The organism is Catenulispora pinisilvae, assembly GCF_015356865.1.
Lineage (GTDB): Bacteria > Actinomycetota > Actinomycetes > Streptomycetales > Catenulisporaceae > Catenulispora > Catenulispora pinisilvae.
Map to the genome: position 1 here is coordinate 1 of NZ_JAAFZA010000064.1, position 46,644 is coordinate 46,644.

The window sequence follows — 46,644 nt, forward strand, 5'->3', positions numbered from 1 at the left end:
GTGCTGGGGGTGATGGAGGTTTTGGGGGTCGGGCTTCGGCATTCGCATGCTGATCACGATCACGATCACGATCACGATCACGAACGCGGGCCTGCCTGCGATCGCGCTGAGCCGACCGCGGCTGCGAAGACACATCTGCCCGCGCAAGCTGCCCGCCGCTCGGGTGGCAGCATCGTGGTTCTGGAACGCCGAACCGCGTCGGCCGAATCCGAATCGCTGGCCCTGCCCGGCGCGGCGGGTGATTGTGTGCCCGCGCCGCAGCGCCATCGCATCCGGCTGATGCTGCCTAGGACAGCTGCTAGACGCGCGCCCGGGCCTCAGCGCCGCCGAGCCTGGCCGATGGTGCCTGGCGCAGCTGCCAGGTCTCAGCCCGAGGTGCATCGCCGCCGCAACCTGCTGACCGCACTGGCCCCCTTCGGCGCCGCGGCCAGCCCCGACCTGACCATCCTCCCGCTCTTCCTCGCCGCGGGCGCCGTCGGCGTGGGTCCGGCGCTCGGCGTCCTGATCGCCTTCGCCCTGGCCACCGTCGCCGTCATGGTCGGCCTGACCCTGGCCGCCGCCAAGGGCGCCAGTCTCCTGACCGCGCCGTGGATCGAGCGCCGTGCCAGCGCCCTGACCGCCGTCACCCTCCTGGTCATCGGTGTGCTGGTGGTGACCGGCGTCCTCTAGCGTTACCTGCGCATGAGCGGCGTGGGGGCGGCCGGTTCCGTCTGGACCAGGCATCCGCAGTCCGGATGCGGCGGACGCTCGTAGCGGGTCTGCGTGCCGAACGGCGGGACCACTTCCAGCGTGCCGTTCACGGTCGGCGGCGGGTCGCCCTCCACCCAGGCCAGGATGTGCAGCACCGCCAGCGTCGCGAGGTGGGTGGCCAGCCCGATGTCGCAGGGACGGTCCTCGGCGGCCGGTACCGCGTCCACGCCGCCGAACGGGACCATCGCACGCGGCCAGCCCGGGTCGCGTTCGGTGCGGTACAGGTCGCGGCAGCGCAGGCAGGAGGTGCGGCCCGGTTGTACGAACGGGCCGAGCACGCCGGTGGTCTCGTGTACCTCGACCGACAGATGCGGCACGCCCGTGCCCTGCATGGTGGCGGCCAGCGCCGGGTAGCCGTCGGCGATCGGGGCCAGGACCGCGAGGTCGGGGTGCTGGCGATTGGCCGGGAGCGAGGTGCGGGTCGACGGGGCCGAGGAGCGGATCAGGGCTCGGACCAGGTCCTGTCGGCGTGGTGGGGGAGCCGCGAGGTCGGTTTCGATGCCGGTGGCCGCCGGCTGATCGGCGTCTTGTTGATCGCTGTCCAGTCGATCGTCGGCTCTTGCCGCGCCACTCGCGCTCGCCTTGCTCGCCGCCCGAGCCCCACGCCCCCGCCGCGGTCCCGGTACCTCCCGCTCATCCCGGTGACTCAGTCCCCGGGGATTCCGGAACCCGGCCGGTGCCGCGTCCGCGGGCCGAGCGCGTCCGGCGTCGATCGGCACCACGCATCCGACTCCCGCCGCGGCCAGCATGTGCGCCACCGACGCCCCGACCCGCCCGCACCCGTACACCGCGACCACCGCCATCCGGCGGCGGGTCATCGCCCGCATCGCGCCGCCGGGCACCAGGTATCCCAGTGCCAGCGCGGACAGGTCCGGAGCCAGCCGGTCGATCTCGGAGATGTCCAGGGCGCGCAGTATCGGGCCGGGGTCGTAGCCGGCGTCGTCGAGGAATCCGGCCCGGGCCAGCACGTCGAGCAGCGTCGTGGCCTGCGCGCCGGATAGTCCCAACCCCTCGGCGTGGGCCAACAGCCCGTTGATGTCCCGGTGGCCGTCCAGGGCCGCCACGAACGCGGTCGCGGCCGGGCTCAGTCCGTTCAGCAGCAGCGAGCGTCCCGGAGTCACCCCCACTTGTAACGCGCCGCCGGGCCGCCACAGCCCCGTCTTCAGCACCGGACGCACGCCCTGACCTCCCGCCGTGTCAGCCCCCGCATTCCGCCGCGCTTGCCCGCGTATTCCCACCCTGCGCCACCCGCGCGGTCTGGCGCAGCTGGCAGCGTCCTAATTCACCCATACGGCGGCCGGAGGACCGGCCGCCGTAGCGAACCGTCGAACCTCAGGCCTTGCCCAGGATCCGGTTGAGCTTGGTCCCGCAGGTCGGGCAGATGCCCTGCGCCATCCGCCGGCCCGAGTCGCTGACCTTCACCTGACCGGTGAAGTTCTTCTTCTCCTTGCACTTCACGCAGTAGGCGTCCCCGGTGTACGACGACTCCGCCATGATTTGTCGCTCCGTTCCATATCTGAGAGCAGATGTACCTTTCACCCCGAACGCGGAACACCATACGGCAGCGCGGAGCCCAAACCGCACCGCTACGCTGACGCCATGCCTGAGTCGCGCGAATATCCCCTCCTCGCCGTTAACCGCACGTCGGATGGTGTGTTGACCGTCAGGTTGGACGACCCGGACCGGCGCAACGCGATGACCGCGCCGATGACCGAGTCGTGGGAGCGGCTTATGCGGGAAATCGCGCGAGACGAGAAAGTGCGCTGTGTGGTGGTGACCGGAGCCGGCTCCGCCTTCTGCGCCGGCGGCGATCTCGGCTGGATCGGTGCCGAGCCCGGCGCGCCTGTGGAAAAACTCCGCGACAAAATGCTGCCGTTCTACCGGATCTGGCTGAGCCTGCGGGATCTGCCGGTCCCGACCATCGCGGCGGTCAACGGTCCGGCGGTCGGCGCCGGCGCCTGCCTGGCCCTGGCCTGCGACCTGCGCTACGCGGTGGACACCGCGAAGTTCGCCGTGCCGTTCACCAAGCTCGGCATGCACCCCGGGATGGCCGCGACCTGGCTCTTGCCCGAGGTGGTCGGGATGGCCAACGCCCGCGAACTCCTCTACACCAGCCGCGCGGTGAGTGGTGCCGAGGCGGTCGCCCTCGGCGTCTTCAACAGGGTGTTCCCCGCCGGGGACTTCCCTGGGGAGATCGAGCGGATCGCCTCCGAGGTGGCCGCCGGCGCGCCGATCGCGGTGAAGCTCACCAAGCAGGCGCTGGTCGGCGCGGGCCACGAGTCGTTCGAGGCGGCGCTGCGCTGGGAGGCGCTGGCACAGCCGATCACGATGGCCACCGAGGACCTTCAGGAGGGTCTGGCGGCCCAGCGGGAGCGGCGCACACCCCGCTTCACCGGCCGCTGATCACTCTTTGTGTTACGTAACCCACAGGATCGGCCTGCCTGTGGATAACTCTGTGGAAAACCTGTGTACGGCGTGTGGACAATCCGATTTCCGCCGTTCCCGACGCCCCGGCGTGTCATTTCGGTAACGCCATCAGGGGGTGCCACACGCTAGGGTCCCATGCCGTGGGACTCGACGAAGCCCCCCACCAGGGCGGTCAGATCGAGGTGCGACGCAGCAACCGGCGGCGGCGCACCGTCTCGGCGTACCGGGACGGCGACAAGACCGTCGTCCTGATCCCCGCGCAGATGACACGCGCGGAAGAGAAGCAGTGGGTCGACAAGATGCTGGCCCGCCTGGCCGGCCAGGAGAAGAAACGAAGGCCGGACGACGGCGAGCTCTCCCGCCGCGCCCGCGACCTGTCGGCCCGCTACTTCGACAGCCGGGCCCAACCCTCAAGCGTCCGCTGGGTCACGAACCAGCAGGCGCGCTGGGGATCCTGCACCCCTGTGGACGGCACCATCCGCATCTCCGACCGGGTCCGTGGCATGCCGGAGTACGTGCTGGACTACGTCCTGCTGCACGAACTCGCGCACCTGCTGGTCCCCAGCCACGGCCCGCGGTTCTGGGAGCTGATGAGCGTGTACCCGAAGACTGAGCGGGCCCGCGGGTTCCTGGAGGGCTTCGCCTCCGCCGGGGGCGGCGAGGCCGGGGACGACGCGGACTGAAAACGAGCGAGGGCGGGCGACGACGCGCCCACCCTCGATGCCGCTGTTACTTCTTCGGCTGGTCCTCGCCGCCTTCGTCCGGGCCTTCGGTCTTGTCGCCGGTCTCGCCGCTTTCGCTGCTCTTGCCGGTCTCGCCACTCTTGCCCTCGGCAGGCTTGTCCTCGCCGCCCTTGTCCTCGGACTTATCCACAGCCCCGCCGCCCAACAACTCGTCCAGCCCCGAGAAGTCGAACTCCAGCCCGTCCTCGGAATCCGAGGCCCGCCCGTGCACGAACCCGTCCGGGTCGTCCAGGTCTGCCGACGTCGGCAGCAGGTCCGGATGCGACCACACCGCGTCGCGGCCCTCCAGCCCGCGGGCGTCGGCCAGGGAGGCCCACAGCCGGGACGCGTCGCGCAGCCGGCGCGGCCGCAGCTCCAGGCCGACCAGCGCGGAGAAGGTCTGCTCGGCCGGGCCGCCGGCCGCACGGCGGCGGCGCAGCGTCTCGCGCAGCGCGTCCGCGGCCGACATCTGCGGGGCCGCGGCGGCGTGGACCACCGCGTCCACCCAGCCTTCGGCCAGCGCCAGCAGGGTCTCCAGGCGGGCCAGGGCCGTCTTCTGGGCCGGGGTGTCCACCGGGGCGAACAGGCCGCCGCCGCCCAGCATGTTCTCCAGCTGGGAGGGGTCCAGGTTGCTCAGGTCCATCTGCTCGGCCTGCTGGGCCAGCTCGCTGAACTTGGAGGCGTCGACCGTGATGCCGCGCGCGTACTCCTCGACCGCGCCGAGCAGGCGCGGCTTGAGCCACGGCACGTGCGAGAACAGCCGCTGGTAGGCCGCCTCGCGCAGCGCCAGGTACAGCCGGATCTGCTCGATGTCGATCTCCAGGCCCTCGGCGAACGCGTCCACGTTCGCCGGCAGCAGCACCGCCTTGCCCTCCGGGCCCAGCGGCAGCCCGATGTCGCTGCCGGACACCACCTCGCCGGCCAGCGAGGCCAGGGCCTGGCCGACCTGGGAGCCGAACATCGCGGTGCCCATCTGCTTGAGCATGCCGCCCAGCGGGTTCCCGCCGCCGGCGGCGCCGGCGCCGCCGCCGCCGAACAGGTTGCCCAGCATGTCGCCCATGCCCGGCGGCAGGCCCGCGGCCTCCGGGCTCTCCGGCATGTTCAGCTCGCCGACCGCGCCGCCGACCGCCTCGCCCATCGCCGAGGTGATCCGGTCGGCGACCGGCTCGACCAGCTGTTTCCAGACCGGCAGGGTTTCCTCGATCCACTGCGCGCGCGACCACACACGGGTGCCCGCGGTGCCGGCCGGCAGCGAGGTGACCTGGTCCAGCCAGTGCTCGGCCAGCTGCACGGCGCCGTCGTAGGTGCGCTGCTCGCCGTCGGTGGGCGAGGGGTCCGGGCCGGCGGCGGCCACGGTGTTGCGCGCCATGGTCTTGGCCAGGTCCCAGTTCACGGCGCCGTCTCCGCCGCCGCTCATCAGGGCCTGGATCTGGCTGAACACCATCTGCAGCATCTGCGGGTCCGGCATGCCCGGGATGTTCGACCCCGGGGACTGCGCCCCGGTTCCGCCGAACATCTGCTGGAACATGGCCCCCAACGGATCAACGGGGCCGTCCGGGCGCTTACCCTGGTTCTGCGACTCGTCGCCGTCCGACGGGTTGTGGTCTTCGGGGTTCTTGTTCACGGCGGGTGACCTCACGGACGACGGGGGAGAAGGATCGGTTGACAGCGCGGAGCCTGACTTCCTCTATACATCTAACGTAACCACAGGAGAGCCTCAGTGAGTTCCTCGCCGGACCGCAAGCGCACCGGCCGCACCAGCAAGCCCACTGTCGCCGTCACCGGTGCGGCCGCCAGACTGGGCGAGGCGCTGACCGGCAAGCTGGCCTTCGGCGGCGAGGTGCGCCGGGTGGTGGGGCTGGACGCTGAGCGCGGAGCGGCCCCGGCGACTTGGCGATTGGGCGACGTCACCGACCCCCACCTGGCCGAACGGCTCTCCGGGGTGGACACGCTGGTGCACCTGGCGCTGGACTCCGACCTGAACTCCGAGCCCCGGGAACGCACCGCGCGCAACGTCCGGGCGGCCCAGACCGCCCTCACCGCCGCGGCCGCCGCCGGCGTCCACCATGTGGTCCTGTTGTCCACCGCGATGGTCTACGGCGCCCTCCCGGACAACGCCCTCCCGCTGGAGGACGACGCCCCGCTGCGCGCGACCCCGGACGGCACCCTGGTCGGCGACCTGCTGGAGATCGAGCGGCTGGCGGCGATCGCCCCCCGCGCGCACCCCGGCCTGACCGTCACCGTCCTGCGCCCGGCGGCCATAGTCGGTCCGGGCGTGGACACCTATCTGACCCGGCACTTCGAGGCGCCGCGCCTGCTGGTGGTGCGCGGGTCGAAGCCGGTCTGGCAGTTCTGCCACATCGACGACCTGCTGTCGGCCCTGGAGTACGCGGCCCTGGGGAAGGTGAACGGGGTCGTGCCCGTTGCTTCTGATGGATGGCTCACTCAGGAGGAGGTGGAGGAGATCTCCGGGATGCGCAGGATGGAGCTCCCCGAAGGCCTCGCCGTCGGCGCCGCGGAGCGACTGCACAGGCTGCACCTGACCCCGGCTCCCGCGAGCGACCTCCAGTACGTGATGCATCCGTGGGCAGTCTCCAACAAGAAGCTCCGGGAAGCCGGGTGGGAACCCGCTTTCACGAACGAGGAAGCGTTCGCCCAGCTCCTGGAGGACATCGACGGCCACCACGCGGCGCTGGCCCGGCGCCTGGGTAAGAAGGACGCCGCGGCCGGTCTCGGCGCGGCCGGCGCCACGGTCGCGCTGGTCGGCACCGCGGCCCTGGTGCGACGCGCACGGCGGAAGCGCCGTGGGGGAGGATCGGTAACGTGATCGAGGAGAAGGAACTCACTGCGGGCGTTGAGGTGAAGGAGCCCGCCGCGGACGACCGTGCGGTCATCCGTCCCGTCATCCATACGGACGTGCGCGAGGAACCACTTTCCGTCGACGAGGTCGTCGCCGCCGTCTCGCACCGGACCGCGGGCGGCATCGCCCTGTTCCTCGGGGTCGTCCGCGACCACGATCACGGCCGGTCCGTCACCGCTTTGGACTACAGCGCGCACCCTTCCGCCGCCGAACTTCTGGCGAAAGTCGCGGAGGCCGTGGCCGCCGAGCACCCGGCCGTGGTCGCGCTCTCGGCGATCCACCGCGTCGGCGCACTGGCCGTCGGCGACCTCGCGGTCGTGGTCGGGGCGGCAGCGCCGCACCGGGCCGAGGCGTTCGCGGCCTGTCGCGCCTTCATCGACACGCTCAAGGAGCAGGTGCCGATTTGGAAGCGCGAGGAGTTCGCGGACGGCGACCACGAGTGGGTCGGCTGCTAGATCCGACACGAGTGACCCTCCGGTGCGTTACAGTCACCGTGTGCTGTCGATCCTGGCTTGGTGGGCGATCCCGGTCGGCGCCGTGGTCCTGGCGGCGGCCGTGTCCGCCCTTGCCCGGCACGTGCGGCGGCCCAGTGACGACGACACGATCCACGCCTACCGCCGCTTCCGCGAAGCCATCTCCAACGAGGACCCGATCGGGCCCGAGGCCGCGCCGCCGGTGTAGGGAGGAAGCAGTGGATCTTCCCGGGCGGTCCCGCGTCCCGATTGGTGACCCCGGTCTCAGCGCCGCTTCAGACTGCAACAGATAGCATCTGTGGAATGCAGCGCCGAGCCCTCACCTTGACCTTGTCCGGAACGACGGTCGCCCTGCTCACGGCTTCGGCGTTCCTGATCCCGACGCCGTACGCGGAGATGTCGCCGGGCCCGACATACGACACCCTGGGCAGCTACTCCACGGATTCCGGGCAGCCGGCCAAGCCGGTCATCGCGATCAGCGGCACCCAGACCTACCCGCACACCGGCGGCGGGCAGCTGCGCATGGTCACCGTCGAGGTCTCCCGCGCGGACTACAAGCCGAACAGCGTCGAAGTGCTCTCCGGCTGGCTGTCCAGCGACAAGATCGTGGTCCCGCGCACGGTCATCTACCCCGAGGGGCAGACCGCGCAGGAGGCGACGCAGCAGAACACCGCGATGTTCGACGATTCCGAGGACCAGGCGATCACCGCCGCGCTGGCCGCGAAGAACATCAAGCCGCTGCGCACCGAGGTGATCGTGGACTCGGTGACCCCCGGCAGCCCGGCCGACGGCAAGTTGCAGCCGCAGGACGTCATCGACGCGGTGGACGGCACCCAGCTGGCCAACCCCAACGACGTCCACACCCTGATCCAGAAGCACAAGCCGGGCGACACGGTGGTGTTCACCGTGACCCGCGACGGCAAGCAGCAGCAGGTCTCGGTGGTGACGACGCAGTCCAACGACGGCGGCCCGTCCCGGGCTCTGGTCGGCTTCCTGCCGGGCACCCAGAACGTCTTCCCGTTCGACGTGAAGATCCAGCTCGACAACGTCGGCGGACCCAGCGCCGGGATGATGTTCGCCCTCGGCATCATCGACGAGCTGTCCCAGCAGGACCTCACCGGCGGCCTGAAGATCGCCGGCACCGGCACCATCGACTCCACCGGAGCGGTCGGCCCGATCGGCGGCATCCAGATGAAGACCCTGGCCGCCAAGCGTGACGGCGCCACCGTCTTCCTCACCCCGGCCGCCAACTGCGCCGACGCGGCCAAGAACGTCCCGAGCGGCCTGCGCCTGGTGAAGGTGAACACGCTGCAGGACGCGCTCACCGCGCTGAACACGCTGCGGGCCGGGGGGACACCTCAGGGATGCAGCTGAGCTGAGCCCGCCGCGTAGCCGGCGGCCGCTACGGCGGTTCGACAAACCGGGCGGCGGGCCGATTCGGCTCGCCGCCTTCGCTCATTCCTCAAAAGTCCCCAACAGCGCCGCCGCCAGGTTCGGCACCAGGTCCGGCCCGGACAGCACTTCCATGTCCGAGTCCTTCGACCGCAGCCGGATCGCCGCCTGCCGGGTGCCGTCCCGCAGCACGGCGACCGCCATCCGCACATCCTGGCGCTCCGGGTGCTTGCCCACCCAGCGCTCGAGTTCGGCGCCCTTCAGGTCCTGCGGGATCTGCTCCTCGGCGCTCGGGGGGAGCATCTGCGACTCGATCACCAGCGCGCAACCCTCGACGGCGGCCGGCCAGACCATCTTGGCCAGCATCTCGTCCAGCGGCTGGTCCAGGGCCAGGCCGTCCTGCTCGATCGAGGTGAGGCTCGGGATGCCGCCGGACTCCGCCGACTCGTCGGTCAGGCCCAGGGCGGCGGCCATGCTGGGCTGGGTGACCAGCAGGTCGGCGGTGGGGACCAGGGCGAACATGCGGGGACGCTGGTTCCAGCCGTCGGCGGCGACGTGCTGCTCGATCTCGACGACGGACTGCATCAGGGCGACGCTGGCGACAGAGCTCATGCCGATATTCTCCCCCGCGATCGGGGAGCCGCCGACCGGGTGCCGCCGGCGCCGGGGTGGCTGCCGCCACCCGCTCCAGCCGTTTCATATGACGAACGCGCCGCGGGGCGGGCGCGGTCTGCCCGCGCCCCCGCGTACGCTGAGCCCGTGGCGTTCGAGATGCCGAACTTCGGTGGTGAAGACAGCGACGCCGGGGGCGACAAGAGCGGCCACCCGGCGGGCTCGTCCGGCGGATTCGGCGCCCGGGGCGGGCAGCGGGTCGCGTTCGGGGTCCCGCCGCGGCGCACCAAGGTCCTGGCGATCACCCTGATGATCATGCTGGTGCTGGTCGTCGCCTTCCTGCTCTTCGACGGCGTCTACACCTCCTACCTGTGGTACCACTCCATCGGCGGCGGGCCGGTCTACCGGACTCGGACGATCACCCAGGCCGTGCTGTTCCTCGTCTTCGGCGCCCTGATGGCGGTCCTGGTGGGCACCAACATCTGGCTCGCCTACCGCTTCCGCCCGCCGCTGACCGGCGTCTCCCTGGAGCAACAGGCGCTGGACCGCTATCGCATGGGCCTGGCGCCGTTCCTGGCCTGGATCCTGACCGGGGCCTCGGTCCTGTTCGGCATCGCTGCCGGCGCCTCCTCCGCGGGCTCCTGGCGCACCTACCTGATGTGGGCCAACTCGGTCCCGTTCGGTACCGAGGACGCCGAGTTCCACAAGGACATCGGCTTCTATGTCTTCACCTTGCCCTGGCTGCGCCACATCCAGGGCTTCCTGGTCGCCGCGGTGCTGCTCTGCCTGCTCGCCGCGCTGCTCACGCACTACCTCTACGCCGGCGTCGCCCTGACCCCGCCCGCGGGCAGCCGCACGGCCGGCTCCAGGTCGTTGATGGGACACAGCCTCGGCTCCCGCGCGACCCGCGCCGCGCAGGTCCACATCTCGATCCTGCTCGGCTGTCTGGTCCTGGTGAAGGCCTACGCCTACTGGCTCGACCGGTACTCGCTCAGCGTCGACTCCTCCAAGATCACCAGCGGCTGGGCCGGCCCGACCTACAAGGACGTGCACGCGGTCCTGCCGGCCAAGACGATCCTGCTGGTGATCGCGGTGCTGTGCGCGCTGCTGTTCTTCGGCAACGCGGTCCGGCTGATCGTCCGCGGCGCCGTCCCGGTCATCGACCGCGGCGGCCACGCCTGGGCCCTGCCGGCGCTCGGCGTCTCGCTGATGGTGCTGGCCTCGGTGGTGATAGGCGGGGTCTATCCGCTGGCGGTGCAGCGGTTCCAGGTGAACCCGAACCAGGGGGCGAAGGAGGCGCCGTACATCCAGCGGAACATCGACGCCACGCGGGCCGCCTATGGGCTCAGCGACATCGAGGTGGACTCCTACGCGGCCAAGACCGGCACCACGCAGAACCAGCTGACCCCCGATGCCCAGGCCGTCGCCCAGATCCGCGTCGCGGACCCCGCGCTGCTCTCGGCGGCCTTCAATCAGCAGCAGCAGGACCCGGCCCGCGCGTCGTACGAATTCCCCGACACCCTGGCCGTGGACCGCTACCCGGTGAACGGCAAGGTCCAGGACGCGATCGTCGGGGTCACCGGCGTCAACCTCGCCGGGCTGCCCGCCGCCCAGCGCGGCTGGTACGACGAGCACCTACAGCACACCCACGGCTATGGCTTCGCGGCCGCCAAGGGCGCCGCCGTGCAGGCCGATGGTTCGCCGGACTACATCGAGCAGAACCTTCCGCCCAGCGGCAGCCTCGGTGGCTACGAGCCGCGCGTCTACTTCGGCTCCGGCCTGCCGGACTACTCGATCGTCAGCGGTCCCGCGGCCTCGACCCCGGGGGTGTCGGTCGGCTCGTTCCTGAACAAGCTGATGTACGCGGCGAAGTTCCACCAACCGAAGATCCTGTTGTCCGACAGTGTGAGCAAGGATTCGCGGATCGTGTACGACCGCGACCCCCTGCGACTCGTGCAGGCGGTCGCGCCGTGGCTGACCCTGGACGGCACCGCGTACCCGGCGGTGGTGGACGGCCGCATCCTGTGGGTGGCCGACGGCTACACGACTACCTCGGCGTATCCGTACTCGACCACGACGCACCTGTCGGACGGCACCAGCAAGGTCAACTACGTCCGCGACTCGGTGAAGGCCACGGTCGACGCCGACACCGGCGCTGTGACGCTCTACGCCTGGGACGCCGGCGACCCGATTCTGAAGACCTGGATGAAGGCCTTCCCCGGGACGGTGAAGCCGCGCGCGGCGATCAGCCCCGACCTGCTGGCCCATCTGCGCTATCCGCAGGACCTGTTCACCGCGCAGCGCGATCTCTTCGGTCGCTACCACGTGACCTCGGCCTCGGAGTTCTTCAGCGGCGCCTCGGCCTGGAACGCCCCGGCGGACCCGACGAAGACGTCCGCGCAGCCGCAGGCCCCGAACTACCTGACGCTCCAGATGCCCGGCCAGTCTGCGCCGTCCTTCTCCCTGGCGTCGACGCTGACCCCGGTGAACCGCGGCGATGTGGCCGCGTACATGGCCGTGGACTGCGATCCCGGGCCCGGCTACGGCAAGATCAGGGTCCTGGAGATCCCATCCGGCATCAGCGTGCCGGGCCTGGGCCAGATCCAGAGCACTTTCCAGAGCGCCTTCGCCGACCAGCTGAACGCCCTCGGCGCCGACAACGCCAGGGTGGTCGAAGGCAACCTGCTGACCCTGCCGCTCGGCGGCGGCCTGCTGTCGGTCGAGCCGGTGTACGCGCAGCCGGCCACCGGACCGGCCACGTACCCGCTGCTGAAGGGCGTCATGGTGGCCTTCGGCACCGACACGGCCTTCGCCCCGACCCTGCAACAGGGCCTCGACGAGATCTTCTCCGGCACCTCCGGCGCGACCACCGGCGAGAACCCGGTGACCGTGGACGACCAGCTGAAACAGGCCCTCGCCGACGCCGTCGCCGCCCAGAACACCGCCCGCGCGGCCCTGTCGAAGACCCCGCCGGACTGGCAGGCCTTCGGCACCGCCGAGCAGGCCGTCCAGCAGGCCCTGGCCCGCGCCCAGGCCCTCGAGAACGCCCGCCAGCCGGCCAAGTAGCACTCATGTGACCTACGGGGCCGCTGGGACGTGGTTATTCGATTTGCTCTTGCGACCCTCCGCGGGTTACCTTTAGTTCACCGACGCGGGGTGGAGCAGCTCGGTAGCTCGCTGGGCTCATAACCCAGAGGTCGCAGGTTCAAATCCTGTCCCCGCTACAAGAGAAGGGCCCGGTTCTTCGGAACCGGGCCCTTTGGCGTATCCGGAGTTTTCATCGCGGGCGGGGAAAGATGGACGTCGCGGCATTCGGGTCGTCGAGGGTGCCGACCTTTGACGAGATGGCGGAGATCGGGAAGTCCCTATCTTCGGGTCCGGCCGCAGGATCGGGCCGCATCCCGGAACCAGCTTCCTGAACATCCGCCACGACGTCGCGAGCGGCAGCTGGCAGCAGCCGACCTGGGTGCCGGACGCGCCCGAGGACTGGGAGCGCGGCACCGCGCCCCGGGAGTCCGAATACGGCTCCGTGGTCGTGACGTTCGACCGCCGCACCGACTGAAGCCTTTCTGACCTGCTCAATCCCATCTTCACGACAGGCTATTCACTCAGGTTATACCTCCGGTGTATAGTCCTTCTCGTGACCGTCCCACTGACCCTGCTGGGCTTGCTGGCCCGAGGCCAGCCGACCCACGGCTACGACCTCAAGCGCGACTACGACAGCCACTTCGCCAACGGCAAGCCGCTGCCCTACGGCCAGGTCTACTCGACGCTGGGCCGGCTGGCGCGGGACGGGAAGGTGGTCGGTGGGGACGCCGAACCCGGGGACGGGCCGGATCGCAAGCGTTACGCGATCACCGATCTGGGGCGCAGCGAGGTGATGGGGTGGCTGGCGCAGACCGTGGAGCCCGAGCCGCACTTGCAGACCGTGCTCTTCTCGAAGGTCGTGCTGGCGCTGATGCTGGGCGAGGACGCCGCCGGCTATCTGGACGCCCAGCGGGCCGCGCACCTGCGGCGGATGCGCGAGCTCACCGAGCTCAAGCGGACCGGGCAGACGGTCGACGCCCTGTTGGCCGACTACGGACTGTTCCACCTCGAAGCCGATCTGCGCTGGATCGAGCTGACCTCCGCCAGGCTGACCGCCCTGGCCCAAGTCGTGTCCGACGACCAGAAGTAGCTGGGGGAAAGGCAATGAGCGAGTTCATCCTCGAGGCCAGGGACGTGCATCGTGCCTTCGGCCAGACACAGGCGCTGCGCGGGGCGAGCATCGCCGTGCGGCGTGGCGAGATCCTGTCGATCATGGGGCCGTCCGGCTCCGGGAAGTCGACCCTGCTGCACTGCCTGGCCGGCATCTACACGCCGAACCAGGGCGAGGTGTGGTTCGACGGCGCGCGGGTCGACAAGCTGGGCGAGACCAAGCGCACCGAGTTGCGGCGCGACGCCTTCGGCTTCGTGTTCCAGTTCGGCCAGCTGGTGCCGGAGCTGACCGCGCTGGACAATGTCGCGCTGCCGCTGCTGCTGGCCAAGCAGCCGCGCCGGCAGGCGTACGCGCAGGCCGCTCCGTGGCTGGAACGCCTCGGCCTGGAGGAGCACGGCGACCACCGCAGCGGCGAGCTGTCCGGCGGCCAGGCGCAGCGCGTGGCGCTGGCCCGGGCGCTGGTGCACAAGCCGCGGGTGCTGTTCGCCGACGAGCCCACCGGCGCGCTGGACACCCTCACCGGCGAGGCCGTGATGGACCTGCTGGTCACCGCGGCCCGCGAGGAGGGGACCACGGTCGTGCTGGTCACCCATGACGCCCGGGTGGCCGCCTACGCCGACCGCGAGGTCATCGTCCGCGACGGCCGGGCCATCACCACCCCGAGCTCGGCGGTGGCCTGACCATGATCCGCATGGGGATGCGCCTGACGCTGCGCGGCGGCCGGGAAGCCGTGATCCGCCTGATCGTCACCACGCTCGCGGTGGCGGTCGGGGTCACGGTGATGCTCGGGGTCTTCAGCCTGTTCAACGCCTATCAGAACACGACCGCCCGGCAGTGTTGGGAGTGCTCGCCGACGACCATCCGGTCCGCGTCCGCGCCCGCGTCAGCTTCCGCCGGCGGAACCGCGTCGCCGCAAGGACCGGGCCGTCCCGTCGGTGTGAACCCCGACGGCACCGTCGACCTGGCCGCGGCGCAGCAAGCCGGTGCCAAGGAACTCTGGAACTTCTCCCAGGACTTCTTTCAGGGCACCGAGCTGCGCCGCCTCGACCTGGCGGCCCTCACCGCCGATGCCCCGACCCTGCCCGGCATGAGCACGGTGCCTGCTCCCGGCCAGTACTACGTCTCCCCGGCGCTGTCGCACTTGCTCGCCACCGTCCCGGGCGACGAACTCGGCGACCGCTTCCCCGGCCACCGGGTCGGGCTCATCCCGCGGACCGCCCTCTACAGCCCGGACGAACTGGCCATCGTCATCGGCCATGCTCCGCAGGAGCTGGCATCCCGGCAGGCGACCAAGCCGATCACCGCCATGTCGACGGCCAAGGAGGTGAAGGGCACCACCACCATCTACCGGTTCGCCTTCGCCTTCGGCACCGTCGCCCTGCTGCTCCCGATCATCATCATGGTCGGCACCGCCACCCGGCTGTCGGCGGCCCGCCGGGAGGAGCGCTATGCCGCGATGCGCCTGGTCGGCGCGACGCCGCGGCAGGTCGCGACGGTCGCCTCGGTCGAGTCGTTCGTCGGCGCGGCCTGCGGCGCGGTCCTGGGCACCCTCGCCTACCTGGCACTGAGCTCCCAGGTCACGAAGGTGAACGTCACCGGCACCCGGTTCTTCCCCTCGGAGGTCTCCCCGGGCCTGCTCGGCTATCTCGGGGTCCTGATCCTGGTCCCGGCCGTGTCCGCCTTCGCCGCCGTGCGTTCCCTGCGTCGGGTGCAGTACGACCCGCTGGCCGTCACCCGCCGGGCCACGCCGAAGCCGCCGACCGTGAAGCGGCTGATCCCGCTGCTGCTCGGCGTGGCGCTGTTCGTGGTCGCGGTCAACCTGCCGGCCACCTCCAACGCCGGCGGCGTGACCTATCCGTCGCTGATCCTCACCATGTGGGGCGTCGTCCTCGCCGGGCCCTGGGTCACCATGTGGTCCTCCCGGCTGCTGGCCCGCATCGGCGGCGGGGCGGCGACGATGCTGGCCGCCCGCCGCCTGGCCGACGATCCGCGGGCGACGTTCCGCACGGTCGCCGGCGTGACCGTCGCGGTGTTCGTCGGGACGGCGGTGGCCGGGGTCCTGCCCACCGCGGTCGCGGCCGAGACCTCGGGCCAGCGCGCACCGCTGACCGATGTGCTGCGCCTGCGCTACGACCTGGGCGGCCAAGGGGAGAAGGTCGGCCTCAGCCCCGACCAGGCCGCGGCCACATTGCACGATCTGCGAGCCATGCCCGGGGTGTCCGCGATCCCGATCTACCTCGGCGCCGCCGCCCCGGGCTGGACCCCGGCCAGCGGCACCCCGCCGCCGCCCGGCTGGCAGCCGCCGCCGGATTACGTGAGCTGCGCCGAGGCCGCGGCCCTCCCGGCGCTCGGCAGCTGCGCCCCCGGCCAGACCGTCTCGGTGATCGCCGCCGACGAGTTGTTCATCGACAACCCACTGATGCTGCACCTGCCGGTGCTGGGCTACAGCGACGTCGACCCGACCAACGGGCACAGCACCGCCGCGACCGTCCCGCCCGCTATCGACCTCGGCAAGCTCCAGGTCACGACCTTGATGGTCGCCGCCTCGAGTCCCGCGGCCCTGGAACGCGCTCGCACCTATCTGGACATCCACGCCCCGGTCCTGATCGGCATGGCCAGCCCGGACGAGTGGTCGACCAACGCCGCCGGCCCGATGACCTTCGGCGAGGTGGCCTCGGTCCGCGGGGCGCAGTACCGGGCCGCGCAGCAGATGATCATGTTCGTGGTCGGTCTGACCATGTTCGTGGCCGGCTGCGGGATCGCCGTGGCCACCGCCGGCAGCCTGGTCGAGCGCAAGCGGCCGTTCACCCTGCTCCGGCTGTCCGGCACCCCGCTGCGGACCCTGCGCCGCGTGGTGTTCCTGGAGTCGGCGCTGCCGCTGTTCGCGGTGTCGGTGCTGTCCGGACTGTCCGCCTACGCGATGGCCCTGATCGCGGTGCGCTCGCTGGCCAAGGGCGTCTCGATGTCCTTCCCGCTCGGCACCTATTCCGTCGCCGTGTCCGTCGTGGTCGTCGCCGCCCTCGGCGTGATCCTCGGCTCGATGACGCTGCTGAGCCGGATGACGCGCTCGGAATACGCGCGCTTCGAATAGCAGGCGAACAGAAGGCGGCCGGGGCGGACACCTAGTCCGCTCCGGCCGCTCCGCTGTTATCTTCGAGCACGGGGTTTTTCCACATGGGGGAGTCAAGCACCATGCATATCGGGATCAAGGGCATATCCACAGCTGTACTCACCGCGGCGGTTCTGACGACGGCCGCGTGCAGTAGTTCGGGGTTGATCGGTGCGTCCGCCGGGGGTTCCGGCGGGCCGGGCAGTGTCTTCGGCAAGACGTCGTCCGCTCCGACCGGGGCGCAGTCCGGGGCGCCGAGCAGTGTCGCCACCGGCTCTTCCAGCGGCGCTCCGAGCAGCGCTGCCACCGGTGGCTCGGGCGGCACTTTGACGGCAGACCAGATCAAGCAGATCCTGCTGACCGACAAGGACGCCCCGGGCTACACCTACGACGCCTCGGCGGACAGCACGACGACCACCGACACTTCCGGCGCCGTGACGGCCGGAGGCGCCGCCTGCCAGACGTTCGTCGACGCCCAGAACGGCCTGACCACGAAGTACGGCACGACCGCCGAGGTCGACCGCGAGCTGAAGAAGACCGCCGACGGCCACGTCATCGAGGACTCGACGATGGCGTTCCCCGCACCGGACAAGGCCGCCGCGGTGATCACGGACCTGACCGCGGGCCTGGCGAACTGCAAGAGCCTGACCATGAACCAGTCGGGTTCCACGACCACCATGGCGCTCTCCCCGATCCCGCAACTGATCAAGGACGGTCAGGTCGGCTACGTCGACTCCCTCACCATCAGCGGCAAGACCGTGCTGATGGCCGCCGATGTCGTCCATGTCGGCACCGGACTGTCCCTGGTCGCCCTGATCGGCCCGATGACGAGCGACAACACGATCCTGCAGCAGATGGGCTCCACCCTCGGCCACCTGTCGGACCTACAGGTCGGGCGCCTGAAGACCGCACAGGGCATCGGCTGACAGGTTGAATTCACTGTTGAGCCCGCGCTGATCGCTTGCCGCCGGCGGTAGCCTGCCAGCAGGAGTGCTACCGCCACGGACGTAGCGAGGCGAAGCGTATGAACCGCGTCATGCCGTTGGTGGCCTTGACCGTCTCAGCGCTGCTCGTCGGCTGTTCGTCGGCGAGCGACAAGGGCAAGCCGCAGGCGTCGAAGACATCCACAACCGTCAGCGCGACAGCGGAGACCGGGACTGCCGCGACCGCGACTGCGACATCCGCAGCGACAAGTCAGCCGTCTGTGTCTGCCACATCGCCGCTGGCCGGGATGGCGCTCACGGCCTCCGACCTGCCCTACGGCTGGGCGCCGTCCCCGCCGGCCGCGGACAGCTCGGTCACGTCGCCCTGCTCCGCGATCACCGCGGACGCCACCGCCCACCTGCCGAACCAGGCCGAGGTGGACTTCCAGCAGTCGGAGGACGGGCCGTTCCTCCAGGAGATCCTGGCCGGCGGATCGGCTCAGCAGACTCAGGCCGCGTGGTCGGCGGTGCAGAAGGCGCCGAGCCTGTGCGCCGCGTCAACGCGGTTGGCCACGACACCGTTCCAGTCCTACGGCGACGCGAGCTACGCGTTGGCGCTGACCGCCACCAGGGCGGGCGTGACCTACGGCGGCGATGTCGTGGTCATCCGCAAGGGGCAGAACTTCGCCGAGGTGGTCGTGTTCGGCGTCGGAAGCGTCCAGCCGGCGCTCGTCCAGCAGATGGCGGCGAAGGCTGTGGGCAAGCTCGGTTCGTAGGAAGCGCTTCCCACGACGAAGTGGAGCGCGTTATCCAATGTCAACAGAAATCAAAATTGTGAACAGCTTCCAACAAGCCACGACTATGCCTTGCACCAGGGCTGTCAAGGCCGGCGGTCCACAACGAGGACGACACATTGATGGGTTAGTGCCCTGACCGTGCCGAAATCAATCTAGATCGATCTGCGCCGATCCTTCGAGAAGTGATCTCAAGCCACGTTCTCCAGACCCGCCGTCGGTGATGAACGTGGCCAGGCGGCGCTCGGCGGCAGCCGGGCCGAGTGCCGTTGCGTCCCGGACGCGCCCCGCCGCCGCGTGTGCTGTCAAGTCCTTGGCGGCTCCGCGCGGTGGACCTTCACAGATCGCGCCGGATCGTCAAGGTGGAGACGCCGATTCCTTTGGTCAGGCCACTGGCGCGCGCACTGCGGGCCCGATGGATCTTCCTCAAGATCAGAGCCTGTCGTTGAGGTTGGCATCAGCGGTATCGCACCTGCCGGTTGCAACTGGGTAACGGATGGCTTCCGGACTGTTACGGGATCTTGACACTGCCGGTTCGGCCGAGTGGGATGTGCGACACCTGTTCGTTCATGTTCGATCCTGGTGGCATTCTCACTCGGCAGGGAGACCCTCATATGACTTCCCCTCGGATTCCCCAAAACTTCGAGCGGCCCTTCACGCGTCGAGGCCTTTTCAGGGGGATGGGCGCGGCCGCGGCGTTCGCGGCGGTGCCGGGCGCTTTGGCCGCTTGTTCCTCGAGTTCGAGTTCGAAATCCACGAGCAACTCCGGCTCGGCCACTTCCCCGGTGACGTTCGGATCCAACTATTCCGACGCCAGCCCGAAGGCGGCGTTCGCGGCGCTGTGCGCGGCGGCCACGGCGGCCGGCGGCCCGAAGGTGACCATCAACACGGTCGACCACAACACGTTCCAGACCAACATCACCAGCTACCTGCAAGGCACCCCGGACGACCTGTTCACCTGGTTCGCCGGCTACCGCATGCAGTACTTCGCGGCGCAGGGCCTGGCGCTGCCCCTCGACGACGTCTGGGCGAAGATCGGCGGTAACTTCAGCGCCCCGGTGAAGACCCTGTCCACCGGCCTGGACGGCCACCAGTACTTCGTGCCGATCTACAACTACCCGTGGGTGGTCTTCTACAACAAGAGCCACTTCGCCTCGAAGGGCTACACCGTCCCGACCACGTGGGACGACTTCATCACGCTGTGCAAGAAGATGAAGTCCGACGGCATCGTCCCGTTGGCCTTCGCCGACAAGGACGGCTGGCCCGCGCTGGGGACGTTCGACATCCTCAACATGCGGATCAACGGGTACGACTACCACCAGAAGCTGATGAAGCACCAGGTGCCGTGGACCGACCCCGGCGTCAAGGCGGTGTTCGACCAGTGGGCCGAGCTGATGCCGTACATGCAGACCGGCGCCAACGGCCGTATCTGGCAGGACGCGGCGAAGACGCTGGAGCAGAAGCAGGCCGGCATGATGTTCCAGGGCACCAACCAGGTCGCCGCGCAGTACGTCTCGGACAACGCGAAACTGGACGACCTGGACTTCTTCCAGTACCCGTCGATCAACCCGACGTACGGCCAGGACTACATGGACGCCCCGACCGACGGTTTCATGATCAGCAAGAAGGCGAAGAACGCGGCCGGCGCCAAGGCGATCTTGGAGTACATAGGCACCGCGGCCGCCGAGACGACGTTCCTGAAGACCGACCAGTGGGACGTGGGCGTCGCCACCGGGCTACAGGCGCCGTCCTACGACGCCATCCAGACGAAGTCGGTCACGACGATCGCGGGCTGCAAGGCCGTGTCGCAGTTCATGGACCGGGACGCCGACCCGGCGATGGCCACCGCGATGATCTCGATCATCCAGAAGTTCATCGACGACCCGAGCACCGGCAACATCGCCGGTCTGCAGAACAGCGCCGAGCAGCAGGCGAAGGCGATCTACACGTCATGACCGACCACGAACTCGACCCGGCGACGGCCGGGGCGCCCCGCGCGCCCCGACGCCGTCGCCGGGTGGGTCGGCTCAGCCGCCGGGACAAGGCCGTGGTGGCCGTCCTGCTGGGCCTGCCCATCCTCCTTGACCTCGCGTTCATCTGGGGCCCGGCACTGGGCACGGTCGGCTTGTCGTTCACGAAGTGGAACGGCGTGGGCGGCCTGTCCACGAAGATCTGCCAGCCGAACGTGCCCTCGATCCTGAACAACGGATGCCTGTACGGCGTCCAGAACTACCACCAGGCCGCCACCATCTATCCCGAGTTCTGGCCGGCGGTCCGGCACAACCTGATCTGGCTCGCGGTGTTCATGTTCTTCGCGACCCCGTTGGGCATGTTCTTCGCCGTCCTCATCGACCGCGGCATCAAGGGCAGCCGGATGTATCAGAGCATCCTGTTCCTGCCGGTGATGCTGTCGCTGGCGTTGGTCGGCATCATCTGGGAGTTCATGTACTCCCAGAACTACGGCCTGATCAACACCGTCATCGGCCACAACCACAACGGCAACGCCATCGACTGGCTCGGCAACCCGAAACTGAACCTGTGGTCGGTGCTGGTCGAGGCCAGCTGGCGGCAGGCCGGCTACGTGATGGTGCTCTATCTGGCTGGCCTCAAAGCTGTGGACCCGCAGCTGCGCGAGGCGGCGCTGATGGACGGCACCAACGCCTGGCAGACCTTCTGGAAAGTGGTCTTCCCGGTGATGCGGCCCATCAACATCGTCGTCATGGTCGTGACCGTCATCGAATCGCTGCGGGCCTTCGATCTGGTCTACATCACCAACAAGGGCGTCAACGGCCTGGAGCTGCTGTCGGTCCTGGTCACGTCGAACATCGTCGGGGAGACACAGCGAGTCGGCTTCGGGTCGGCGCTCGGGGTGGTTCTGCTGGTCATCTCCCTCGTGCCGATCTGTACGTTCCTGTACCTCACGTTCCGCCGCGAGAGCCAACCCAAGGGCGCCCGATGACTGCACAGACCATTCACACGACGGCGCCCCGCGCCTCGGCCGGCGGTCGCAGGAAGCCGTTGCGCTGGGGACAGATCGCCTCGCAGGCGTTCCTGATCTGCGCGTGCGTACTGTGGCTGCTGCCGATCGCCTTCGCGCTGTACGTGGCGCTCCGCCCATACTCGGAGACCCAGAAGTACGGCTACGTGTCGTTGCCGCACCACCTGACGCTGAAGAACTTCAGCGACGCGTGGAGCCAGTCGGACATGGCGCACTACTTCTGGAACTCGGTGCTGATCACCGTGCCCTCGGTGATCATCGTCCTGGCGCTCGCCTCCGGTCTCGCGTTCGTCCTCACCCGGGTGAACGTCAAGATCAACGTGACCCTGCTGATCGTGTTCACGGCCGGGAACCTGCTGCCCCAGCAGGTCATCATCACTCCGCTGTACCGGCTCTTCCTGCAGATCCACGTGCCGACGTTCCTGGCCGGCAGCGGGCTGCTGTACAACTCGATACTCGGCCTGGTCGTCATCAACGTCTCGTTCCAGCTCGGCTTCTGCACCTTCGTGCTGAGCAACTACATGAAATCGATCCCCGACGAGATGTACGAGGCCGCGTTGGTGGACGGAGCGAGTCTGTGGACCCGGTTCCGGAAGCTGACCCTCCCGCTGTGCCGCCCCGCGCTGGCGGCCCTGGCGACGCTGTTGACGACCTGGATCTACAACGACTTCTTCTGGGCCATCACCTTGATGTCGTCGGGCGACAAGCGACCCGTCACCTCCGCGTTGGCCAACTTGCAGGGCCAGTTCGTGAGCAACCAGAACCTGATCGCCGCGGCCGCGATGATCGTGGCGATTCCGACACTGGTCGTGTACGTGCTGTTGCAGAAGCAGTTCATCGCCGGACTGTCGCTGGGGAGCAGCAAGGGCTGAGTCCGACGGCCGGGTCGGCACCGCGACGCCTCTTGCGGGAAGCAGAGTTTTGTCGTGTACTCCACGTTGGTCGGTTCTGAGCGATCCTGATGGCTTTCGATGGCTTCGTACCCCCGGCAGCGGGCGGGCGAGGCGAGGGGACGGGAGGGACGGATGCTGGCAGCGCAGCGGCAGGCGTGGATCCTCCAGGAGGTCCGGCTCCACGGTGCCGTGCGGGTCACGGACCTGGTCGCGGCATTGCGGGTGTCAGATATGACAGTCCGCCGGGATCTGGACTCGCTGGCCGAGCAGGGCCTGGTCACCAAGGTGCACGGCGGCGCCACGGCCCGCGGCGGCGGTTCCACCGACGAGCCGGCGTTCAGCGTGAAGGCCGCGCGGCAACGGCGGGCCAAGGAGGCGATCGCCCGGGCCGCCGCCGATCTGGTGCGGCCGGGGACGGCGATCGGGGTGTCGGCCGGTTCCACGACGTACGCCTTCGCACAGCAGCTGGCCCGGGTGCCGGATCTGACCGTGGTGACGAACTCCCCGCCGGTCGCCGATCTGCTGCACGCGCTGCCCGGCCCGGCCCAGACGGTGATCCTCACCGGCGGCGTGCGCACCATCTCCGACGCGCTGGTCGGCCCGGTGGCGATCCAGGCGATCCACCGGCTGCACCTGGACTGCGTGTTCATCGGGGTGCACGGCATCGACGCCGAGGCCGGGTTCACCAGCCCGAACCTGATGGAGGCCGAGACCAACCGCACGCTGGTCTCCACGGCCCGTCGGCTGGTGGTGATGGCCGACCACACGAAGTGGGGGGTCGTGGGGCTCTCGGAGATCGCCGCCCTGCACGAGGCGTCGGTCCTGGTCAGCGACGACGGGCTGGGCTCCGGGGCGCGGCAGGTGCTGCGCGAGACGGTGGGGGAGTTGATCGTCGTCCCCGTTGAAGGGACGGGGGCGAATGAGGAGGAAGAGTAGGGAGGCACCATGCGTCATCGGGCCCCGCGCAGTCGACAGTTGCGCGCCGCCTTCGCATCGCTCGCCCTCGTGGCCGGGACGATGTTCGGCATCGCGGTATCGGCACCAGCGCACGCGCTCGGCAACGGTCTGGCCCTGACTCCGCCGATGGGCTGGAACGACTGGAACTCCTTCGGGTGCAACGTCTCGGAGAGCCTGGTCGAACAGACGGCGGATCTCATCGTCTCGTCCGGTATGAAGGACGCCGGATATCAGTATGTGAACATCGACGACTGTTGGATGTCCTCCAGCCGGGACGCCGACGGGAACCTGGTCCCGGACCCGGCGAAGTTCCCCGACGGGATCTCGGGGACCGCCGCCTATGTGCACAGCAAGGGCCTCAAGCTCGGGATCTACGAGAGCGCGGGCACCGCGACCTGCGCCGGGTATCCGGGCAGCCTGAACCACGAGCAGGCCGACGCGAACTCGTTCGCGTCCTGGGGCGTGGACTACCTCAAGTACGACAACTGCAACAACCAGGGGATCCCGGCTCAGACCCGCTATACGGCGATGCGCGACGCGCTGGCCAACACCGGCCGGCCGATCCTGTTCAGCCTGTGCAACTGGGGTCAGGAGTCGGTGTGGACGTGGGGTGCCGGGGTCGGCAACTCCTGGCGCACCACCGGTGACATCAGCTCCAACTTCAGCAGCATGCTGTCCAACTTCCACAACACGGTCGGGCTCGCGTCCTACGCCGGACCCGGTGGCTGGAACGACCCGGACATGCTGGAAGTGGGCAACGGGATGTCCTTCGACGAGGACCGCTCGGAGATGTCGCTGTGGGCGGCGATGGCCGCGCCGCTGATCTCCGGGACCGACCTGCGCAGCGCGACCCCGGCGACCTTGTCGCTGTACACGAACAAGGACGTGATCGCGGTCGACCAGGACTCGCTCGGCAAGGCCGGGACCGAGATCGCGTCGTCCGGCGGGGACGACGTGATGGCCAAGCCGTTGGCCAACGGCGACGTCGCGGTCGTGCTGTTCAACGAGAACGACTCGGCGCAGACCATCTCCACGTCCGCGTCGGCGATCGGGATCGCGTCGGCGTCCTCGTACAAGCTGGACAACCTGTGGTCGAAGGAGCTCAGCTCGACGACCGGAGCGATCAGCGCCACGGTTCCCGCCCACGGATCGGTGATGTACCGGGTGTCGCCGGGGAACGGGAGCAGCATCGGGAGCACGCACGAGCTGGTCGGCGCGTCGTCCGGCCGCTGCCTGGACGTCCCGAACAACTCCACGACCACCGGCACGCAGCTGGACATCTGGGACTGCAATGCCGGCGCGAACCAGGAGTACACCCTCACCGCGGCCGGGGAACTACGGGTCTACAACGGCAGCCTCTGCCTGGACGCGGACAACCAGGGGACGTCGGCTGGCACCAAGGTCATCACCTGGACCTGTAACGGCCAGAGCAACCAACAGTGGACCCTGAACGCGGACGGGACGATCACCGGGGTGCAGTCCGGGCTGTGTCTGGACGTGACCGGCGGGAACGTGGCGTCCGGGAACGTCAACGGGACCCTGATGGAGATCTGGGGCTGCAACGGCGGCGCGAACCAGCGGTGGAGCCTGGGGTAGCGCCGGGCGCGTGAGCGCCTGACCGTTCTCATCGCCGGGTCCACCCGGTTGCGGATGGCGTCGAGGCATCCGATCATCGCCTCATGATGCCGACCTCGGAACTGGTGGACCCGGCGGTGCGCGCCTTCATCGACGCGCTGAACGCCAACGACCCGGCGGCCGTGCAGGCCGCCATGACCGAGAACGCGACGATGACCGACGACGGCACGCCGCGGCAGCTCGGGGACTGGCTGGAACGCGAGGCCTTCGAAACGCACGGCCGGATGGACGTCACCCAGCAGTCGCCGGACGGCCGTGACCTGCTGGTCGACTACACGAACGACCAGTGGGGCACCATGGCCACCCGCTGGCATTTCGAAGTCCTCGACCAGCGCGTCGCGCACTTCGACACCGGCCAGGCCCCGGCGGCGTCCTAGTCGGCGGGGCATAGCTGCCCTCGCCATGATCCGCCCCGGGTATGTGGCGGCGATCGACATGGGAAGCGCGATGCGCGCTCTCTAGCGTGATCGGGTATGACGCCTTCTATGGACGCTGCCGTCGCTTCTGTCGCCCCGTTGGACCTGTCCGGCCGCACCGCTCTGGTCACCGGCGCCGCCGGCGGCATCGGCCTGGCCTGCGCCGAGCGGCTGGCCGCGGCCGGCGCCAAGGTGGTGGTGGCCGACATCAGCGCCGATGGCGCGCACGCCGCCGCCGAGCGGATCGGCGGCGAGGCGCTGGTCGCCGACCTGAGCGACCTGGACCAGGCCTCGGCGCTGCCACACCGGGTCGCCGGTGTGGACGTGCTGGTGAACAACGCCGGGCTGCAACACGTGGCCCCGCTTCACGAGTTCCCGGTCGAGCGCTTCTCGCTGATCCTGCGGCTGATGCTGGAGGCGCCGTTCCGGCTGATCCGCGAATCGCTGCCGCACATGTACGAGCGCGGTTGGGGCCGCATCGTGAACATCTCCTCGGCGCACGGCCTGCGGGCCTCGGAGTTCAAGGGCGCCTACGTCACCGCCAAGCACGGTCTGGAGGGGCTGTCGAAGGTCGCGGCGCTGGAGGGCGCGCCGTACGGCGTCACCTCGAACTGCGTGAACCCCGCCTACGTGCGCACCCCGCTGGTCGAGAACCAGATCGCCGACCAGGCCGCCGCGCACGGCATCCCGGAGGACGAGGTGGTGGCCAAGGTGATGCTGGAGCGCTCGGCCGTCAAACGCCTGATCGAGCCCGCCGAGGTGGCCGAGCTGGTGGCGTACCTGTGTTCCCCGGCCGCCGCCTCGATCTCCGGCGCCTCGCTGGCGATGGACGGCGGATGGACAGCACGGTGAGGCGCGCGTGATGCTGGGCGCCATGTCCGCGCTAGCCACCCCCTCGGTGTTCCTCGACCTGCTGGCCCGCGACGCCGCCGCCATCGAGTACGACGGCCCGGTGGTCGCCGCCCGGGTCGCCGGCGCGGGCGCCGAGGAGCTGGCGGGACTGGAGACGGCCAAACGAGTGGCGCTCGAAGTCCGCGCGACGCTGGCCCGCTCCCGCCGCCGCGAAGCCGAGCTGGTGGCGCTGTTCGAGACCGCCGGCGACCTGGCCGCCCTGCGCGACCTCGACGCGGTCCTGAAGGCGATCGTCACCCGGGCCCACACCCTGATCGGCGCGGACGTCACCTACCTGACCCTGGACGACCCGGACCGCGGCGACACCTACATGCGGGTGACCCACGGCTCGGTGTCCGCCCGCTTCCAGTCGCTGCGGTTGGAGATGGGCACCGGACTCGGCGGCCTGGTCGCGCAGACGGCGAAGCCGTACGTCACCTCGGACTACCCCCACGACTCCCGCTTCCGCCACACGAACGAGATCGACCAGGGCGTCGGCGAGGAGGGGCTGATCGCCATCCTCGGCGTCCCGCTGGTGCTGGGCAGCCGGGTGATCGGCGTGCTGTTCGCGGCCAACCGCACGGCGCGGCCCTTCGCCCGCCACGAGATCACACTGCTCGGCTCGCTGGCCGCGCACGCCGCGGTCGCGATCGACAACGCGCGCCTGTTGCAGAAGACCCGTGACGCGCTCAGCGAGCTGCGATCGGCGAACGAGCTGGTGCGGGCGCACAGCGCGGCGGTCGAGCGGGCGGCGGCGGTGCACGACAAGCTGGCGGACCTGGTGCTGCGCGGCGGGGATGTGGAGGGGATCGCGGGGGTGGTCGCCGAGGCGCTGGGCGGCGGGTTGGCGGTGGTGGACGCCGATGGCATGGTGACGGCGGTCGCGGGAGACGCCGCCGGGCCGGCTGCCGGAGCCGGGGCATCGTCGTCCGAGCTGGTCGCCACATCGGCGGCGACCGGCCATGCCGTGCGCTCGGGTGACCTGGTCGTCGCCGCTGTCGCCGCGGCGGCCGAACCGCTTGGGGCACTGATCTTGTCCGCGCCCGAGCCGTTCAGCGACGTCGACCAGCGCATCCTGGAACGCGCAGCCCTCGTCGTCGCCCTGCGCCTGCTCATGCGCCGCTCCGAGGCCGAGGCGGCCGAACGCCTCGGCGGCGACCTGCTCGACGACCTCCTCGCCGTCCCCGTGCGCCACACCTCCACCCTCGCCGAGCGTGCCCGGCGCGTCGGCGTCGACCTCGATCGCCCGCACATCGTCGTGGCCGCCGACGCCGCACCCGCCGATCGCCCCCGCGCGCACTTCGCCGCCGGCCGACTCGCCAAGTCCGAAGGCGGCCTCGCCGGTTCCCACGAGGGCCGCATCGTCCTCCTGCTTCCTGGCGACGATCCCTCCGGCGCCGCACAGCGTGTGCTGACCGCGCTTCGCGCCGGTCTCGGGAACCCGCTGACGGTCGGCGCCGGTGGCCCGAAAGCGGGTGTCGCGGCGTACGCCGAAGCGCACGCCGAAGCCGTCCGCTGTCTCAGCGCCCTGCACGCCCTCGGCCGGGACGGCTGCGCCGCCGCGCACTCCGACCTCGGCTTCCTGGCGCTGGTCCTCGGCGGCGGGGACCCCGGCGCCGTGATGCGCGACGCGCTCGGCCCGCTCATCGACTACGACGCCAAGCGCGGCACCGACCTGCTCGGCACCGTCGAGCAGTACTTCGCGTGCGGCCGCAGCCTCGGCCGGACCGGCGAGGCGCTGCACATCCACGTCAACACCGTGACCCAGCGCCTGGACCGCACCGCGCGGCTGCTCGGCGGCGACTGGCAGGAGCCCGGCCGCAGCCTGGAGATCCAGCTGGCGCTTCAGATCCGGCGCGTCATGGGGTTGTGAGGTATATCCGAGCGCGATCTTGTGGCGCCTGAAGCCATATCAAAGGGCGCAGCCCGCTCATAACGTCCATGCCCATGGACAAGACAGCTCCGACCCCGTCCCAAGCGGTGGCCGACATTCCCACGGGCGCCACGCTCGCCGTGGGCGGCTTCGGCCTCTGCGGCATCCCCAGTACCTTGATATCCGCCCTCCTCGACCAGGGCGCCACCGGGCTCTGCGTCGTCTCCAACAACTGCGGCGTGGACGACTGGGGCCTGGGCCTGCTGCTGGGCGCGGGCCGCATCGCCAAGATGACCAGCTCTTACGTCGGCGAGAACAAGGAATTCGCGCGCCAGTACCTGGCCGGTGAGCTTGAGGTCGAACTCCTCCCGCAGGGCACGCTCGCCGAGAGCCTGCGGGCCGGCGGCCTGGGCATCCCCGCTTACTACACCCCGGCCGGCGTCGGCACATCCGTCGCCGAGGGCAAGGAGACCCGGGTCATCGACGGCCGCGAATACCTGCTGGAGCACGCCATCACCGCCGACTTCGCGCTGGTCCGCGCCGCGAAGGGGGACCGCCACGGCAACCTGGCCTTCCACGCCTCGGCCCGCAACTTCAACCCGGTCGTGGCGATGGCCGGCCGGGTGACCGTCGCCGAGGTCGAAGAGCTCGTCGAGCCCGGCGCGCTGGACCCCGACGAGATCCACCTGCCCGGCGTGTTCGTGCAGCGCGTGGTCGAGGTGCCGCCGGACCAGCGCGAGAAGCGCATCGAGAAGCGGACCGTCGCCGTCGACACCACCGAGAACGGAGCAGCCTGACATGCCCCTGACCCGCGACCAGCTGGCGGCTCGTGCGGCCCGCGAACTCCGCGACGGCTCCTACATCAACCTCGGCATCGGCCTGCCGACCCTGATCCCCGGCCACCTCCCGCCCGGCGTCGAAGTGGTGCTGCAATCGGAGAACGGCATCCTCGGCCTCGGCCCCTACCCGGCGCCGGACGCCGTCGACGCCGATCTCGTCAACGCCGGCAAGGAGACCGTCACCATCCGCCCCGGGGCGAGCTTCTTCGACTCGGCGACGTCCTTCGGCATGATCCGCGGCGGGCATATCGACACCGCGGTGCTCGGCGCGATGCAGGTCTCGGCGTCCGGGGATCTGGCGAACTGGACCGTGCCCGGCAAGTTGGTGAAGGGTATGGGCGGCGCGATGGACCTGGTGCACGGCGCCCGGCGGGTGCTGGTCGTCATGGAGCACACCGCGAAGGACGGCTCCCCGAAGCTGCTCCGGGAATGCACGCTTCCCTTGACCGGCAAGGGCGTCGTCGACCGCGTCATCACCGACCTCGCGGTGCTCGACGTGACCCCGAACGGGTTCCGGCTGGTCGAGCTGGCGCCGGGGGTGAGCGTCGAGGAGGTGATGGCCGACACCGGAGCACCCCTCGATGTGGCGACGGCCCACATTTCCGGGCCCGTAACGCGGACTTAACGTTCCGGCCATGCATTCCACCAGCATCCTGCGCAGATACAGCGCGGTCGCCATTGCCGCCGCGTCGATCGCGGCGCTCGCCGCGTGCGGCAGTCCGAGCAAGGCGGCCGGCGGTTCCTCCGGCGGCGCCTCGGATGGCTCAGCCGGCTCCGGCGCGCCGATCAAGGTCGGGCTCGTCTACTCCGAGACCGGGCCGCTGGCCGACTACGGCAAGGACTACTACCAGGGCTTCCTCGCCGGGCTCGACTACGCCACGCACGGCACCGACGCCGTGAACGGCCACAAGATCGAGGTGACGCAGCGCGACGACGCCGGCGATCCGACCAAGGCGGTCAGCGCCGCCAAGGACCTGATCGGCCAGGGCTACCGCATCCTGGCCGGCTCCACGGCCTCCGGCGTCGCGCTCCAGGTGGCGCCGTTGGCCGCGCAGAACAAGGTGCTGTTCATCTCCGGCCCGGCCGCGACCGACGCCATCACCGGCCTGAACAAGTACACGTTCCGGTCGGGCCGCGAGACGTATCAGGACATCGCCACGGCCGCGAGCTTCCTCGGCGACCTGACGAACAAGCACGTCACCGTGCTGGCCCAGGACGACGCCTTCGGCCAGGCGAACGTCGAGGCGGTGAAGGCCGTTCTCGGCGCGAAGGGGGCCGAGGTGGACTCGGTGCTCGCCCCGGAGAGCGCCACCGACCTGACCCCCTTCGCCACCCAGGCCAAGAACGCCAAGCCGGACCTGCTGTTCGTGGCCTGGGCCGGCACCACGGCCTCGGCGCTGTGGACCGCGCTGTCCCAGCAGGGCGTGCTGGACGCCACGACCACCGTCACCGGCCTGGACGTCCGCGCCTCCTACCCGATCTTCGCCGCGACCGGCGGCAAGGTGTCCTTCCTGGCGCACTACGTCCCCGGCGGCACCAGCAACGACGCGGCCAAGGCGATGGACGCCTACCTGACCGCGCACGGCGAGCAGTCCGACCTGTTCAGCCCGGACGGATTCACCGCCGCGCAGATGGTGGTGCACGCCGCCGCGAGCGGCGACAGCGACGTGGACGCCATGGTGAAGAACCTGGAGGGCTGGAGCTTCGACGGCGTCAAGGGCGCCTACACGATCCGCGCCTCCGACCACGCGCTTTTGCAGCCGATGTTCCAGGCCAAGCTGACCGGCACCACCGCGACCGTGGTGAAGATGCTGGACCCGAACGACGTCGCGCCGCCGGCCAAGAGCTTCCCGGCGAGCTGATGATGGCCGACGGACTCACTTCCGGTGCCGCGGCGCCTGATGGCGGCGCGGCCGACGCTTCGGCGCCGGCCGACCGGGCGGCAGCGTCTTCGGCGCCGGCTGGCCGAGCGGCAGCGTCTTCGTGGCCTGACGGCCGTGCCCCAGTCGCATCGGCGGCCGAGGTGCTGACCTTGAGCCGTCTGTCCTGGTCGGTCGGCGGCTCGGCGATCTTGTCCGAGGTGGATCTGGCAGTCGGCGCGGGCGAGTTCGTCGCCGTGATCGGCCCCAACGGCGCAGGCAAGACCTCGCTGTTCAACCTGATCAGCGGTCTGACCCGGGCCACCGCCGGCCGCATCGCGCTCGACGGTGCCGACATCACCACCGAGGCCCCGCACAAGCGCGCGCGCCGCGGCATCGGCCGGACTTTCCAGTCCTCCAGCGTGTTCCCGACTATGACCGTCGCAGAGCATGTGGCCTTGGCGAAGCAGGTCGCGGCTCAGCGGCGCGGTCGTACGTCCGCCTCCGACGCCTTGGAGCGCGTCCGACTGGCCGAGAAGGCAGAAGCCCACGCTCGCGATCTCTCCCACGGTGACAAACGCAAGCTCGAACTCGCCATGCTCCTGGCCTCCGGCGCCGAACGCCTGCTGCTCCTGGACGAGCCGATGGCCGGTGTCGCGTCCGGCGACGTGCCCGAGCTGGTCGACGTCATCCGCACCCTGCACCGCGACGAGGGCCGCACAGTCTTGATGGTCGAGCACCATATGGAGGTCCTGCTCGGTCTCGCCGACCGGGTCGCGGTGCTGCACCACGGCGCGCTGCTCGCGATCGACACGCCCGAGCGGATCATGGCCGACGCGCGGGTGCAGGAGGCATACGTGGGGGACGCGCTGTGATCCTCGAACTCGACGACGTCCGCGTCACCCTCGGCGGCTCGCACATCCTGCAAGGCGTCTCGTTCTCGGTGGCGCCGACCGGCGTGACCGCGCTGTTGGGCCGCAACGGCGTCGGCAAGACGACGACCGTCAAGGCGATCCTGGGCCTGGTCCCGCGTACCGGCCGCATCGACTTCGGCGGCGATCCGGTGCACCGGCTGCGCACCCACGAGATCGTGCGCCGCGGCATCGGCTACGCCCCCGAAGACCGCTGCGTCTTCGCGAAGCTGACGGTCACGGAGAACCTGGCGCTGGCTGAGCGGCGCGGCTCAGCGCACGCATACGACCTGGTCTACGAGCTCTTCCCGGAGCTGAAGACCCGCGGCGCCCAAGCTGCCGGCACGCTGTCCGGCGGCCAGCAGCAGATGGTCGCGATCGCCCGCACGCTCCTCAACGACAACCGGCTGATCGTGGTCGACGAACCGACGAAAGGCCTGGCCCCGAAGGTGGTGACCGAAGTGGCGGAGGTGCTGGAACGGGCCGCCGAGCGCGTGCCGATGCTGCTGGTCGAGCAGAACCTGGCGCTGGTGCGCAGGCTGGCCGGCGACGGCGTGGTGCTCGCAGCCGGGCAGGTGGTTCACTGCGGGCCGGTGCGGGAGCTGCTGGCGGATGCCGCGCTGACCCAGGAGCTGCTCGGGGTCGGCCAGGCGCGCGGCGAAAACGTGACCCTGTATACGCGCCCCGCCCCATCCGGGGGATCAACCCACGCTCTTGCCATTGTCAAGGATCGTCAACCGCCAGACGAAGTGTCGCCGCCGGAGTCCACCCGATCGGACGCGCCATGAGCACCCTCGTCCTCCTCACTCTCACCGGCCTCGGCCTGGGTGCCCTCTACTTCCTCATCGCCAGCGGCCTGTCCCTCATCTTCGGCCTGATGGACGTCCTCAACTTCGCCCACGGCGCCCTCGTCACCGCCGGCGCCTACGCGGCCTGGCGCCTCACCGGCCACCTTCCGTTCGCCGTCGCGATAGCGGCCGCCATCGCCACCGGTGCCGTCCTCGCCGCCCTCATCGAGACCGTCCTCATCAGGCCCCTGTACTCCCGCCCCAAGGACCAGATCCTTGTCACAGTCGGTCTCGGCCTCGCGCTCCCGGCCCTGGTCCAGGGCATCTGGGGTGCCGACGCCCGCCAACTCCGGGCGCCCAGGCAGCTCGCCGGGACCGTCAGCGTGCTCGGCGCGAAGGTCCCCACCGACCGCTTCGTCCTCATCGCCGCCGCGATCGTCGTCCTCGCCGCGCTCAAGCTGTTCCTGTCCCGGACGCGCTACGGCCTGGTCGTCCGGGCCGGCGTCGAGGACCGCGCCATGGTCACCGCGCTCGGGATCGACGTGCGCAAGGCCTTCACCCTGGTCTTCGCGATCGGCGGGGCGCTCGCCGGGCTGGCCGGGGCGCTCGGCGGGGTCTACTTCGGCAGCGTCTCGCCGGATCAGGGCACCTCGCTGCTGGTGTTCGGGTTCGTGGTCGTGGTGATCGGCGGGATGGGGCGCACCGACGGGGTCGCGCTGGCCGCGGCGGCCGTCGGGCTGATCCAGCAGTTCACCAACTACTACGCCGCCTCCGGCCTCGGCGACTTCGCCGCGGTCGCGATCCTCGCCGTCGTGCTGCTCGCCCGCGGCAACCGGGACGGGGCCCGGCGGCTCATCCGGAGGGCCGCGTGAAGCGCCACGTCAAGAACCTGATCCCGGTCGCGGTCCTCGCGGTCCTGATCAGCCTGCCCTACTCGACGCTGCGTATCCCCGGCGTCTTCGACGGCGCCGTCAACACCCCCGGCTCGCTGCAACTCCTCGCGCTGTGCTTGCTGTTCGCGGGCCTGGCCGTCGGCTACGACCTGCTGTTCGGCCGGCTCGGCCTGATGTCGTTCGGGCACGCGCTCTACGTCGCGCTCGGCGCGTACAGCGCGGAGTTGGCGATGAAGAACCTGCACCTGCCGCTGGTGCTCGCCGCGCTGCTGGCGACGGTGATCGGCGCGGCGGTCAGCACCCTGCTCGGCGCGGTTTCCCTGAAAGGTGTCGGAAAGCTGGGCACCGAAAATCTTGGGACCGTCGGCTTCGCCATGGTCACCCTGGCGTTCGCGCAGGCCGGGTCCATCCTGGTCGGCCGCGATCCGAAGACCACCGGCGGCGAGGAAGGGCTGCCGCTGAGCACTGAGAAGGTGCCCGCGGCGTTCGTCGGCGTGGTCAACACCGTGAACCTCTACTGGCTGGCGCTGGCGTACCTGGTCCTGGTCTGCGCCGTCGTGTGGTGGCTGACCGGGAGCCGGGTCGGCCGGGTCTGGCAGGCGATCCGCGACAACGAGCGGCGGGCCGAGGTGCTGGGCCTGAATCCGTTCCGCTACCAGCTCGGCGCCTTCGTGCTGGCCGGGACACTCGGCGCGGTCGGCGGCGTGGTGCACCTGCTGGTCACCGCCGGGGCCACGCCCGAGACCACGACCACCGACTTCACCCTCGCGCTGCTGGTGATGGTGGTGCTCGGCGGGTCCGGGACGCGGTGGGGGCCGGTGCTCGGCGGTGTGTTCTACACGCTGCTGGACCACCGGCTCGGCGCCGTGGCCACCTCGGATTCGGTGGCCGGACTTCCGGCCGGGCTGCGGGTGCCGCTTTCGCAGCCGCTGGTGCTGCTCGGCGTGCTGTTCGTGCTCGTGGTCTACGCGGTACCCGGCGGTCTGGCCGCCCTCCCGAGCCGACTGCGCGGCCGACGTCCCCCGACCCGGCCCCGGCTACGCGGCCGAGGTCCCCGAGGACAGCGAGGCGAACAGCACCGGCTCGGCGTGGTCGAGGGCGAAGCGCACGGCGCCCATCCCGACCGCGTCGCCTCCGAGCTCTGACACCCGCACGTCCGGCGGGTACAGGCAGACCTCGCCGAGCAGGGCCCGGATCGGCTCGGTGAGGCGTTCGCCGGTCTGGGCCAGGCTGCCGCCGATCACCACCAGATCCGGGTCCAGCGGGGTCACCAGGCTGACCAGGCCCTCGGCCAGGGCCCGGGCGAACGCCTCGAACGCCAGGACGGCCTTCTCATCGCCCCCGGCCGCCCGCTCCATCGCGAACAGCGCGGCCTGCGACGGCGCCCGTAACTCGCCCGGGTCCACGGCCATCGCGTAGTCCATGACGTGCTGGAACGCCGCCCACCGGCTGTTCGGATGCCCGCCGAGCTCCCCGGCCGCGGCGTGCGAGCCGCGGTAGGGCACCCCGCCGAACAGCAGGCCCAGGCCGATGCGGCGGCCGGTGTGCAGGTAGAGCACGTTGTCGTGCTCGCAGGCGGCGCCGCGCCAGTGCTCGGCCAGCACCGCCAGCCGCATGTCGTTCTCGACGACGACCGGGACCGGCAGCCGCGCGGCCAGCTCGCGCTGCAAATCCACGCCCGACCAGTCGGACAGCGCCACGCTCTTGAGCACCCGGCCCTCGTTGTCGATCACGCCGGTGGTGCCGACGCCGACCGAGGCCAGCCGGCTCAGCGGCACGTCGGCCGCGCCGGCGGCGCGCTCCAGCACCCGCTGCACCGCGGTCAGCCGCTCGGTGGCCGGCAATTCCGGGCTCAGGTGCTCCACGGCCCGGCCCACCACGTCGCCGTCCAGGTCGGCGACCATCGCGGTGATCCCGGACCCGCCGACCGCGACCCCCGCGACGTGCGCCGCGGCCGCGCGGAAGGTGTAGCGCCGGGCCGGCCGGCCGCGCTGGCCGTCGGCCACCGCCTCGGCCTCCCGCACCCAGCCGTGGCGCAGCAGCGAGTCCATGATGACCTCGGTGGTGGCCCGGGACAGCTGCGCGGTCCGCGCGACCTCCGCGAGCGTCGGAGTCCCGGTCTCGCGCAGCGCGCGCAGCACCGCCACCTCGTTCAGGCTCCGCAGGAAGCTGCCGTCGCCGCTGGTCCGTCGCATGGCGGCCATCTTAGGCATGCGGACCCGGATTGCGCGCCTATTTAAAACGGCCCCTGGCATAAAGATGCCCGATTCATCCCGATACCAGATCACGGTCCGGTCTCGGAATGGGTACTTTTTCGCGTCTCGTGCGTGAGCCTGCTCGATTAATACTGGTCTCAAGCAAAAACGGCGGCTAGTGTCCCGGGTCACGGGAGGCCCCGCCTCCCGCCCCTCACCCTTATCAGCCCTCTGACTGGCAGCGATGCCGTTCACGGCTTACGAAAACGTTGGGAGACGCGGATGTTCCGAAAGGCGTTGGTGCTGGCCGGCGTCGGGGCTCTGGCCCTGGCCGCGACCGGCTGTTCCTCCTCGAAATCCGCGTCTTCCGGACAGGCCGACTCCGGTCCGGTCACCCTCACCTACGGGATCTGGGACGCGAAGCAGAAGCCGGCGATGCAGGAGATCGCCGACGCCTTCCACACCGCGCACCCGAACATCACCATCGACATCCAGCTGACGCCGAACGCCGACTACTGGACCAAGTTGCAGACCGCGGCCGCCTCGGGCACCGCCCCGGACGTGTTCTGGATGAACACCCCGCGCGTCGGCCTGTACGCCGGCCAGCACCAACTGCTGTCGCTGTCGGACAAGCCCGGCTTCGACAACTCCCCGTTCCCGAAGGCGCTGAACGACAGCTACACCCTGGACGGCAAGCAGTACGGCATGCCGAAGGACTTCGACACCGTCGGGCTCTGGTTCAACAAGAAGCTGTTCGACGCCGCCGGGGTGAAGTACCCGACCGCCGGCTGGACCTGGCAGGACGTGATCAGCGCGGCGCAGAAGCTGAACGACCCGAGCAAGGGCGTGTGGGGCATCGCCTCGCCGGACTGGACACAGGAGAACCTGTTCAACACCATGCTCCAGGCCGGCGGTCAGGCCATCACCCCGGATCACAAGAAGTCCGGGTTCGACGACCCGAAGAGCCTGGCCGGACTCCAGTACGCGCTGGACTTCATCACCAAGTACCACGTCTCCCCGACCGCGCAGCAGATGACCGACACCCAGCCGGACCAGCTGTTCGCCTCCGGCAAGGTGGCGATGTTCGCCGACGGCGACTACGACATGCCCGAGTACAAGGCGGCGGCCGGCCTGGACGCCGACGTCGCGCCGCTGCCGGCCGGCCCGGACGGCAAGAAGGCGACGGTCATCAACGGTCTGGCGAACGTCATCTACGCCAAGACCAAGCATCCGCAGGCGGCCTGGGAGTTCGTGCAGTACCTCGGGTCCAAGGAGGCCAACGAGATCCAGGCCAAGACGGGCACCGTGATCCCGGCCTACAACGGCCTGTCCGCGACCTGGGTGGCCTCGACCCCGCAGTACCACCTGCAGTCCTTCATCGACCAGTTGGACGTCGCGGTGCCCTACCCGGTGTCGAAGAACACCGCGGCCTGGACCACGCCGATGCAGACCACCCTGGACCAGATCTGGGGCGGCAAGGTCGATCTGACCACCGGCGCCAAGCAGATCGCCGCTCAGATGAACGCCGAACTGGCCAAGGAGTAGCGGGTGTCAGCCACCGAATCCACTCCCGTCGCCGCCGGTCGGGCGACGGGGGCCCGCCCCGGCCCGGAGCGCGGGCCGGGGAGCCCGGGGACCCGGCCGGTCGCCGGCCGCCGCCCGCGCTTCTCCAAGGCGCATATGAAGGAATGGGCCTGGGGTTACGCGATGATCGCGCCCCTGTTCGTCGGCCTCTTCCTGTTCTACCTGTGGCCGATCGTGCAGTCCGCCTACTTCAGCTTCACCTCGTGGGGCGCCTTCGGCGGCCAGCAGTGGGTCGGTTTCCAGAACTACAGCTCGTTCCTGTCCGACCCGCAGCTGCCGCGCGCTGCCTGGAACACGGTCAAGTACGCGCTGATTATTTTGGCCGGCATCCCGGTCTCGATCGTCTTCGCGGCGCTGATGAACCAGGTCAGCGGCAAGTACGCGAGCCTGTACCGGGTGCTGTACTTCCTGCCGGTGGTCAGCATGCCGGCCGCGGTCGCGATGGTCTGGCGCTGGCTCTACAACGGCGACTACGGCCTGATCAACTACCTGCTGTCGCTGATCGGGATCCACGGCCCGCACTGGGTGTCCGACGACCGGTACACGATCTGGGCGATGGGCCTAGTCGGCATCTGGAGCTCGCTCGGCTACAACATGATCATCTTCGCTGCGGGGCTGAAGAACATCCCGCGCCAGTACTACGAGGCCTCCTCGCTGGACGGCGCCGGCCGGGTCCGGCAGTTCTTCTCGATCACGCTGCCGCTGCTGAGCCCCAGCATCTTCTTCGTCTCGGTGCTGTCGGTGATCGGCGGTCTTCAGATGTTCGACATGGTCCTGATGATGCTCGGCAAGACCAACCCGGCGCTGGCCGGCAGCAAGACGATCGCGTACCTCTTCTACGAGGACGCCTTCGTCACCGGCAACCAGGGCCTGGCCGCGGCCATCGCGGTGGTGCTCACCCTGGTGCTGCTGGCCCTGACCGCGATCCAGTTCCGGCTCCAGAAGAGGTGGGTCCACTATGCCTAGCAGGCAGCGGCTGTGGCCGATCCACGTGATCCTGGCCGTCGGCGCGGCGGCGATGGTGGCGCCCTTCCTGTGGCAGCTCATCACCTCGTTGCAGACCACCGGCGAGACCACCAGCGTCCCGCCGCACTTCCTGCCCTCGTGGCAGTGGTCGAACTACAGCCAGGTCTTCCACGACACCAAGTTCGCCCAGCAGTTCCTGAACTCGGTGTCGCAGACCGTCATCAGGGTCCTGGCCCAGGTGCTGTTCTGCTCGATGGCCGCCTACGCCTTCGCTCGGCTGCGCTTCCCGGGCCGCAACGCCCTGTTCATGCTCATGCTCGCGGTCCTGATGGTGCCCAGCCAGGTCTACCTGCTGCCGCAGTACCAGCTGGTGCAGAACATGGGCCTGCTCAACACCCTGGCCGGCGTGGTCCTGCCCGGCCTGTTCAGCGCCTTCGGCACGTTCATGCTGCGACAGTTCTTCATGTCGCTGCCGAACGAGGTCGAGGAGGCGGCGCGGCTGGACGGCGCCGGCACCTTCCGGATCTTCTGGTCCGTGATGCTGCCGCTGGCCAAGCCCGGGCTGATCTCGATGGGCGTGCTCACGGTGCTGTGGTCGTGGAACGACCTGCTGTGGCCGCTGGTCGTGGTGAACGACGACTCCAAGATGCCGCTCACCGTGGGGCTCTCCACGCTCCAGGGCGAACACCTCACCGAGTACCCGCTGCTGATGGCCGGCTCGCTGCTGGCCAGCCTGCCGATGATCCTGGTCTTCCTGGCCGCGCAGCGCCGCATCACCGAGGGCATCGCCCTCACCGGTACCAAGTAAGCCCTCGAAAGTCTTCGGGCGAGTTCTTCCCTCAGAAAGGCAAGTCTGCTGTGAGCAACCTGCGCCTCGGTGTGATCGGCCTGGGCCTGCGCACCTCCCTGGCCGTCGCCGCGCACCAGCCGGACCGCGGTTTCGAGGTCGCCGTGCTGTGCGACACCGACCCGGCGGCCCTGGCCAAGGCGGTGGAGCGGGTCGGCGTGACCGACACCGAAAGCGACTACCGCGAGCTGCTGAGCCGCTCCGACGTCGACGCTGTGGTCATCATGACCCCGGACGACACCCACGAGGCGATCGCCGTCGAGTGCCTGCACGCCGGCAAGGCGGTCTACCTCGAGAAGCCGATGGCCATCAGCATCGAGAGCTCCGACCGGATCCTGCGGGCCGCCTACGAGACCGGGACCCGGCTCTACGTCGGCCACAACATGCGGCACATGGGTGTGGTGCGCGCGATGCGCGACGCCATAGCCCGCGGTGACATCGGCGAGCCGAAGACCGTGTGGGTCCGGCATTTCGTCTCCTACGGCGGCGACTACTACTTCAAGGACTGGCACGCCGAGCGCGACCGCACCACCGGCCTGCTGCTCCAGAAAGCGGCGCACGACCTGGACATCGTGCACTGGCTGGCCGGCGGGTACACCAAGCGGGTCAGCGCGTTCGGCGACCTGATGGTCTACGGCGACCTGCCGCGGCGCGAGGAGGGGACGCCCCGGCCGCAGGGCTGGCTCAAGGAGTTCGACTGGCCGCCGACGGCCCGCCGCGACCTCAACCACAAGATCGAGGTCGAGGACGTCTCGGTGATGAACATGACGCTGGACAACGGCGTCATCGCCGCCTACCAGCAGTGTCACTTCGCGCCGGACTACTTCCGGAACTACACGGTGATCGGCACCGAGGGCCGGCTGGAGAACTTCGGCGACTCGCCCGGCGACGTGGTGAAGGTGTGGAACACCGGGCCGACCGGCTACCGCGGCGACGCCGACATCGCCTACAAGGTCCCGGACGCCTCGGGCAGCCACGGCGGCTCGGACGGCGCGATCATGGCCGAGTTCGCCCGCTTCGTCCGCGACGGCGGCGCCACCGACACCTCGCCGGTCGCGGCGCGGATGAGTGTGGCCGCCGGCTACATGGCCACGCTCTCGCTGCGCGACGGCGGCACTCCGCTGGAGATCCCGCCGCTGGATCCGGAGCTGGCCGAGTACTTCGACCGGGGGCAGGTGCGCTGAGGGCGTCCGCACCGGGTGCGGGTTCGGACCCGGCCCGGCCTCCGATCGAGATCGGGGCGTCTGCCTACCGCAGTGCCCTGACCGCCTCGGCGACCGCGGCGATCCCGCGGTCGCCGAGCAAGATCGAATAGTGGTTGGTACCGGGGACGAAGCGCACGTCCACCCCGGCGTCGGCGAGCTTGGCCGCCGCCACGGTCTGGGGGGAGTAGAGCCCGACGGGCTCGTTCAGCAGGCCCCGCTCGGCGTGCAGGAAGACCGCGGGCACCGGCAGCCGGTGGATCGCCCCGACCACCTCAGTGTTCTGCAACTCGTCCGCGGCGTCGTCCCGGATCGCGTCCAGGACGCAGGAGGACCGCAGCTCCGGCTCGGTACCGATGATGTCGCGCTCCTGATACGCCTCGACGGCCGGCGAGTACACGTCCACCAGCGAGGGGTGGTTGCGCCAGGGCGCCAGGAACTCCTCCCGGCTGGCGAAGACCGTCCGCAGCTTGGCCATCGCCGGGCCGAGCAGGGCGTCCAGCAGGTGGTCCAGGTCGGTGCCCGCGGGCAGCGGGAAGCCCAGGCCGCCGTCGACGAGCACCGCGCCGCCGAACCGCTCCGGATGCCGCACCGCCGCGGCCGCGACCACCCAGCCGCCCATCGAGTGGCCCAGCAGCGTGGCCCGCTCCACGCCCAGGTGGTCCAGGGTGCGCACCAGGTCGTCGGCGTGCGCGGCCATCGAGTACGGGCCGCCGACCTCGCGGGAGTGCCCGCGGCCGCGCAGGTCCGGGGCGATGAAGTCGGTCTCCGGCAGGGCCTCGGCCATCGGCGCCCAGGCCAGTCCGTTGGCGGTGATGCCGTGCGCGGCGATCACGGTCGGCGCCTGGTCGGCTACCTCGGGTGCTGACCAACGGGTCACGGCGTACGAACCCGCGCCTGTCGGGAACTGGATCTCCACGCTCTGTCGCATCCCGCCAGGCTTTCGGTTGTCGATCGGCTTGGCAATGGGGCGCGGTGCCATATTCCGCCTGCCGGGTATGGGGCCCCGTTGAATAACGCGTCTGGTGGTAGCGAAGAGGTGTTACACTAGCGATGAAGCAAAACGGCGCGGGGTGGAGCAGCTCGGTAGCTCGCTGGGCTCATAACCCAGAGGTCGCAGGTTCAAATCCTGTCCCCGCTACTAAACGAGGCCCCTCAGATCCTGAGGGGCCTCGCGTTCTTATGCGGGAGCCGAGATGGTGCGCGAACCAGAAGCCGACATGAGCGTGGTCACCGCCCTCGTCCGCTCGGCATTCCTGGTCGACGCCACCTACGAGCACGTGGCCCGCAAGCACCAGCTCACCTCCCAGCAGGGCCAGTTGCTCTGCGTCCTGATGGGCAAGCCCGAAGAGGGCTTCGGGATGGGCGAGCTGGTCCGCATCCTGGGCCTGGCCAAGTCCAGCCTCACCGGCCTGGTGGACCGCTCGCTGCGCCGCGGCCTGGTCCGGCGGGAGGCCGACAGCACGGACGGCCGCGCGGTCCGCGTGTATCTCACTCCGGAAGGCGACAAGCTCGCCGAGGAGTTCTACAACGAGACCGTCGCCCAGGTCGCCGAGCTGCCGACCATGCTCTCGGAGCAGGAACAGGCCCAGCTGGCCGAACTGCTCGGGCGGCTGGTGTTCGGGAATCAGGTGCCTGTCGTGTTCGGTGATGATCACCCGTGTATGAAGTCCGGCGAGGACTGTCCCGACGCCGCACAGGACTGAGCCCGGCCAGGACGACCCCGGCCGGGCCTTTTGCACTGAGCCTTTCGTGCTGTGTCTTTCGCACTGAGCGTTTCGCGCTGTGCCTCAGATGTTGAACAGCTCTTGGAAGTGCCCGAGCATCATCTCCGCGCCCTTCATCTGGATCACGGTCTCCTTCGGCACCTGGAACGCCGCCCCTTCGTCGTTCGGGAACTGCCCGACCCCTCCGGTCGGCCCCAGCGGCACCAGCCCCACCTTGATGGGCAGCGGTGTGTGCGCCGCGGCCGGCTCCTCGCCCTTGGCGTGCGCGAGGATGTTCGCCGCCACGACCTCGGCGTGCCGCAGCGCCCAGCCGGCCATCTTCGTCTCCGGCACGTCGGTGATGTCGCCGAGGGCGTAGACGGTGTCGTGGCCTTCGACGGTCAGCCGCTCGGTGACCCTCACCTGCCCCTGCTCGTTGCGCGGGACCGCGCCGTCCAGGAAGTCGGTGTGGATACGGGAACCGTGGGCGCGGAACCAGATGTCCGCGGTGAGCCGGTCACCGGCCCGGTCGGTCACGGTGAACTCCCCGGCGACGCCCGGCGCCGGGGCCGGGCCGGCGGTCAGGCCGACGCCCAGCCGCAGCTCGATCCCCAGCTCGTCGAGCTGCCCGCGCAGGTCCGCGACCAGTTCCGGGAGGAAGCCGGGCAGCAGCTCGGCGGCCGGGTCGACGATCGTCACCCGCTTGTCCGGCCAGGTCGTGGCGATCTCGCCGGCCAGCTCCAGACCGACCGGTCCGGCGCCGAGGATCAGGACCCGATCGGAGCCGGCGAGTTCCTTGTGCGCGTTGCGCAGCGCGTCCAGGGCGGCCGAGGCGACATCAGTGTCCATCTTCGCCGGAAAGGCGTAGGACGACCCCGAGGCCAGCACCACGTAGTCGGCGTCCACCCGGTCGCCCGAGGCGAGCCTCACGCCCCGCGGGTCCACGCCGACCGCGCGGTCGCGGACCACGGTGCCGTTCTTCATCAGCGTCCCGTAGGGGAAGAAGATGTTCTCGGCCCAGTCCGGGCGGACCAGCGCGCGCAACGCGGCGGCGCTGTGCACGAAGGCGTCCTTCGGGTCGATCAGGACCACGTCGAGGTCCGCGTCCAGGATCTTGGCGACCTTCGCCCCGCCGTAACCGCCGCCGACGATCGCAACCTTCTTATGCATGGGAGCCGTCCCCTCGCGGCGGGTCCGGACCGCCGCCACAGTCGTTCGCAACACGAACGGATTCGTTCGCGTTGCGAACCATAGTCGGTCCGTGAGTCGTTCGCAATGCGTACCAACCGCCTGGCCAGCGCTGGGTTACGTACCCTAAGAGCAGGCCAGTAGCGGAGCGGTGGGGTTAACCCCACCGTCGGACACCTGTTGGCTCCGTGGCGATGCCCGCGCTGCGGCTGGCAGCCTTAACGACGTCGATCGACAACCGACCAGCTCCGCTGAAGCCATCTGAGGGGAAGATCATGACAACGGCAGCACAGGCCGCGGTCACCTACCGCACCGTCGGCACCGCCGCCCGCGCGCAGGCCGTGACCAAGCGCTACGGCCAGGGCGAGACCGCGGTCACCGCGCTGGACCAGGTCGACGTCGACATCGAGCGGGGCCGGTTCACCGCGATCATGGGACCGTCCGGTTCCGGCAAGTCCACGCTGATGCACTGCCTGGCCGGCCTGGACGCGGTCAGCTCCGGCAAGATCTGGATCTACGGCCGGGACGGCGTGGCCAGCGAGCTGACCTCGATGAAGGACAAGCAGCTGACCAACCTGCGCCGGGACCGGATCGGGTTCATCTTCCAGGCGTTCAACCTGCTGCCCACGCTGAACGCGGCGGAGAACATCACGCTGCCGATGGACATCGCCGGCCGCAAGCCGAACAAGGCCTGGCTGGACCGGGTGATCGGCACCGTCGGGCTCGCCGACCGGCTCAAGCACCGGCCCAGCGAGCTCTCCGGCGGCCAGCAGCAGCGGGTCGCCGTGGCCCGGGCCCTGGCCGGCCAGCCGGAGATCATCTTCGGCGACGAGCCCACCGGCAACCTGGACTCCCGCAGCGGCGCCGAGGTGCTCGGCTTCCTGCGCCGCTCGGTCGACGAGCTGGGCCAGACCTTCGTCATGGTCACCCACGACCCGTCCGCGGCCGCCTACGCCGACCGCGTGCTGTTCCTGGCCGACGGCCGGATCGTCGACGACATGACCGTGCCGACCGCCGACAAGGTCCTGGACCGGATGCGGCAGTTCGACTCGCACGGCCACAACCCCTTCGGCCACGACCCGCGCGGCGGCGACGCCGCTGCCCAGCGCTGACGCGGGCGGAGGGGGAATCCATCATGTGGAAGGCATCTCGCCGCAACTTCTTCGCGCACAAGGGCCGGCTCTCACTGTCCTTGATCGCCGTCGTGCTGAGCGTGGCGTTCGTCACCGGCACCCTGATGTTCACCTCGACCATCACCACCACCTTCAACCGGCTGTTCGCCACCACCGCCTCCGACGTCGCGGTGTCGCCCCAGGTGGACAAGGACGCGCCGCCCGGAGCCCCGGAGCAGACCGTCCCGGCGTCCCTGCTGGGGACCATCAAGGCGATGCCCGGCGTGCAGGCCGTCTACGGTGACATCAGCACCGACCGGCTGGCCGTGGTCGGCCCGGACAACAAGTCGATCTCCAACTCGGCCGGCGGCCCGACCATCGGTGCCAACTGGTACCCCACGCCGCACCCGGCGGTGGACCTGACCTCCGGCCGGGCTCCGTCCGGCCCCGGCGACGTGGTCGTCGACGCCGACACCGCGGCCAAGAAGCACCTGACGCTCGGCTCGCCGCTGCGCATCGTGACCGGCAGCGACGCCGGCAGCTTCCAGGCCACCGTCAGCGGTATCGCGACCTTCCGGACCACCAACCCCGGCGAGTCGCTGTTCTACTTCGACACGAACACCGCGCAGACCAAGCTGCTCGGCCAGACCGGCGTCTACACCGGGGTGAACCTCGATGCCAGGCCCGGGACCTCCGACGACACGCTCAAGGCCGAGGTGTCCGGCAAGCTCGGCCCCGGCTACGACGTGAAGACCCGGGCCGAGCAGGAGGCCGACGGCCGCAACAGTGTGGGCTTCATCGGCTTCATGAAGTACGTGATGCTCGGCTTCGCCGGGATCTCGCTGATGGTCGGCGCGTTCCTGATCGTCAACACCTTCCAGATGCTCGTCGCCCAGCGCACCCGGGAGTTGGGCCTGCTGCGGGCGCTGGGCGCCAGCCGCCGGCAGATCAACCGCTCGGTCCGGCTCGAAGCGCTGATGCTCGGCGTCATCGGCGCCACCCTGGGCATCGCCGCCGGAGCCGGGCTGGCCTACGGCCTGATCGCGGTGATGAACGGCGTCGGCATGAACCTTCAGTCCTCGGACATGTCGGTGACGGTGTCCTCGGTGATCGCCGGCTACGCGGTCGGGGTGGTGGTCACCCTGCTCGCGGCCTGGATCCCGGCCCGGCGCGCGGCCCGGATCACCCCGATGGCGGCGCTGCGCGACGCCGGGACGCCGGGGGACCGGCGGTCCTCCCGGATTCGCAACGGCATCGGCCTGGTGATCGGCGCCGGCGGCGCGGCGGCGCTGATCGGGGGCGCGGCCAGCGGCGCCACCGCGACCGGCGGGCTGCTGCTGGGCCTGGGCGTGCTGGTCACTCTGGTCGGCGCGATCCTGCTCGGCCCGCTGCTGGCCGGTGTGGTGATCCGGGTGCTCGGCGTCTGGATGCCGGCCGCCTTCGGCTCGGTCGGCACCATGGCGCAGCGCAACGCCCTGCGGAACCCGCGCCGCACCGGCGCCACCGCCGCGGCCCTGATGATCGGGCTGTCGCTGGTGTCCGGGATGGCCGTGGTCGGCTCCTCGCTGGTGACCTCGGCCAGCGCTGAGATGGACCGCAGCGTCGGCGCGGACTACATCATCACCAGCAACGGCGGCCTGGTGATCACCCCCGAGGCGCTGGCCCAGGCCCAGGCCACACCGGGACTGGCGCACGTCACGGAGAACAAGTTCCTGAACGCCGACGTCTCCGGCACGTCGGGCCAGGGCAAGATCGAGTTCGCGGCCGCCTCGCCGACCATGACCCAGGACTTCGACGCCGGGACCACCGCCGGTTCGATGGCCGACGTGTTCAGCAAGGAAGGCATCGCGATCCCGCAGACCGAGGCCAAGTCCCGGAACGCGACCATCGGCTCGGTCCTGACCGTCGCCTTCCACGGCGGCACCCCGGTCAAGCTGCCGGTCCTGGCCATCATCAGCGACAAGACGGTGTTCAACCACGGTGCCGGCTACGTCTCGCTGGCCACCCTGGGCAAGTCGGTGCCGGCCGCGGCGCAGCCGCAGGACACGATGCTCTTCGCCAAGGCCGACAAGGGCCAGCAGAACCAGGCCTACGCCGCGCTCAAGGACCGGCTCGCCCCCTTCCCGCAGGTGACGGTGAAGAGCCAGACCGACTACAAGAAGCTGATCCAGGACCAGGTCGGCGGCGTGCTGAACATGGTCTACGGGCTGCTCGGCCTGGCGATCGTGGTCGCCATCCTCGGTGTGGTCAACACCCTGGCCCTGTCGGTGGTGGAGCGCACCCGGGAGATCGGTTTGATCCGGGCGATCGGGATGGGCCGCCGCAAGACCCGCCGGATGATCCGGCTGGAGTCGGTGGTGATAGCGCTGTTCGGCGCGGCCCTGGGGGTCGGTCTGGGTCTGGCCTGGGGCGTTGCCGCTCAGCGGGTCCTGTCCGGGATCGGTATCAGCACCCTGGCGATCCCGGTCACCACCATCGTGGCGGTGTTCATCGGGGCCGCGGTGGTCGGCCTGCTGGCCGCCCTGGCCCCGTCCTTCCGGGCCTCGCGGATGAACGTGCTGCGGGCGATCGCGGCCGACGGCTGAGGCCTCGCGCCGCTCGTAGCCGGGGGGATACGGGGCGAGGGGGGAC

The 46,644-nt window shown here is 70.0% G+C and carries 44 protein-coding genes and 2 tRNA genes; 37 read left to right on the forward strand and 9 right to left on the reverse strand.

All coding sequences use genetic code 11. The features are described 5' to 3' along the window. Positions 1-267 (reverse strand): hypothetical protein (locus IZR01_RS50720; RefSeq protein WP_228559784.1); only part of this gene is annotated, 267 nt, incomplete at its 3' end. Positions 268-375: 108 nt separating this feature from the next. Here IZR01_RS50720 and IZR01_RS19240 point away from each other — a divergent pair. Further along, positions 376-669, forward strand: coding sequence for a hypothetical protein (locus IZR01_RS19240; protein ID WP_194900125.1), 294 nt, complete (start codon positions 376-378; stop codon positions 667-669). 2 nt (positions 670-671) lie between these two features. Here IZR01_RS19240 and IZR01_RS19245 read toward each other — a convergent pair whose 3' ends face one another. After that, positions 672-1,928 (reverse strand): hypothetical protein, encoded by a 1,257-nt coding sequence (locus tag IZR01_RS19245; protein ID WP_194924629.1) that lies wholly within the window; start codon positions 1,926-1,928, stop codon positions 672-674. Between the two features lie 154 nt (positions 1,929-2,082). Then, positions 2,083-2,244 carry a DUF5679 domain-containing protein gene (locus tag IZR01_RS19250; RefSeq protein WP_194893347.1) on the reverse strand — a complete coding sequence of 54 codons (162 nt, stop codon included), beginning with the start codon at positions 2,242-2,244 and terminating at the stop codon, positions 2,083-2,085. A gap of 105 nt (positions 2,245-2,349) precedes the next feature. Here IZR01_RS19250 and IZR01_RS19255 point away from each other — a divergent pair, with 105 nt between their 5' ends. Together IZR01_RS19255 and IZR01_RS19260 are read left to right on the forward strand one after the other, a co-directional pair. Next, a complete protein-coding gene (locus IZR01_RS19255; protein WP_194893346.1) occupies positions 2,350-3,153 on the forward strand; it encodes an enoyl-CoA hydratase/isomerase family protein in 804 nt (267 codons plus the stop codon). Between the two features lie 164 nt (positions 3,154-3,317). Next, complete coding sequence (locus IZR01_RS19260) at positions 3,318-3,860, forward strand: M48 metallopeptidase family protein (RefSeq protein WP_194893345.1); 543 nt, start codon at positions 3,318-3,320, stop codon at positions 3,858-3,860. Positions 3,861-3,906: 46 nt separating this feature from the next. On the opposite strand, the gene IZR01_RS19265 is transcribed toward IZR01_RS19260, so the two are convergent. Then, positions 3,907-5,523: a zinc-dependent metalloprotease gene (locus IZR01_RS19265; protein ID WP_194924630.1), complete on the reverse strand. Its 1,617-nt coding sequence runs from the start codon at positions 5,521-5,523 to the stop codon at positions 3,907-3,909. Between the two features lie 96 nt (positions 5,524-5,619). Between IZR01_RS19265 and IZR01_RS19270 the strand changes: the two genes are divergently transcribed. From IZR01_RS19270 to IZR01_RS19285, 4 genes are all read left to right on the forward strand, one after another. Then, positions 5,620-6,726 carry an NAD-dependent epimerase/dehydratase family protein gene (locus IZR01_RS19270; RefSeq protein ID WP_194893343.1) on the forward strand — a complete coding sequence of 369 codons (1,107 nt, stop codon included), beginning with the start codon at positions 5,620-5,622 and terminating at the stop codon, positions 6,724-6,726. Beyond that, the gene (locus tag IZR01_RS19275) at positions 6,723-7,214 is read left to right on the forward strand and encodes a molybdenum cofactor biosynthesis protein MoaE (RefSeq protein ID WP_323747046.1); all 492 of its coding nucleotides are present in this window, start codon (positions 6,723-6,725) and stop codon (positions 7,212-7,214) included. The genes IZR01_RS19270 and IZR01_RS19275 overlap by 4 nt, the downstream gene beginning before the upstream one ends. 40 nt (positions 7,215-7,254) lie before the next feature. Beyond that, positions 7,255-7,440, forward strand: a complete 186-nt coding sequence (locus IZR01_RS19280) for a hypothetical protein (RefSeq protein ID WP_194893342.1) — start codon at positions 7,255-7,257, stop codon at positions 7,438-7,440. A gap of 95 nt (positions 7,441-7,535) precedes the next feature. Beyond that, positions 7,536-8,606, forward strand: coding sequence for a YlbL family protein (locus IZR01_RS19285; protein ID WP_194893341.1), 1,071 nt, complete (start codon positions 7,536-7,538; stop codon positions 8,604-8,606). A gap of 81 nt (positions 8,607-8,687) precedes the next feature. Here the strand turns inward: IZR01_RS19285 and IZR01_RS19290 are convergent, their stop codons facing one another. Next, on the reverse strand, positions 8,688-9,236 hold the full coding sequence (locus tag IZR01_RS19290; RefSeq protein WP_228554314.1) for a PPA1309 family protein: 549 nt from the start codon (positions 9,234-9,236) through the stop codon (positions 8,688-8,690). A 147-nt stretch (positions 9,237-9,383) separates the two neighbouring features. Between IZR01_RS19290 and IZR01_RS19295 the strand changes: the two genes are divergently transcribed. From IZR01_RS19295 to IZR01_RS19325, 7 genes are all read left to right on the forward strand, one after another. Continuing rightward, positions 9,384-12,302, forward strand: coding sequence for a UPF0182 family membrane protein (locus IZR01_RS19295; protein ID WP_194924631.1), 2,919 nt, complete (start codon positions 9,384-9,386; stop codon positions 12,300-12,302). Between the two features lie 84 nt (positions 12,303-12,386). Next, positions 12,387-12,460, forward strand: a tRNA-Met gene (locus IZR01_RS19300). 416 nt (positions 12,461-12,876) lie between these two features. Next, a complete protein-coding gene (locus IZR01_RS19305) occupies positions 12,877-13,413 on the forward strand; it encodes a PadR family transcriptional regulator (protein WP_194893340.1) in 537 nt (178 codons plus the stop codon). A gap of 14 nt (positions 13,414-13,427) precedes the next feature. Beyond that, the gene (locus tag IZR01_RS19310; protein WP_194893339.1) at positions 13,428-14,114 is read left to right on the forward strand and encodes an ABC transporter ATP-binding protein; all 687 of its coding nucleotides are present in this window, start codon (positions 13,428-13,430) and stop codon (positions 14,112-14,114) included. Between the two features lie 11 nt (positions 14,115-14,125). Next, complete coding sequence (locus IZR01_RS19315; protein WP_194924632.1) at positions 14,126-16,525, forward strand: FtsX-like permease family protein; 2,400 nt, start codon at positions 14,126-14,128, stop codon at positions 16,523-16,525. Between the two features lie 101 nt (positions 16,526-16,626). Beyond that, on the forward strand, positions 16,627-17,469 hold the full coding sequence (locus IZR01_RS19320) for a sensor domain-containing protein (RefSeq protein ID WP_194924633.1): 843 nt from the start codon (positions 16,627-16,629) through the stop codon (positions 17,467-17,469). A 98-nt stretch (positions 17,470-17,567) separates the two neighbouring features. Then, the gene (locus IZR01_RS19325) at positions 17,568-18,242 is read left to right on the forward strand and encodes a hypothetical protein (protein WP_194924634.1); all 675 of its coding nucleotides are present in this window, start codon (positions 17,568-17,570) and stop codon (positions 18,240-18,242) included. A gap of 355 nt (positions 18,243-18,597) precedes the next feature. Here the strand turns inward: IZR01_RS19325 and IZR01_RS54300 are convergent, their stop codons facing one another. Next, the gene (locus IZR01_RS54300) at positions 18,598-18,696 is read right to left on the reverse strand and encodes a hypothetical protein (RefSeq protein WP_369125490.1); all 99 of its coding nucleotides are present in this window, start codon (positions 18,694-18,696) and stop codon (positions 18,598-18,600) included. Positions 18,697-18,940: 244 nt separating this feature from the next. Between IZR01_RS54300 and IZR01_RS19335 the strand changes: the two genes are divergently transcribed. From IZR01_RS19335 to IZR01_RS19405, 15 genes are all read left to right on the forward strand, one after another. Then, a complete protein-coding gene (locus IZR01_RS19335; RefSeq protein WP_228559786.1) occupies positions 18,941-20,215 on the forward strand; it encodes an ABC transporter substrate-binding protein in 1,275 nt (424 codons plus the stop codon). Further along, positions 20,212-21,219: a carbohydrate ABC transporter permease gene (locus tag IZR01_RS19340; RefSeq protein ID WP_194924635.1), complete on the forward strand. Its 1,008-nt coding sequence runs from the start codon at positions 20,212-20,214 to the stop codon at positions 21,217-21,219. The genes IZR01_RS19335 and IZR01_RS19340 overlap by 4 nt, the downstream gene beginning before the upstream one ends. Next, positions 21,216-22,130: a carbohydrate ABC transporter permease gene (locus IZR01_RS19345; protein WP_194924636.1), complete on the forward strand. Its 915-nt coding sequence runs from the start codon at positions 21,216-21,218 to the stop codon at positions 22,128-22,130. The genes IZR01_RS19340 and IZR01_RS19345 overlap by 4 nt, the downstream gene beginning before the upstream one ends. Before the next feature lie 153 nt (positions 22,131-22,283). After that, positions 22,284-23,087 carry a DeoR/GlpR family DNA-binding transcription regulator gene (locus IZR01_RS19350; protein ID WP_194893331.1) on the forward strand — a complete coding sequence of 268 codons (804 nt, stop codon included), beginning with the start codon at positions 22,284-22,286 and terminating at the stop codon, positions 23,085-23,087. A 9-nt stretch (positions 23,088-23,096) separates the two neighbouring features. Then, a complete protein-coding gene (locus IZR01_RS19355) occupies positions 23,097-24,704 on the forward strand; it encodes a glycoside hydrolase family 27 protein (RefSeq protein ID WP_194893330.1) in 1,608 nt (535 codons plus the stop codon). Between the two features lie 83 nt (positions 24,705-24,787). After that, positions 24,788-25,120, forward strand: a complete 333-nt coding sequence (locus IZR01_RS19360) for a nuclear transport factor 2 family protein (protein ID WP_194893329.1) — start codon at positions 24,788-24,790, stop codon at positions 25,118-25,120. 108 nt (positions 25,121-25,228) lie between these two features. Next, on the forward strand, positions 25,229-26,011 hold the full coding sequence (locus tag IZR01_RS19365; protein WP_194924637.1) for a 3-hydroxybutyrate dehydrogenase: 783 nt from the start codon (positions 25,229-25,231) through the stop codon (positions 26,009-26,011). A gap of 22 nt (positions 26,012-26,033) precedes the next feature. Then, positions 26,034-27,923, forward strand: a complete 1,890-nt coding sequence (locus IZR01_RS19370; RefSeq protein ID WP_194924638.1) for a helix-turn-helix domain-containing protein — start codon at positions 26,034-26,036, stop codon at positions 27,921-27,923. A gap of 74 nt (positions 27,924-27,997) precedes the next feature. Beyond that, on the forward strand, positions 27,998-28,720 hold the full coding sequence (locus tag IZR01_RS19375) for a CoA transferase subunit A (RefSeq protein WP_194893326.1): 723 nt from the start codon (positions 27,998-28,000) through the stop codon (positions 28,718-28,720). A 1-nt stretch (position 28,721) separates the two neighbouring features. After that, positions 28,722-29,387 carry a CoA transferase subunit B gene (locus IZR01_RS19380; RefSeq protein WP_194924639.1) on the forward strand — a complete coding sequence of 222 codons (666 nt, stop codon included), beginning with the start codon at positions 28,722-28,724 and terminating at the stop codon, positions 29,385-29,387. A 10-nt stretch (positions 29,388-29,397) separates the two neighbouring features. Continuing rightward, positions 29,398-30,624 (forward strand): substrate-binding domain-containing protein, encoded by a 1,227-nt coding sequence (locus tag IZR01_RS19385; RefSeq protein WP_194893324.1) that lies wholly within the window; start codon positions 29,398-29,400, stop codon positions 30,622-30,624. Positions 30,625-30,785: 161 nt separating this feature from the next. Beyond that, positions 30,786-31,496, forward strand: a complete 711-nt coding sequence (locus IZR01_RS19390) for an ABC transporter ATP-binding protein (RefSeq protein WP_369125489.1) — start codon at positions 30,786-30,788, stop codon at positions 31,494-31,496. Continuing rightward, entirely contained in the window at positions 31,493-32,320 is an 828-nt protein-coding gene (locus IZR01_RS19395) for an ABC transporter ATP-binding protein (RefSeq protein ID WP_194924640.1), read from the forward strand. The genes IZR01_RS19390 and IZR01_RS19395 overlap by 4 nt, the downstream gene beginning before the upstream one ends. Next, positions 32,317-33,192 (forward strand): branched-chain amino acid ABC transporter permease, encoded by an 876-nt coding sequence (locus tag IZR01_RS19400; RefSeq protein ID WP_194924641.1) that lies wholly within the window; start codon positions 32,317-32,319, stop codon positions 33,190-33,192. Before IZR01_RS19395 ends, IZR01_RS19400 begins: the two co-directional genes overlap by 4 nt. After that, positions 33,189-34,358, forward strand: coding sequence for a branched-chain amino acid ABC transporter permease (locus IZR01_RS19405; protein WP_194924642.1), 1,170 nt, complete (start codon positions 33,189-33,191; stop codon positions 34,356-34,358). Before IZR01_RS19400 ends, IZR01_RS19405 begins: the two co-directional genes overlap by 4 nt. On the opposite strand, the gene IZR01_RS19410 is transcribed toward IZR01_RS19405, so the two are convergent. After that, positions 34,251-35,408: an ROK family transcriptional regulator gene (locus IZR01_RS19410; RefSeq protein ID WP_194893320.1), complete on the reverse strand. Its 1,158-nt coding sequence runs from the start codon at positions 35,406-35,408 to the stop codon at positions 34,251-34,253. The genes IZR01_RS19405 and IZR01_RS19410 overlap by 108 nt on opposite strands. Positions 35,409-35,690: 282 nt before the next feature. Here IZR01_RS19410 and IZR01_RS19415 point away from each other — a divergent pair, with 282 nt between their 5' ends. Genes IZR01_RS19415 through IZR01_RS19430 form a run of 4 tightly spaced genes read left to right on the forward strand, consistent with a single transcriptional unit; the run spans position 35,691 to position 39,989 of the window. Continuing rightward, entirely contained in the window at positions 35,691-36,953 is a 1,263-nt protein-coding gene (locus tag IZR01_RS19415) for an ABC transporter substrate-binding protein (protein WP_194924643.1), read from the forward strand. Between the two features lie 3 nt (positions 36,954-36,956). After that, on the forward strand, positions 36,957-37,958 hold the full coding sequence (locus tag IZR01_RS19420; protein ID WP_194924644.1) for a carbohydrate ABC transporter permease: 1,002 nt from the start codon (positions 36,957-36,959) through the stop codon (positions 37,956-37,958). Continuing rightward, positions 37,951-38,766, forward strand: a complete 816-nt coding sequence (locus tag IZR01_RS19425) for a carbohydrate ABC transporter permease (protein ID WP_194893317.1) — start codon at positions 37,951-37,953, stop codon at positions 38,764-38,766. The genes IZR01_RS19420 and IZR01_RS19425 overlap by 8 nt, the downstream gene beginning before the upstream one ends. A 50-nt stretch (positions 38,767-38,816) precedes the next feature. Next, positions 38,817-39,989: a Gfo/Idh/MocA family protein gene (locus tag IZR01_RS19430; protein WP_194893316.1), complete on the forward strand. Its 1,173-nt coding sequence runs from the start codon at positions 38,817-38,819 to the stop codon at positions 39,987-39,989. Between the two features lie 64 nt (positions 39,990-40,053). Here the strand turns inward: IZR01_RS19430 and IZR01_RS19435 are convergent, their stop codons facing one another. After that, positions 40,054-40,938 carry an alpha/beta fold hydrolase gene (locus IZR01_RS19435; RefSeq protein WP_194924645.1) on the reverse strand — a complete coding sequence of 295 codons (885 nt, stop codon included), beginning with the start codon at positions 40,936-40,938 and terminating at the stop codon, positions 40,054-40,056. Positions 40,939-41,074: 136 nt separating this feature from the next. On the opposite strand from IZR01_RS19435, the gene IZR01_RS19440 reads away from it, so the two are divergent. Continuing rightward, positions 41,075-41,148 (forward strand) — tRNA-Met (locus tag IZR01_RS19440). 55 nt (positions 41,149-41,203) lie between these two features. Then, the gene (locus IZR01_RS19445) at positions 41,204-41,713 is read left to right on the forward strand and encodes a MarR family winged helix-turn-helix transcriptional regulator (RefSeq protein ID WP_228559790.1); all 510 of its coding nucleotides are present in this window, start codon (positions 41,204-41,206) and stop codon (positions 41,711-41,713) included. An 84-nt stretch (positions 41,714-41,797) separates the two neighbouring features. Here IZR01_RS19445 and IZR01_RS19450 read toward each other — a convergent pair whose 3' ends face one another. Next, complete coding sequence (locus IZR01_RS19450; RefSeq protein ID WP_194924646.1) at positions 41,798-42,883, reverse strand: NAD(P)/FAD-dependent oxidoreductase; 1,086 nt, start codon at positions 42,881-42,883, stop codon at positions 41,798-41,800. A gap of 293 nt (positions 42,884-43,176) precedes the next feature. Here IZR01_RS19450 and IZR01_RS19455 point away from each other — a divergent pair, with 293 nt between their 5' ends. Both IZR01_RS19455 and IZR01_RS19460 read left to right on the forward strand, forming a co-directional pair. Then, entirely contained in the window at positions 43,177-44,013 is an 837-nt protein-coding gene (locus IZR01_RS19455) for an ABC transporter ATP-binding protein (protein WP_194924647.1), read from the forward strand. Between the two features lie 23 nt (positions 44,014-44,036). Continuing rightward, entirely contained in the window at positions 44,037-46,598 is a 2,562-nt protein-coding gene (locus IZR01_RS19460; protein WP_194924648.1) for an ABC transporter permease, read from the forward strand. The last annotated feature ends 46 nt before the right edge of the window (positions 46,599-46,644 follow it).

Coding starts and splice junctions, on each gene's coding strand:
- IZR01_RS19250 (WP_194893347.1), bottom strand. CDS start 2,244: ATGGCGGAGTCGTCGTACACCGGGGACGCCTACTGCGTGAAGTGCAAG.
- IZR01_RS19255 (WP_194893346.1), top strand. CDS start 2,350: ATGCCTGAGTCGCGCGAATATCCCCTCCTCGCCGTTAACCGCACGTCG.
- IZR01_RS19285 (WP_194893341.1), top strand. CDS start 7,536: ATGCAGCGCCGAGCCCTCACCTTGACCTTGTCCGGAACGACGGTCGCC.
- IZR01_RS19290 (WP_228554314.1), bottom strand. CDS start 9,236: ATGAGCTCTGTCGCCAGCGTCGCCCTGATGCAGTCCGTCGTCGAGATC.
- IZR01_RS19310 (WP_194893339.1), top strand. CDS start 13,428: ATGAGCGAGTTCATCCTCGAGGCCAGGGACGTGCATCGTGCCTTCGGC.
- IZR01_RS19315 (WP_194924632.1), top strand. CDS start 14,126: ATGGGGATGCGCCTGACGCTGCGCGGCGGCCGGGAAGCCGTGATCCGC.
- IZR01_RS19320 (WP_194924633.1), top strand. CDS start 16,627: ATGCATATCGGGATCAAGGGCATATCCACAGCTGTACTCACCGCGGCG.
- IZR01_RS19325 (WP_194924634.1), top strand. CDS start 17,568: ATGAACCGCGTCATGCCGTTGGTGGCCTTGACCGTCTCAGCGCTGCTC.
- IZR01_RS19335 (WP_228559786.1), top strand. CDS start 18,941: ATGGGCGCGGCCGCGGCGTTCGCGGCGGTGCCGGGCGCTTTGGCCGCT.
- IZR01_RS19340 (WP_194924635.1), top strand. CDS start 20,212: ATGACCGACCACGAACTCGACCCGGCGACGGCCGGGGCGCCCCGCGCG.
- IZR01_RS19345 (WP_194924636.1), top strand. CDS start 21,216: ATGACTGCACAGACCATTCACACGACGGCGCCCCGCGCCTCGGCCGGC.
- IZR01_RS19350 (WP_194893331.1), top strand. CDS start 22,284: ATGCTGGCAGCGCAGCGGCAGGCGTGGATCCTCCAGGAGGTCCGGCTC.
- IZR01_RS19355 (WP_194893330.1), top strand. CDS start 23,097: ATGCGTCATCGGGCCCCGCGCAGTCGACAGTTGCGCGCCGCCTTCGCA.
- IZR01_RS19360 (WP_194893329.1), top strand. CDS start 24,788: ATGATGCCGACCTCGGAACTGGTGGACCCGGCGGTGCGCGCCTTCATC.
- IZR01_RS19365 (WP_194924637.1), top strand. CDS start 25,229: ATGGACGCTGCCGTCGCTTCTGTCGCCCCGTTGGACCTGTCCGGCCGC.
- IZR01_RS19370 (WP_194924638.1), top strand. CDS start 26,034: ATGTCCGCGCTAGCCACCCCCTCGGTGTTCCTCGACCTGCTGGCCCGC.
- IZR01_RS19375 (WP_194893326.1), top strand. CDS start 27,998: ATGGACAAGACAGCTCCGACCCCGTCCCAAGCGGTGGCCGACATTCCC.
- IZR01_RS19380 (WP_194924639.1), top strand. CDS start 28,722: ATGCCCCTGACCCGCGACCAGCTGGCGGCTCGTGCGGCCCGCGAACTC.
- IZR01_RS19385 (WP_194893324.1), top strand. CDS start 29,398: ATGCATTCCACCAGCATCCTGCGCAGATACAGCGCGGTCGCCATTGCC.
- IZR01_RS19400 (WP_194924641.1), top strand. CDS start 32,317: ATGAGCACCCTCGTCCTCCTCACTCTCACCGGCCTCGGCCTGGGTGCC.
- IZR01_RS19410 (WP_194893320.1), bottom strand. CDS start 35,408: ATGCGACGGACCAGCGGCGACGGCAGCTTCCTGCGGAGCCTGAACGAG.
- IZR01_RS19415 (WP_194924643.1), top strand. CDS start 35,691: ATGTTCCGAAAGGCGTTGGTGCTGGCCGGCGTCGGGGCTCTGGCCCTG.
- IZR01_RS19425 (WP_194893317.1), top strand. CDS start 37,951: ATGCCTAGCAGGCAGCGGCTGTGGCCGATCCACGTGATCCTGGCCGTC.
- IZR01_RS19435 (WP_194924645.1), bottom strand. CDS start 40,938: ATGCGACAGAGCGTGGAGATCCAGTTCCCGACAGGCGCGGGTTCGTAC.
- IZR01_RS19445 (WP_228559790.1), top strand. CDS start 41,204: ATGGTGCGCGAACCAGAAGCCGACATGAGCGTGGTCACCGCCCTCGTC.
- IZR01_RS19450 (WP_194924646.1), bottom strand. CDS start 42,883: ATGCATAAGAAGGTTGCGATCGTCGGCGGCGGTTACGGCGGGGCGAAG.
- IZR01_RS19455 (WP_194924647.1), top strand. CDS start 43,177: ATGACAACGGCAGCACAGGCCGCGGTCACCTACCGCACCGTCGGCACC.
- IZR01_RS19460 (WP_194924648.1), top strand. CDS start 44,037: ATGTGGAAGGCATCTCGCCGCAACTTCTTCGCGCACAAGGGCCGGCTC.